Raw genomic sequence first — 56199 nt, forward strand, 5'->3', positions numbered from 1 at the left:
GGCCGGGTCGACCATGGCGAACATGTCGAAGACCCGCTGCCGGTGCGCCGGCGGGATGCCGATGCCGTTGTCCGCCACCCGGATCTCCACCAGGCCGTCCTCGGCCGGCCCGCCGCTGACCGTGATCGTCGGGGGCCGGTCCGGGTGCCGGTACTTGATCGCGTTCCCGACCAGGTTCTGCAGCAGCTGGCGAATCAGCGTGGGGTCGCAGCTCACCGGCGGCAGCGCGCCCGCGATGCGTACCGTGGCCTGCTTCTCCCTGATCTCCGTGCGCAGGTCCACCATGGCGTGGCCGAGCAGTTCCGCGACGTCGGCGGGCCGGCTGACCGCGGGCGCGTTCCCGGCGCGCGCGTAGGTGAGCAGCGCCTGGATCAGCCCCTGCATGCGGGTCACCGAACGCGCGGCCGTGCCGATCCAGCCGCGCGCCTGCTCGTCGAGCTGCGCGCCGTAGAGGTCGGTCAGCAGCTCCAGGTAGCCGGCGACCACGGCCAGCGGCGACGCCAGGTCGTGGCTGGCGACCGCGGCGAAGTTGGTCAGCTCGGTGTTCGAGCGCTCCAGCTCCGCCACCGTCTCGTTCAGCGCCGCGTGCGCGCGGTGCATGTCGGCGCGCTGCGCGCGGTCCGCGGTCACGTCCGTCATCGCCACCACGGCGCCGAGCGGCAGCCCGTCCGCGGCCACCATCCGGCGGCCGGTGGCGATCACCGTGCGGGCCGGGCGGCCGGCCGGCGCGATCACCATCTCGGCGTGGTCGACCGTGCCCTCCCGCAGCGCGCGCAGTGCCGGGATGCGCTCGGCGGTCAGCGGCGTCACGCCGTCCGGCTCGTAGAGCGCGTACGTCGCGGCCACGTCGTCCGGGGCGATCGAGGCGTCCGCGTCCACCCCGTGCCACTCCCGGGCCGCGCGGTTGAACAGCGACACGCGACCGAACGGGTCGACCGCCACGATCGCCACGTCCACGCTGTCCAGCACCGCGTCCAGGAGCTGCTGGCGCGCCTCGGTCTCGCGCAGCGCCCGCTGCGCCACCGCGCGCTGCAACTCGGCCTCGGCGGCCAGCCGGGTGCGGATTCGCGCCTGGCGGCGGCGCTCGAACAGCGCCAGGATCACGCTGGCCAGGTCCTCCAGCCGGGCCACCTGCCGTTCGTCCAGCTCGCCGGGTTCGGCGTCGAAGACGCAGAGCGTGCCGAGCGCGTGCCCGGACGGCGTGACCAGCGGGATCGAGGCGTAGAAGCGGACGCCGGCCAGCCGCCCGGTCACCCACGGGTTGTCCCGGTAGTCCGGGTCGGCGCGGGCGTCCCGGACCACGATCGGGCGGCCCTCGAGGAACCGGATCGCGCACATCGACTCGTCCCGCGGCGAGTCCGCGCCGGCGAAACCGGTGGTGGTCAGCTGACACTGCCGGTTCTCGTCGATCAGGTTGAGCGTGGCCGTGGGCACGCCCGCGACCTGCGCCGCGACCCGGACCACCGCCTCCAGCTCGTCATCGGCGGGCGCGTCGAGCAGGCCGTACTCGTGCAGCGTCGCCACCCGCAGCCGCTCGCGCTCCTCGCCCACCCCGAACCCTTCGGCAGAGCGGGCGCTGATGTGAGGCCGTACACTCTGAACTGGTTTTCGGTGAATCCTGTGTCCGATGTGTCGGTTCCTCGACACCATTCGTCACCGGCTGCTGGCACCATTGCGCGGTTCCACAAGCGACTCGTCCCTCACCGCCGACTTTGCGAAGAGGCATCGGCCATGTCCGACTACAGACCACCGCAGACTCCTCCGCCGTCGAACCCGCCCCCGCCGACCGACCCGCCGCCGTCCCCGTACGGCGCGGGTGGTGCCGGTGGCGGTGGGCGTCGCCGGGCCACCTGGATCACCGTGGCCGGCGTGGTCCTGCTGCTCCTGCTGCTGCTCCTGCTGCTGGCGTTCTGCCGTGGCGGCGAGGAGGACCCGGCGGCCTACCCGCCCGGCTCGCCGAGCCCGGGCACCAGCGTCACCACCGGCACGACGTCCGCGCCGCCGACCGGCGGCAGCCCCACCCCGACGTCGACCGTGCCCGGCGGCTACCCGACCACGTCGGCGAATCCCACGGTCACGCCCACCGGAGGCGGCGGCACGGGCGAGCCGACGGGGTACCCGACCGGCACCGGCACGCCGACCGGCGGTCCCACCGGCGGGCCCACGGGCGGCCCGACCGGCGGCCCGACCGCGGAGCCGACCAGTCCGGGCCCGGGCGGCGGCACCACCCGTCCGCCGTACCCGAGCGGCGGCCCGGACACCGGCGTCGGCACCGGCGGCGGCATGAACGGCACGCTCCTGGCCGGCCTGGCGCTGCTGGCGGCCGCCAGCGTCGCCGCGGTCGCCGCGGTCCGGCGGCGGCGTCTCTGACCGCATGATCGACGACGCACGAGCACGGCTGCGCCCCCGCATCGCGGTGGTCGCGGCCGTGCTCGCGCTGGCCGGCACGGTGCTGACCGTGCACGGCGCCCGCCAGCAGGCCGCCGCCGCGGACGCCGAGGCCGCCCGCGCGCACGCCACCGGGTTCCCCGAGGAGCCCGCGGAGGCCGTCATCCCGGCCCCGACCTCGTCCGCCGGCCCGGCCGTCCCCGCGCCGCCCGCGACCGGCCCGGCCGCCGCGCGGCTCGGCGGCGCTCCACGGTGGACGGTCCTGCCGCACAGCCCGCCGGCGTCGCTGGACATCCCGTCCATCGGCGTGCACTCGTCGCTGATCTCCCTCGGCCTGAGGGCCGACGGCACGGTCGAGGTGCCGCCCCTCACCGGCAGCGCGCCCGCCGGGTGGTACCGGCACTCCGTCACGCCCGGCGAGCCCGGCCCCGCGGTCCTGCTCGGCCACGTCGACTCCGTGGAGACCGGCCGCGGCGTGTTCTACCGGCTCACCGAGCTCACCCGCGGCGCCGAGATCCGGGTGACCCGCCGCGACGGCAGCACCGCGGTCTTCACCGTCACCAGCCTGCAGCGCTATCCGAAGTCGCGGTTCCCGACCGCGCGCGTCTACGGCCCGACCGACGCGCCCACGCTGCGCCTGGTCACCTGCGGCGGCGGGTACGACCCGGTCTCGCAGACCTACGTCGACAACATCGTCGTCTACGCCACCGCGCTGCCCGCGCCGTCGCCCACGCCCGGGAATCCCGACGCCGAGGCCGACGGCCGCCCGGTGCACTGACGCACCCCACGTCGAAACTTTCGGGCGATCATCGGTAAATTCCGCCTCTCCTGACCTGGTCTCCGCACCCACCGTGCACCGGCATGCGCGGCAACACATCCAAGGTCTTGGATATTACGGAAAAGTTTCGTAACCTGACGGTGCCGCCGGCGCTCTCCCCGTCTCGCCCGGCGGAGAAGGGAAGGACGACGTGTCTGTCACGACACCTCGGCGCATGCTCCTGCTCGGCGCCGTCGGCGTGCTCGCCGCCAGCATGGCGGTCGGCGTGACGACCGCGGCGCAGGCCGGCACCACGCTCGGCGCGTCCGCGGCCGAGAAGGGCCGTTACTTCGGCACCGCCGTCGCGGCGAACCGGCTGAGCGACTCGGCGTACACGACCATCCTGAACCGCGAGTTCAACCAGGTCACGCCCGAGAACGAGATGAAGATCGACGCGACCGAGCCACAGCAGAACCAGTTCAGCTACGGCGCCGCGGACCGGATCGTCTCGCACGCGCGGGCCAACGGCATGCAGGTGCGCGGCCACACGCTGGCCTGGCACGCGCAGCAGCCACCGTGGATGCAGAGCATGTCCGGCACCGCGCTGCGCAACGCCATGACCAACCACATCACCCAGGTCGCCACCCACTTCCGCGGGCAGGTCGCCTGGTGGGACGTGGTCAACGAGGCGTTCGCGGACGGCTCCAGCGGCGCCCGGCGCGACTCCAACCTGCAGCGCACCGGCAACGACTGGATCGAGGTCGCGTTCCGGGCCGCGGACGCCGCCGACCCGAACGCGCAGCTCTGCTACAACGACTACAACATCGACAACTGGAACGACGCCAAGACGCAGGCCGTGTACCGCATGGTGCAGGACTTCAAGCAGCGCGGCGTGCCGATCGACTGCGTCGGGCTCCAGTCGCACTTCACCGGCGGGTCGAACTACCCGAGCAACTACCGCACCACGCTGTCCAGCTTCGCCGCGCTCGGCGTCGACGTGCACATCACCGAGCTGGACATCCGCAACGCGCCGGCGGACGCGTACCGCAACGTCACCAACGACTGCCTCGCGGTCGCGCGCTGCAAGGGCATCACGGTCTGGGGCATCCGTGACTCCGACTCGTGGCGCTCCGGCGAGAGCCCGCTGCTGTTCACCGGCAGCGGCCAGAAGAAGCCGGCGTACGACGCGGTGCTCGCCGCGCTCAACAGCGGCACCGCGCAGCCGACCGGCAGCCCGACCACGCCGCCGCCGGTCGGTGGCAACTGCACCGCCACGGCCAGCGCCGGTCAGGTGTGGGGCGACCGCTACAACACCTCGGTCACGGTCACCGGCGCGAGCACCTGGTCGGTGGTCGTCTCGGTCAGCTCACCGCAGCGGATCACCACGACCTGGAGCGGCACCGCCAGCCTGAACAGCAGCGGCACCGTGCTGACCATGCGCTCCAACGGCAGCGGCGGCACGTTCGGCTTCACCACCATGATGAACGGCAACAGCTCCGCCCGGCCGCAGGTCACCTCCTGCTCCACGAGCTGAGCGGCACCGCGTGACGCGGGCGGCGCGGGGGTCAGTCGTGATCCCCGCGCCGCCCGCGCTTGATCGCCCCGCGCTGCTTCTTCTCCATGATCCGGCGCTCCACCGAGCCCTTCGTCGGCTTGGTCGCGCGCCGCTGCCGGGGCGGCGCCGCGACCGCCCGCGCGATCAGCGCCGCCAGCCGGGCCCGGGCCGCCTCCCGGTTGCGCAGCTGTGAGCGGAACTCCGACGCCACGATCGTCACCGCGCCGTCGACCAGCCGGTTGCCGAGCCGCTCCAGCGCGCGCTCGCGCAGCATCGGCGGCAGCACCGAGGAGGCGGCCGGCGACCAGCTCAGCTCCACCCGGCTGTCCGTGGTGTTCACGCCCTGCCCGCCGGGACCGCCCGCGCGGGAGAACCGCCAGCTCAGCTCCGCGGCCGGGATGATCAGCCGGTCGGAGACGTGAAGATCGTCCGCCATGCACCCCACGGTAGTGGGCGGGCCGCGCGGCCCGCCCACCGTACCCCGTCAGGGCCTCGGCACCGGGGACCCGAGCTTGGACACCGAGACCGGCGCCGGCACGCCGTCGTGCGCCGGCACGGTCGTGTCCAGCAGGCCCAGCCGCCGGATCGCGCCGCGCGCCACCACCTGCTGCGTGGTCGTCACCCGCTCCGAGCGGCCGGTGCCGACGAACGACACGAACCAGTGCCCGATCGTGGAGACCCGGTTCTTGAAGCCGACCAGGTAGAGCAGGTGCACGGCCAGCCACATGAACCAGCCGATCACGCCGGTGAACTTCATCCCGCCGGTGCTGGCCACGGCCGAGAACCGGGAGATCGTGGCCATGCTGCCCTTGTCGTGGTACTTGAACGGCTCCGGCGCCGGCTTGCCCGCCAACCGCCGCTTGATCGTCTCGGCCGCGTACCGTCCGCTCTGGATCGCCACCTGCGCGACGCCCGGCAGCCGGTCCAGCGACATCATGTCGCCCACCGCGAAGATCTCCGGGTGACCCGGCACCGTGCAATCCGGGTTGACCAGAATCCGCCCGGCCCGGTCCGTCTCCGCGCCGGCCGCCGCCGCGATCTTGCGGGCCAGCGGCGGCGCCGACACCCCGGCCGCCCAGATCTTCGTGGCCGCCTCGATCCGCTGCCGGCCGCGCGACGTCTCCACGTCGATGCCGCCCTCGTCGACGCCGACCACCTTCGTGCCCAGCTCGACCTCCACGCCGATCCTGTGAAGCTGGCGCAGCGCCTGCGTCGACAGGTGATCACCGAAGCTCGGCAGCACCGCGTCCACCGCGTCGACCAGTATCACCCGCGCCCGCTTCGGATCGATCCGCCGGTACTGCCCCGGCAGCGTCCGGTGCGCCAGCTCCGCGATCTGCCCGGCCATCTCCACGCCGGTCGGGCCCGCGCCGACCACCACGAACGTCAGCCAGCGGTCGATCGCCTCCGGATCGTTCTCGATCTCCGCCATCTCGAACGCGCCGAAGATCCGCCCGCGCAGTTCCAGCGCGTCGTCGATGCTCTTCATGCCCGGCGCGTTCTCCGCGAACTGGTCGTTCCCGAAGTACGACTGCGACGCTCCCGCCGCCACGATCAGCGAGTCGTAGGGCACCTGGTACTCGATCCCGGTCGGCGCGTTCGCCGTCACCGTCCGCCGCTCGACGTCCACCTCCGTGGCCCACCCGAGCAGCACCTCCACGTTCTCCTGCCGCCGCAGGATCTCCCGCACCGGCGGCGCGATCTCCCCCTCCGACAGAATCCCGGTCGCCACCTGATAGAGCAGCGGCTGGAACAGGTGATGCGTGGTCCCGTTGATCAAGGTCACGTGCACGTCCGCGCGTTTGAGCGCCTTCGTGGCGAAGAGTCCGCCGAACCCGGCGCCCACGACGACAACCCGATGTTGCTCACTCATGCCGGATTCCCCTTCACGCTGCGGTCCCGCGACGGGAGGCACTGAGCCCATGGTTCACTCGCAAGCTCGCTCATGGCTCTCCCTTTCCCCCGAAGTCCCCATCGCTCACGTTACGGCCCACCCGTCCCCGATGGGCCTCATTGCCTCCGCCGACTTCCCCACAGTGCCCAGGATCAACGTCGAGACCACTATTTTCCCGCTTCCGGCACGGTCGCGGTCCGCATGCTCCCGCGGGCACCGCTCGGCCGTGGCCGGCCTCCCTGCCGGTCCCGCACCCGGCCCCGACCGGCCGTCCCGCCGGGGCGACGGGCGAGACCTCCGGCGCCGGGACATCCACGCCCGACCAACCCGACGGTCCCGCCGCGATCCCCCGCCCCGCCGGGCGCACCCGTCCCTCAGTGGACCGCCGCTTCGCGCTCTACCGGATTCGCACGCGAAGCCGGTTCCCCAGGTCCTCCATTGGCGAGTGATACGTGAAGCACGTCTCGAGGCACTCATGACGTGCTCTACGTATCTTTGGCCGCGCACACCGACCGTGACATCCGGCGATCTCGAGAGAAACGCCCGCGATGAGCACCCGCGTCAGGCGCAGGAGAGCCGGGCCGCGGCCCAGTCGGCGTGGTCGAAGTTCTTGCCGTCGCCGGCGTCGGTGACGCGGAGGGTGAGGCGGCGGACGCCGGTGACGTCGGCGGTGACGGGCTGGGCCGGGTCGCCGCTGCGCAGCACGCCGGTGCCGGCGAGTGAGCGGCCGTCGCCGAGCACCTCGAAGGTGGCGGACCCGGGGGTGGTGACCTCGTCGTCGATGCCGACGAGCGCGGCGAACGACGTGCAGGCGCCGCCGAGCCAGACCGTCACCTCGGCGGGCGCGTGCATGCCGAGGCCCTTCGCGTGGACGGTGCCGCGCAGCGTGAGCGGGTTGCCGTCGCCGGCGGACTGCTCGCCGTTGGAGCGGTCGCGTTCCACCGGGCCGTAGCCGTTGGACTCGGCGAGGAACGGCAGGTCGCTCACCCACGCGTCGCCGGTGGGCGCGGGTGGGGGCACGAAGACGCGGACGGCCTGCTCGACGTGTACGGTCCGGCCGCGCCAGCGGTAGGTCGCCACGATCGGCAGCTCCACCGTGCCGATCACGTCGTCGGGCACGGTCAGGCGCCACGATCCGGACAGTGACTCGCCGCCGCGCAGACGGGCCGCGGTCACCGGGTCGCCGCCGGACGCGGGCGCCAGCCGCACCTCGGTGATCGGCCCGCCGGCCGGCAGCGTGAACGTGGCGCGGACGTCGACGGACGCGCCCGGCCGCGTCTCGGTGGACGGCGGCGTCACGGTCAGGACCGTGGCCGGCACCGGCTCGATCGGGCGGTCGCAGGTGGCCGACCCGGTGTACGGGCACAGCGCCGTGACGAATCCGCCGTTCGCGGCCAGCGGCACGGTCAGCGTGTCGCCGCGGCGGACGATCCGGCTCTCCCGGACCAGGCCGTGGCCGCCGTCCCGCAGCGTCTCGGCCAGCCACCGCCCGCCGGGCAGGAAGCCGAGGTCGATCGCGGTGTCCCCGGCCGGCTCGGCGCTGATGCCGGCCGCCCACCAGCGGTCACCGGAGCGGCGCGCCAGGACCGCGGACCGTCCCGGCTCGCCGGACAGCAGCCGCGTCTCGTCCCACACCACCGGGATCTGGTTGAGCGTGCGCAGCGCCTCCGGATGCGACTCGTACGTCTCGAACCGGTCCGCCAGGTGCTGCCAGCCGGACTCGTAGACCACGGCGAGCGCCACCTCGTGCGCGTCGGTGGTGTCGCGGTCGGACACCACCCAGGTGACCGGCGTGTAGTCCATGCCGCCGGTGACGTTCCGGGTGAACGGGAAGATCGTGTTGGTGGCCGCGCGGGTGCGGGACTGTTCGGCGCCGCGCACCGCCTCCTGGGTGAGCACGTGCGGCCAGGTGCGCTGCAGGCCGCGCGGGGTGGTGGCGCCGTGGAAGTTGACCATCAGCTTGAGCTCGGCCGTGGCGGGCAGGATCTCGTCGTACCAGCGGAACCGCGCCTGGCTGTCCGAGTCCATGAAGTCGATCTTCACGCCGGCCACGCCCCAGGACTTCAGCCGCGGCAGCACGGTGTCGCGCTCCTGCGGCGTGTCCAGCGCGGTCCAGTGCAGCCACAGCAGGATGTCGACGCCGCGGGCCCGCGCGTAGCGGACCAGTTCCGGCACCCAGGACGCGTTCCACCCCTCGTCGATCAGCACGTACGGCCAGCGGTTGCGCGCGGCGAAGTCGACGTACTGCCGCTGGCGCACCGGGTCGGCCGGGCTGCCCCGCTCGGACAGCCAGGACCACGCGACGAGCCCCGGCCGTACCCACGAGGTGTCCTTGATCTTCGAGGCCGGCGCCAGGTCGTCGACGAGCGTGCTCTCCGTGACGGTGGCCAGGTCGCCCACGATGGTGACGCGCCACGGCGTGCTCAGCGGACCGTCCGCGGTGACCGTCGCGTCGGCGAGCTCGACCGCATAGCCGCCGCCGCCCGCGTGGGTGAGCCGGCCGCCCGCGTACCGCCCGTCCACGTCGGACTCCGCGAGCATGGCGTAGGTGCCGCCGATCCGGAACAGCGCGGGAAAACCGTAGTCGGCCACCGGCGCCGCACCGGCCGTGGTCCGGCTCCAGGGCTCCTCGTAGTTCGGCGTGTACGGCAGCAGCCAGGCGTCGGCGTCCGGCGGGATCACGTACGACGAGGTCTCGCCGATGACCGTGACCGGCCCGTCATCCGGCAGCACGTACCGGTAGGCCGCGCCCTCCGCGGAGACCCGCACCACCAGGTCCAGCCGCGCCCCGCCCGCACCGGTGAACGAGAACGTCGACTCGCGCAGCGTGGTGTCCCGCTCGAGCCGTTTGCCGGTGGTCATCGTGTACCGCTCGCGCAGCGTGCGGCTGCTGCGGGAGACGAAGGTGAGCCCGTCGCTCAGGTCCGCCTCCGCGGTGCGGATGCCGATCGGCGCGGCCGGCAGCACCGAGTCGACGCCGAACGCGAGCCGCCCCTGATCCAGCCCCACGCGCGCCGTCACCTCCCCGCCCGGCGCCGCCACCGTCCACTCCAAACCCACCCGATCCACCGGCGCCCCCGGCACCATGGCAACGACGAGAGCGGCGGTCAGCAGCACGTGCACGAGGACCTCCAGCGATGGAAATCGATTCCCTCTGGGACCCTATGCGGCGCACGGCCGCCAGACAATGGGCGCCCGCGGAACCGGCGGGGAGGCCGGCCGCGGACCCGGCGGGGGCCGGCCACGGCCCGGCCGGTGCCCGCTCCGAGCACCCGGATCGCGACCACGCCGGAGGCGGGTGAAGCGGAGCTGCCCAGATCGTCGGTCACCGCCCGGCCGCCGCGACCGGCACGCCGGACGACCGGACGTCGACCGCGCGCGCGGCGACCACGATGACGGCGGCCAGCACGACCGGGATGGCGAGCGCGACCGGCAGGCCGGTGAGGGCGGCGCCGCCGCCGATGAGGACCGGGCCGGCGAAGAAGCCGAGCCAGCCGATGCTGGCGGCGCGCGCGATGGCGCGGGCCGGGCGGTCGGGGTTGCGGGCGCCGGCGGCGGAGAAGACCTGTGGCGCGATGGTGGACAGGCCGGCGCCGAGGCAGCCGAAGCCGATCACGCCGGCGATCGGGTGGTGGACGAGCAGCGCGGCGCCGAGGCCGCCCGCGGCCAGCAGGCCACCGGCGCGGACCACCGCGACCGGGCCGAACCGGGCGGTGAGCGGGTCGCCGGCGAGCCGGCCGGCGGTCATCGCGGCGAAGAACGCGGCGTAGGCGCCGGCCGCGAGCGCCGCGGAACCGCCGAGGCTGTCGCGGACGTAGACGGTGCTCCAGTCCGCGGCGGCGCCCTCGCCGATCAGCGCGCAGAAGGCCAGGCCGCCCAGCAGCAGTACGCCGCGCAGCGGGCCCGGGTTCTGTCGTACCTCTGTGGCAGGGTGTTCCCGGGTGGCCTCGAACGACTGCGCGACCGCCCAGGCCGTGACCGCGGCCATGACCACCGCCACGGAGGCGAACGTGACGACCGGCCCGGCCCCGGCCGCGGCGAACGCGCCGCCCGCCGCCGCGCCCAGGAAGCCGCCGATGCTGTAGGCGGCGTGGAAGGAGGACATGATGGGTGAGCCCCAGGCACGCTCGATCTCCACGCCGCGCGCGTTCATGGCCACGTTCAGCGTGCCGTGCACCACGCCGAAGGCGAAGAGCGCCAGCGCGAGCGTGGCCAGGTTCGGCGCGAGCGCGACCGGGATCAGCAGGAAGCCGTCGGCCAGCGCGACCGGGGTGAGCACGCGGCGGGTGCCGAACCGGTCGACCAGCGTGCCGACCAGCTGCATGCCCGTGATCGCCCCCGCGGCGAGCGCGAGCAGTGCCAGGCTGAGCAGGCCGTCGGAGAGGCCGAGGTGCTCCTTCACGGCGGGGATGCGCGCGGTCCAGACGCCGATCAGCGTGCCGTAGAGCAGGAACAGCAGGGCGGTGGCGAGACGCGCTTTCTTCATACCGTGAACATAGAGGAAGGATCGAGCACTGTGGAGGTCACGCGCGAGCAGGTGCTCGGGTTCCGGATCCGGGCGCAGCAGCTCGACCGGGCGCCCGGCACCGGCAGGGTGCAGGACACGGCGCTGCTGGACTACGGCGCGCAGGACACCGGGCCGGACGGTGCCCACTGGGCGCTGGAGACGCGCGGACTCGACACCGCCGCGGTGCCGGACGACGCGCTGAGCATGCTGTGGACGCTGCGCGGCGGGCCGCACCTCTACCGGCGCGCGGACCTGCCGGCGGTGGCGGCCGCGGTGGCGCCGTTCTCCGACGAGGACGCGGGCAAGCGCATCTACGACGCGGCGAAGCCGCTGCGCCAGGCCGGGATCGGCAACCTGGAGGCGCTCGACGTGGTCGCCGGCCACCTGCGTGAGATCGTGTCCGCACCGACCGTGAAGGGCGAGGTGTCCGGCCGGCTGTCCGCGGTGCTGGACCCGCCGCACCTGCGTGCCTGCAAGCCGTGCGGCGTGACGCACGCCTGGGAGATGCCGTTCCGGCTGGCCGCCGTGCGCGCCGGCCTGGAGCTGGAGCCGGGCACGTCACCGCCGGTGCTGCGGCGCATCCCGGGGTTCACCGGCCCGGCGGCGAGCGTGCCGCCGCGATTCGACGTCATCCGGGCGTACCTGCGGCTGCTCGGGCCGGCCACGCCCAAGCAGGTGGCCGCGTTCCTGGACGCGCCGGTCAAGGCCGTGACCGCGCGCTGGCCGGCCGACGTCACCGAGGTGACCGTGGCCGGCCGGGCCTGCTCGATCCTGACCGGGGACGTGGACGCGCTGGCCGCCGGGCCGGCCGAGGTGACTCGGCTGCTCGGCCCGTACGACCTGTTCGTCCAGGCCAAGGACCGCGACCTGCTGATCGGCGACCCGGCGCGGGCCAAGGCGGTCTGGCCGGTGCTCGGCCGCCCCGGCGTGGTGCTGCTCGACGGCGACCCGCTCGGCACCTGGCGACCCCGCAAGCAGGGCAAACGGTTCCGCCTGGAGGTGGACCTGTGGGCGCCGGTGTCGCCGGCCGCGCGGGCCGCGGTCGAGGAGCAGGCCGAGCGGCTGGCGGCCTATCGGGGCACGCCACTGACCGGCCTGGACCTCAAGGAGTGATCACCCGGCCGCGTTGCCGGTGTAGTTCCACGACGCCAGCCGCAGCGCCGGGGCGCGGAAGCCGGTGTCCAGCCGGTTCGCGGGCTGGCCGACCGCGGACGCGCCCACGCCGAGCACCGCGCCGGGCGCGAGCGCCAGCGGGTACGACTGGGTGAAGCGCAGGTTCTGCACCGGGCGCACCACCCGCCCGTCCTCGATCAGCCACAGCCCGTTGCGGGTCAGTCCAGTCATGACCAGCGTCTTCGGGTCGAGCACCCGGGTGTACCAGTTGTCGGTGACCAGCAGCCCGCGTTCGACGTCGCGGACCAGCGCGGCCACGTGCGAGTCCGCCTCCGGCCCGTCCACCTCGTCGGCCGGCCCGGCACCGGACGGCAGCAGGTGCAGGCAGCTCGCCAGCACGCCGAAGCCCGAGTCGCTGTGGTGGCCGGTGGAGAGGCCGCCGGTCAGCGCCGCGGTCTGCCGGTCGTGCAGGATCGTGCGGATCACGCCCTTCTCCACCAGTGGCACGGTGCCGCGGATCGTGCCCTCGCCGTCGAACGGCAGGCCGGTGCCGCCCGGCGCCACCGGGTCGTCGAGCAGCGTGATCGCGGGGTCGAGCTGGTCCGCGCCGAGCCGGGCGAACGACATGCCCTCGGCGAACGTCCGGCCGTTGAAGCCGAAGATCGCCAGGCAGTTGAGCACGTCCGCGACCGCGGTCGGTTCCAGCACCACCTCGTACCGGCCGGGCAGCAGCGCCTCCGGGCGGTCGGACGCGCGGGCCTTCGCGGCGGCGCGCGCGCCGAGCACGGCGCCGTCCAGGTCGGCCAGCCGCACCGAGGCGAGCCGGGACACGCCGTCCGAGGTCTCGGTGCGCGCGATGCCGTCCAGCGCGGCCTCCGTGGTGTGCCCCTCCGCGACGTGCCCGAGCGTGTTGGCGAACGCGGCGCGGTGCGTGGTGGTGGACACGTACCCGGCCGCCTCCAGGCCGTCGGCCGCGCGCACGAAGTCGCGCACGCGCGCGGCCCGGTCCGCGGGCGTGGCCGCCGCGGTCTCCTCGTCCAGGTTGCCGCGCTCGCGCGCGGCGGCCGGGGGTGTCAGGCCGGGCCAGGTGCGGTCCGCCGGTGCCGCGGCCAGCGCGGCGCCGGCCCGGGCGATCAGCGCCTCCGGGTCCGGGCCGGACAGCGCCACGGTACGGCCGTCGCGGTGCACGCGCAGGCGTACCTCCGTGGTCTCGGTCGTGATGTTCTGGTGGATCGCCGAGTTCGCGAACCGGGTCAGGCCGCGCGCGACGTGCTGCACGAACACCTCGGCCTCCGCGCCGGGCAGCGCCTCGGCGACGCGCGCGGCGACGGCGTCGGCGGCGGTCATCCGCGCACCCCCACGCGCACGTTCTGGAATCGGGCCGGCGCGGCCGGGTGCCCGGTGTGCCCGATCTGCCCGGGCTGGCCCTTGCCGCAGTTCGGCGTGCCGTAGGCGATGATCTCGGAGGAGAGCATGTCCATCGAGCCCCAGAACACCGGGCCGATCCCGGTGTACGTGGGATTGCGCAGCAACCGGCCCAGCCTGCCCTTCTTCACCTCGTAACCGACCTCCGTGCCGAACTGGAAGTTGAGCCGCTTGTCGTCGATCGACCAGGACCGGTTCGTCTCCATCAGAATCCCGTCGTCGGTGGCCGCGATGATCTCGTCGAGCGTGTGCGGGCCGGGCTCCAGGCCCACGTTCGTCATCCGCACCATGGGCAGCGACTGCCAGCCGTCCGCGCGCACGCTGCCGCCGTACGGCAGCCCGGCCACGCTCGCGGAGTCGCGCCCGGCCAGCACGCCCACCCAGATGCCGTCGCGGACCGCGTCGCGCGGGACCGCGGGCGAGCCCTCGTCGTCGTAGCCGAACGAGCCGAGCGCGCCCGGGATGGTCGGGTCGATCACCACGTTGAGCAGGTCGGAGCCGTACCGCAGCTCGCCCAGCTTGGCCAGGTCGAGCCAACTGGTGCCGGCGAACGCGGCCTCCCAGCCGAGAATCCGGTCCAGCTCGATCGCGTGCCCGATCGACTCGTGGATCTGCAGCGCGAGCTGCTCGCCGCCGAGGATCAGCGTGGTCTCGCCGGACGGGCAGAGCGGCGCGGACAGCAGCGCGCGGGCCTCGTCCGCCACCCGTTCCGCGTGCGCGGCCAGGTCGAGCTCGGTCACCAGCTCCCAGCCGCGGGTGCCGTACTGGCCGCGATGCGAGGGGTAGGACCGGCGCTGCGTCTCGCCGTCGCCGATCGCGGTCGCCCAGATCCCGCCGCCGCACTCGCGGATGTGCTGGTCGATGCGGTGGCCCTCGGAGGAGACGAACCACTTGCGGGTGTCCCAGATCTGGTAGACGCCCTCGGCGAGGTCGGCGCCGGCCGCGTGCGCGGTCTTGGTGGCGTCGGAGAGCAGGTCACCCTTGTCGGAGAGCGGCACCGACAGCGGGTCCACGTCGCAGCCGCTGGCCCAGGAGTCGATGCTGGCCGCCGCCGGGGTGAACTCGACGGGACGGCCGGGCACGGTCGCGGAGGCCTCGGCGATCTCGGCCGCGGTCCGGCCCGCCTTCCGCGCCGCTATATCGGACAGATCGGATATGGCGTAGAAGCCCCAGGAGTCGCCGACCAGCGCGCGCACGCCGAGGCCGGCGTCCTCCCGCTGCGCCAGCTCCTCGATTTCACCGTTGCGGGCGTGCATCGACTCGTACCGTCGATGCATCACCCGCGCGTCCGCGTAGCGGGCGCCGGCGGCCAGCGCCGCCTCGATCGCCGCATGCGCCTCGTCGAAGTCGCTCATGGACTCCAGGCTATTGGTTCTCCGCGGCCTCCTCGTCCTCCGCCGCGCCCTCGTCCACCGCTTCCTCCTCGTCGGGTGCCTCGCCGCACCGGTTCATCCGCTCCAGGTGGAACAGGCCGCCCGGCTTCTTCGGCGGCGTGTGCGCGAACTCCACGCAGTCCCCGACCTGGAGCCCCGGCACCTTCCGCTCCACCGGGTTCTGCTCGAAGCAGTAGTCCGCGCCGGTGGTGGCGTTGACGCAGACCTTCGGATCGATCGAGATCACCTCGCCGGTACGGTCCTGAGGCGTGGCGGCGCACGCCGCGAGCCCCGCTCCGGCGAGCGCGAGGACCAGCAGGCGGGCAACATGGTGTCCAGCGGACAAGGCTTTCCTTTCAGCGACGTGCCAAAACAGGCGACCGGGGCCGCACGGTTCCGCGTACCGCCGGATGATGATCGTGATCCGGCCGCCGCGGTCCCGCACCCCGTCATACGAAGCCGGACCCGCCACGGATCAAACCCCTGCGGAAGGTACGCATGAACCTGACGCTCGTCGTCGGCAGCGGCCGCTGCGGCTCCACGGTCCTGTCCCGCGTCCTCCGCGACCACCCCGACATCCTCAGCGTCGGCGACCTGCCGCCGGTCGTCCGCGCCGGCCCACCCCCGCCGATCGCGCGCCTCTACCGCGGGCTGCTCACCCGCCTGGCCGCCCGCTCAGGCCGCACCACGATCGTCGCCACCGCCGCGCTGCACCGGCTCCCCGCCCTGCACACCGCGTTCCCCGAGGCCCGGCTCGTGCACCTGTACCGCGACGGCCCCGACTGCGCCGTCGCCACCCGCCGCCGCCGCGCCGCCCTTCCGGCACTCGGCGCCAGGTGGTCCACCGACATCGTCGACGGCGTCGCCCTCCTCGAGATGCTGCCCGCCGCCCGAACCAGCGGCCTGCGCTACGAGGACCTCGTCCACTCCCCCGAGGCCACGCTCATCCACCTCGCCGCCACCCTCAACCTCCCCGTCGACGGCGACTGGCTGTCCCGCTCCCGCACCCACCTGGACACGTCCACCATCGGCCTCGCCGCCACCCTCCCGGACGAGGACCGGGCGGCGCTGGAGGCCGCCTGCGCCCCGGGCATGAAGGCCCTCGGCCTGACGGCTTAGCTGCCGCGCGGGACACTCACGATCGGTCGAGTGTCCAGGTGACGACCGGCGGCCGGACCGTCGCGCAGATCGGGCCGCCCTTGGCGTCGGTGAGGCCGAGGCGGGCGACGAGGACTCCGTGGCCGGTGGCGGCGTCCGCGATCAGCGCCTCGCCCGCGTCCGCCGGGTGGAGTTTCGCGCGGCGGAACGGGTGCGCGCCGCCGCTGACCCAGCAGAGGTAGACGAAGCGGGCGCCGCGCCGGCCGTGGACGAACGGCCCGCCGAAGTCGAGACCTGACCCGTCCGGCAGCGGCTTCGTGACGAGGTCCAGGTCCCACACCGCCGAGGCGGCGTCCCCCGGGATCAGCTCGATCACGTCGGCGCGGCGCTGCACGCCCACATGCACGTCCCGGTACGGCGGACCGGCCGGATTCGTGTCGGCGACGCGGCCCGGCAGGCCGGTGCCCTCGATGCGCAACCGCATCGGGTCACCATCGCACACCGGGGCGGCCACCGTCAGTCCAGCGCCGGTGCCGGGTCGGTGCGGAGGCGGCTGTAGAGCATGCCGTCCCGCCACCCGCCGTCGGCGAACTCGATGGCACGCATGGTGCCCTCGAGCTGGAAGCCGGCCTTCAGCAGTGCCCGCTGCTCCGGCACGTTGTCCGCCTGCGTGCCGGCGGAGATCCGCATCGCGGGCGTGTGCCGGAACAGGTAGTCGCAGAGCAGCACCTGCGCGCGCCAGCCGAACCCCCGGCCCCGCCACTCCGGCAGCAGCACGATGCCGATCTCCCAGTTCGGCGCGCCGCCGAACCGGCACGCGCGGAAGCTGACGACCCCGGCGGCCTCACCGTCGACGTCGACGATCAGCCGCGAGTCGGGCGTGCCGCCGAGGTAGCCGTCGGCGGCGAACCGCCGGTCGATCGCGCCCGCGTCCCGGAAGCCGGACCAGTCCGGCCCGATCAGGCCGGGCTCGACCGCGAACCGGCGCATCATCGGCAGGTCGCCGGCGGTGACGGCACGCAATTGCAGCATCACCCGATCAGACCACACCGTAACCGCGGCCACAGCTCCGCCGGACCCGGCGGCCGTAGGGTGATCGTCGTGGAGCCCATCGATCTCGACCGGGACGGCACCCGGCTGCACGCGCTGTGGCGGCCCGGCACCGGGACCCCGCTGGTGATCGTGCCGGGCGTGATGACGGACGCGCGGGGCTGGCGGCACGTCGCCGCCGCGATCGCCGGCCCGGAGCCGATCCTGATCCTCAACCGCCGGGGCCGCGCACCGAGCGGCGATCTCGGCGAGGACTACTCCGTCGAGACCGAGGTGCGGGACCTGCTCGCCTGGCTGCGGCACCTGGGCGCGCCGGTGCGGCTGTTCGGCTGGAGCTACGGCGGCCTGATCGCGATCGAGGCGGCCACCCGGACCGCGGCCGTCCGGCAACTCCTCGCGTACGAGCCGGTGATCGCCCCGTTCGCCGCCCACGCCATCCCCGCGCTGCGCGCCGCGACCGAGGCCGGCGACCTCGACCGCGCGGTCCAGGTGGTCAGCCGGGACATCTCGCGCACCCCGCCCGAGCGGCTGGCGGCGCTGCGCGACTCGCCGGCGTGGGCGCCGCTGCGGGCGTGGGCGGCACCGGTCGCCGGCGAGACGGTGGCGCTGAACGCGTTCACGCCCGACCCGGGCCGCTGGGCCGGGATCGCCGTACCGATCGATCTGATCATCGGCGCGGAGAACACCGACACCGAACCGTACGGCACCGCGTTCGCCGCGGTCGCCCGGCTGCTGCCCGGCGCGGCCGTGCACGTGCTGGCCGGCCAGGGTCACCTCGCCCACGTGACGGGCGCGGACCGGCTCGGGCGGCTGATCGGCGACCTCACAGCCGCTCGCGGAGCGTCACTCCCGGGTTGAGGTGCTCCCACTCGCGGATCACCTCGTTCGGCATCGACGCGATGCGGATGCGGTCCCCGCGCACGATCCGCGGATACTGCTTCGGGACCAGGTACTCACCGATCACCAGGTTGACCAGCATCAGGAACACCACCACGAACAGCGCGATCGGCCCGGCCAGATCCGTCCGGCCCGGGTGCGCGATCAGCGAGTACGCGATCCACGCCGCCGCGCTGATGCCGATCACCAGCATCGACGGTACGACCACCCGCCGCCGGAACCGCTCCAGCGCGTAGCTGCGCCGCAGGATCTGCGCCTCCGACTCGGTGACCGGCAGCGTGAGCGTCGCGTGGGAGTCGCCGCGCCACAGCGGCAGGCAGGACACCTCCGCGGTCTCGTTCGCGTACTCACCGTCGAAGATCGACCGAGGCGGCAGGTGCAGGTGCGGCAGGTCGGTCCGCGCGATGACCACGGTGGCGGTGTCCATGCAGCTCATCCCTCTGATCAACATGAGAGCCCGCCCTCACTGTAGGCATGATGCACGGCGGATGGTTGCCGATCGTGGGGAGCAGCTCGGTCTCCTCGAACGCGTCGCCCCAGCTCTGGTGCACCACCGGCTCGTCGTCGCGCGGCGGCAGCTCCGGCACGATCCGCCGGCCGTCGCTGCCCTCGGGCAGCTCCGCGTCGTGGTGCTGCGCCCGGACCACGTCGGTGCCGGCCGCCCGGGCGCGGCGGTGGCCACCACGTCACGCTGCACGTCGACGACGAGCAGCGCCGTCCTGGGCCGGTCGGTGAGCGTGGTCATGGTTCGGCAACCTCCGGCGGCGGTGACTCGTCATTCACCGGGGACGCTGGACCGGGGGTACGGCAAAACCGGGTGAGCACCCGATGAGCTACCGGATGAACATCACGCTCGGTAACACTGAGCGGGGACGATCCAGGGGGTACGACGATGACGTGCGGTTGTTCGGTGGCGGGCCTGTCCCGCCCGGCGGGCCGGCGGGCCCCCGCCTCGGTCCGCACCTGCGCCCGCTGCCGCCGCTGGTCCGGCGCGTCCACGCTGGCCCCGCACATCCCCGTCACCGTGACCGGCGCCAGCTCCTGCAGCGTCACCAGCCCGCCGGCACCCGAGCGGTAGCGGGCTCAGGACAGCACCGCGAGCCGCCCCGCCTCGCCCGACGCCCAGCACACCGGCCCGTGGCGCCCCGCCACGCAGTCGACCGCGTCGAAACTGCCGCCGTCGAACTCCGTCCACGTGCGGCCGCCGTCGCGGCTGATCGAGCTGCCGGTCGGGCCGACCGCCAGCACACCTGCTCCCCGGCCCGGGACCCACGCCGCGCCCGACCGGTACTCCCCCGGCGGCACCGCGGCCGCCGTCCACCGGCCGTCGCGGAACACGGCCGCGCCGCGCGGCGCCTCGGACGGGACCGCGTAGTCGCCGCCGACCGCGACGCCGTGCGCCGCGTCCCGGAACGCCAGCGAGTAGATGCCCGCGGACGGCCCGGACGGCACCGGCGTGGTGGCCACCCGCCAGCTCCGGCCGTGGTCCTTCGAGGAGAAGACCCGCGCGGCCGAGCCGCCGCCGGTCGCGAACCAGTACCGCCCGCCGGTGCCGGCGACCAGGCAGGTGCCGCTGGCCGCGAACGCGAACTCGCCCGGCAGCGCGGCCGGCATCCGCGCCGGCGACAGCACCGACCAGCTCCGCCCGCCGTCCGACGTGGACAGGACGCGGAACGCGCCGTCCACCGGGTCGGACAGCGCCAGCCCGTGCCGGGAGTCGGTGAACGCCAAGCAGTCGTAGAAGGCGGCCGGGTCGGGGTTGCGGAACGTCTCGGTCCAGGTGCGCCCGCCGTCGGCCGTACGGTAGACGCGCGAGTCCGCACCGGTGCCGATGGACAGCGCGACCGCGTGGTGCGCGTCGAACGCCTCGATGTCGCGGAACTGCAGCGTCTCCGTGCCGGGTGGTCCGGCCGGGGACCAGTGCCGGCCGCCGTCGACGGTCCGCAGCACCGTCCCGGAACTGCCGGAGGCCCACACCACCCGCGGCGACACCACGGACAGGCCGCGCAGCCGGGCCTCGCTGCCGGACGGCGTCAGCGACCACGAGGGCCCGGACCCGGCGGCGGACGCCGCGGCGGGCGCCGGCAGCACGACGGCGGCAACGGCAACGGCGGTGAGCAGACGCCTCATGCCGCCGAACCTAGCACGACGTCAATCGATGCGCGGCCCACTGAACACGATGGACGGTATCGCGACCGCCACCGTCCTCGATCAGGTGTTCAGCGGGCGCCGCGCGATCAGCAGCGCGTGCGTGACCGGCCAGTCCAGCGGCGTGCCGTCCGGCCGGTGCAGCGACGCGACCGGGGCCAGGCGGTTCTCCACGATCCAGTCGTTGCGCGTGGTGTGCGAGGCCGCGTCCACCTCGAACCCGACGTCGGTCAGCAGGCCCTTCCAGTCCGCCATCTCCAGGCCGCAGAACTGCTCCTGCGTCTCGGAGAGCCAGTTGTCCGTGTAGTCCTTCCGGGTGAGGAAGTCCATCGCGTCGCCGAGCGTCAGCTCCACCACGTCGTCCGACACCGGCCGATAGCCGAACGGGAACCGGAAGTCCACCGCGAACTGGTCGAGCCGGGCCCGCGTCGACAGCCCGCCGACGTACGCCGCGACGTCCCCGGACAACTCCGCCACCGGCGACGCCGGATTCGCACCGTCCGACGTGGACAGCCGCAGGTGGACCAGCTGGTCCCGCCCGTCCGGCCCGCACACGTCGCTGTTGATCCACACGCCGCCCGGCACGGTGTGCTCGTAGATGGCGGCCACGAACCGCCGCAGCGACTCCATCCGTGCGCCGTACGACCAGATCTCGTGCGTCAGCGCGAACGTCATGGTGGTGTCGATCGAGCGTGGCGCGAACACCGCACCGCCCAGCACGTTGCGCCGGTAGAAGAACACGTTCGGGTTCCGGAACGCGCCCTGCGCCTTCTTGTGCACGCACTCCTCGTACAGGTGGCGCGCCACCTCCACGCCGATCAGATCGCTCTCCCGCAGCGCCGGCTCGGCGTCCGCCATCTCCAGCACCGCGCCCGCGCCGCACCCGATGTCCACGATCCGCCCCGGCCGCACGTGCTCGCGGACCAGCCGCCACTTGCGGTCCGCGCCCGCCGCGAACGCCTCCACGTACGTCCGGTAGTCGCGGGTGGCGGTCAGCCCGCCCTCGTCGCCCACCACCGGGTCGTTGACCACCGCGCGTACCGCCTCGGCCAGCCGGTACCGCCCGAACACGTCCACCGACGCCGGATGCGCCAGCTCCCGCCACCGCTCGTCGCCGGCCGCCAGCCGCATCAGCACGTCCCACGGCCGCTCCGGCGGCTCCGGCAGCGCCGGATCGTCCTCCACCGGCAGCACCGTGAACCCGAGCCCCGCGTACAGCGCCGCCACCGCCGGCGTCGAACAGGCGACCACCGCGTTCCCCGGCGTCAGCGCCAGCCCGGTGGCGACCTCGACGTTCTTGACCGTCACGGCCGCGAACCGGTCCGTCGGCGCGGTGTCGAAGACCGGCACCACCAGCGACCGCAGCCCCTCGGCCGCGCTCAGCCGCTCGATCGCGGCCTCCCGCCGGTGATACGGAATCGGGTTACGCTTCGTGTTCTCATGGTTCGCCGACGTCACCGCCCACACCACGGTCGCGTCCCCGGCGACCCGCGTCAGGAACTCCGCCTGGAAGCGCGTCAGCAGGTGGTGCCGGCCGGGAAAGAGCAGGTAGTCGAAGCCCATCCGATCTTCCTAGCGCATGCGCGCCACAAAACCAAAGATCAAAATCTTGCTCTTCCCACTCCCGGCGTGGTCACGCTCCGCATGCTCCCGCGGGCACCGGTCGGCCGCGGGCGGCCTCCCTGCCGGTCCCGCTGTGGGAATCCCGGCGGCTCCGGGTGCGGACGGGCCTGACCACCGGTCCGCCGCGGAATCCGGACGCACTCACGGACGACGGGCCACCGGGACGCCCTGGGGATCAGACGTGGCCGTCGTCGGCGGTGGACGCGACCGGCTCGGCCGTCAGGGGCAGGCGGGCGACCACGCGGTATCCGCCGTCGGGACGGGCGCCGGTGCGCACCACGCCGCCGGCCAGCCGGGCGCGCTCGTGCATGCCGACCAGGCCGTGCCGGGCCCGGGCCGGCTCCTCCATCAGGCGCGGCAGCGTGGCGGGCGGCCCGTTGACCACCTCGACCACCAGTTCCTCCCCCTCCACCGCGACGCGCACGTGGGTGGCGGCGCCCGGCGCGTGCCGGATCACGTTGCTCAGCGACTCCTGCACGATCCGGTACGCCGCGCGGCCCACCGTGTCGTCGCGCGGCTCCGCGTCCACGTCCAGCGAGACCGGCACGCCGCCACGGCGCGCGGACTCGGCCAGGTCGCCGAGGCTGCGCAGGTCCGGCATCGGCCGCAGTTCGCCGTCCGCGCCCTCGTCGCGCAGCAGCGCCAGCAGCGCGCGCATCTCGCGCAGCGTGGTGCGGGTGCCGGCCGCGATCCGCCCGAACTCCTCCCGCGACTCCGGGTCGATGTCCGGGATGCGGTACGCCGCGGACGTCGCCTGCATGTGGATCACGGACATGCCGTGCGCGACCACGTCGTGCAGCTCACGCGCGATCCGGTTGCGCTCCTCGACCAACGCCCGCTGCGACTGCTCCAGCGCCACGTCCCGGCGGGCCTGGGCCAGCTCCCGGCGCACGGCCAGCCGCTGCCGCCAGGCGATCGTGCCGAACAGCACCATCACCGAGTTCGTCGCGTAGGTGATCAGCGCGGTGTCGGCCACCTCGATCGTCCGGCCGCGCGGGTCGACCATCGACAGCAGGATGCCGAAGAGCCCGCTGGCCCACCAGATCACCACCGCCTCGCGCCACGGCCAGCGCAGCCCGACCAGCCCCACGTGCGCGACCAGCGTGAGCATCACCGGCGGCTGGAACGGCCAGATGCCGTGCGCGCCCTCCTGCGCGAGCGCGAACACCGCCACGGCCGCGAGCTGCACCACCGTGGCGATCCGCGGCCGCCGCAGGCTCAGCGCCAGCGCGGCGGCCTGCGCGGTGGCGGCGGCCCAGGCGATCAGCAGCGGCACGCCGTACTCGTCGGTCATCACGGTGGCGGTGCCGACCAGCAGCATGCCGGCCAGCGAGCCGACCACCAGCCACCACTGCCTCGGCACCCCGTTCACGTCCGCGACGTTACCGACCCCGGTCACCCCTGGTCGTCCCCCTGCCGGTGCATGCCGACCCCTACGGGCAGCGTGGCTCTCCCGGCGGACGACCGGGACCCGTCCCATCACCGAGAGTTGACGCATGAACCCGTACACCTGGCTCGGCCCGCTCGTGCTGATCGAGGGGCCGGCGGCGACCGTGAGCGCCGGCTCGCTGGTCGGCGCCGGCGTCGCGCGCTTCCTGCCGGTCTGGGTGATCGTCGTGCTCGCGGACGTGGCCGGTGACAGCCTGCTCTACCTGGCCGGGCGTTCGTCGCGGCACCCGCGGGTGGCCGCGCTGCTGGCCCGCATCGGCGTCACGTCGCGCCGCGCGGCCGGCTTCACCCGCGACCTGCCCCGACTGGTGATCACCGCGAAGGTGCTGGACGTGCTGGCCGTCCCCGCGTTCGTGGCGGCCGGCATCGCCCGAATCCCGTACCAGCGGTTCGCGGCCTGGGTGACGGCCGGCGCGGCGGTGCGGGCCGCGGTGCTGATCGGCGCCGGCGCGCTGCTCGGCAGCCGGCTGACCGGCCTGCTGGAGCTGCCCGGCGGCTTCCTGCTGCTCGCCGCCGTGGTGGCCGGCCCGGCGCTGCTGCTCAACCTGCTCGTCAAGCGCCTCACCAGGAAGCGGATAGCGGCGTGACCGGGCTCCCCCTACGGGAGCCCGGTCAGCATCGGTGGATCAGAAGTTGCCCTGCGCGTTGCACTTCGCGTGCTGGTTGATGCAGTTGCGGACGCGCTCGGCGAGCGCCTGCGGCACCCAGGCGTTGAAGAAGTCGCCGTGCATGGAGTAGCCGGTGCCGGACGAGAGCGTGATGCCCTCGGTGTCCGTGTTCAGCGGGTACGGCAGCATGAACGAGATCGACGGGATCGCCACCGGGTACTTGCCGGAGCACCTGCCCTGCGCGTCGGCCGGGCCCACGTGCGACTTGTGGTCCGGGCTGTCCAGGTGCACGCCGTCCCAGCAGTCCGGGAAGGTGAGCTGGCGGATCAGCTCCGCGGTCGGCGCGCAGACCGGCCACTCGCCGTCCTTGGTCCGGCCGGTCTCGCCGCCCACGCCCGCGCACCAGAACTGGTTGTTCTGCCCCTTGCTGGTCTGCTGCTTCGCGTCACCGGCGATCATCCGGAAGCCGGACGGGAACGGCACGGTCGCGGCGTAGTCCTTCAGGCGCGAGCCGTAGTAGACCGTGACCTCCTTCGGCATGACCGGCTTGCCGTCCTTGAGCAGCGTCGGCACCCAGTAGGCGGAGAAGTCCTGGGTGGACGGCTCGCAGGTGGTGGCCTTCGCGGCGAACAGCGACTCCGCGGTCGAGGCCGCGCTGGTGGTCTTGTTGCCCCAGAACGTGTGGTCGTGCGACGCGCCCGGCAGGTTCGGCGCGACGATCGGGTCGTCCGGCCTGGTGTGGCTGATCTTGCAGGAGGCGTGGAACTCCGGCACCATCCGCTCGGCCGGCGTCTTCGGCGTGATCGCGCGGAACGCGGCCAGTTCCTGCGCCCACTTGGCCTGGTCCATCACGACCCAGCCGGCGCCGGTCTGCGGCGCGGTGCCGGTCGGCGTGGGCGACACGCTCGCGGACGCGGTCGCGCTCGGGCTCGCCGGCGCGCCGGTGGTCGCGGTCGCGGCCGGGCTCGCCGGCGCGGTGGTGCCCGGCGCGCCGGTGCCGCCGCCGGCCCGGGTGAAGCGCAGCCAGTTGAGGTTCACGAAGTCGCTGCGGCTCTTGCTGACCAGGTTCACCACCACGGTCTGCGTACCGCCGAGCGTGGTCTTGCTGACCGCCTTGCCGGTGACCCAGCTCTGCCAGTTGCCGGTCTTGCTGATCGGGAACGCGGCGAGCAGCTCACCGGTCGGGCTCCCGGCACGCACCTCGACCGAGCCGCCCTCGGAGTTCGCCGAGGCCACGCGCGCCTCGATGGTCAGCGGGCCGCCGGCCGCCGCGCCGAGGTCCACGTTGTCGTAGCGCATCCAGTCGCCGTTGCTGAGCCAGCCGACGTTGCGGCCGCCGCCGGTGTCGCTGGTGCCCTCGGTCTGCGCGCCCTGGTGGGCCGCGTACGACTCGGCCTCGAGGACGCCGGGGATCGGCGTCTGGTTGCTGCCCGCGTTCGCGGTGGCGACGAGCACGCCGCTGCCGGCGAGCGCCGCGACCACCGGGATCGCCAGCAGGAACATCCGCTTCTTGCTCTTTTTTCCAGATTTATCCGGCGATGCGCCGGACAGCGGAGCCGAGGGGTCGCTCTGCATGGTGGGAGGCCTCCGGGCCGTATATGGTGTGGGCGTCGCGCGGCGGACAGACATCCCCGCGCGGGTGTTCCGGTCGGAACTCTAGGACCGGAGAGAGCGCTCTCACAAGCCGGTGCGCCCCGCTTAAGACAAAGCTAAGGGAAAGCCTTCACTCGCCGGCCGCGGGCCGGGCCGAGGGCCGACCGCGCGGGCGGGTCCGGGCTGGGACCGGTCCCGCCCACACGGGGTCTAGCGGGTGCGGCGCAGGATCGCGACCGCGCGCGGCGCCAGCGGCGTGACGGTGCCGAGCAGCGGCTCGCCGTCGAGGCCGGGCAGCTCGACCGGCACGTCGGTGCGGTTGATCAGGAACCAGAAGTCCTCGCCCGCACCGGTACGGATGGCCAGCTCCACCTGGCCGCGGGCCTCCTCCGGCAGCGGGCTGGCGATGCCGGCCGACCGCAGCAGCTCGGCCAGCAGCGAGGTCAGTCCCTCCGGCCCGAGGCGGGTGGAGACGTAGGTGGCGGTGCCGGCCGGGTCGCCCGCGCCGGGCTCGCCGTCGGAGGAGCCGGCCGAGACGGTACGCCGGGTGATCGCCGCGCGGCCCGCGTGCTCGCCGGTCTTGTACCAGGCCAGCACGTCCACGTCCGGCGCGACCACGTCGATCCGGTCGGTCCACAGCGTGCCGTCCGTGCCGTTGTCCAGCGCGACGCTGTCACCCTCGAGCAGCGGGCCGAACTCCTCGATCCGGATGCCCAGCAGCTCGCGCAGCGCACCCGGGTATCCGCCCAGCCACACGTGGTCGTTCTCGTCCACGATGCCGGAGAAGTAGGTGGTGACCAGGTGGCCGCCGCCCGCGACGTACGCCTCCAGGCGCCGCGCCAGCTCGCCCGGCACCACGTGCAGGATCGGCGCGATCACCAGGTCGTACCCGGTCAGGTCGGCCGCGACCGGCACCACGTCGACCGGCACGCCGTTGGCCAGGAACGCGGTGTACCAGTCCAGCGCCTCCGCCCGGTAGCGCAGCTTCTCGGTCGGGTGCGAGTCCAGCTCGCTGGCCCACCAGGAGTCCCAGTCGAACAGGATGGCGGCGCGCGACGGCGCCTGGTCCGTACCCGCGACGGGTTGAATGGTCCTGAGGTCCTCGCCCAGCCGCGCGACCGCGCGGAAGACCGCGCTGTCCGTGCCGGCGTGCGGCAGCATCGCGGAGTGGTACTTCTCCGCGCCGCCCCTGGACTGGCGCCACTGGAAGAAGCAGACCGCGTCCGCGCCGTGCGCCACGTGGATCAGCGAGTCGCGGCCCAGCTCGCCGGGGCGCTTGGCGAGGTTGATCGGCTGCCAGTTGACCGCGCTCGTGGAGTGCTCCATCAGGAACCACGGCCGGCCGGCCGCGAGGTGGCCGGTCAGGTTCGCGGAGAAGGACAGCTCGTCCAGGCCCTGCGGCCCGGGCCAGAAGTAGTGGTCGTTGGAGACGAAGTCGACCTCGGAGGCCCAGTCCGCGTAGTTCATGCCCTTGGTCTCGCCCATCACCATGAAGTTGGTGGTGACCGGTACGTCCGGGGTGAGCTCGCGGAGGATCTCCCGCTCGGCGACCAGGTACTCCTTGAGCGCGTCCGAGCTGAAGCGCTTGAAGTCCAGCTGCTGCGTCGGGTTCGGGTAGCTGGCGGCCTGGCGCGGCGGCAGGATCTGGCCCCAGGCGCTGTACCGCTGCGACCAGAACGCGGTGGCCCAGGCGTCGTTGAGCGCCTCGATCGTGCCGTACCGGGCCTTGAGCCAGGTGCGGAACGCGCGCGCCGCGTCGTCCGAGAAGTCGTACACGTTGTGGCAGCCCAGCTCGTTGCTGACGTGCCAGGCGGTCAGCGCCGGGTGGTTCGCGTACCGGGTGGCCAGCTCGCGGACCAGCGTGAGCGCGTACTCCCGGAAGATCGGCGAGGTGGGACGCCAGTGCTGGCGGGCGCCCGGCCAGACCGTGTTGCCGGCGTTGTCCACCGGCAGGATCTCCGGGTGCGACGTGGTCAGCCACGGCGGCGGGGACGCGGTCGCGGTGGCCAGGTCGACCGCGATGCCGTTGGCGTGCAGCAGGTCCATCGCGTCGTCGAGCCAGGCCCAGTCGTACGTGCCCGCGTTCGGCTGGATGCGCGCCCAGGAGAAGATCGCCAGCGAGACGATGTTGACGCCCGCCTCCCGCATGGCGGCGACGTCCTCATCCCAGACCTCGCGCGGCCACTGGTCGGGGTTGTAGTCGGCGCCGAACGCCATCCGCGGCCCGGCCTCGGCGGAGGGCCAGCGCAGCCACCGGTGTTCCACGTGTGTTGCTCCCTTGTGGTGGGTGTGGTTCATGGCCGCGCCGGGCCCGTGGAGGACCCGGCGCGGGTGGCACGGAGCGGCCCTACTTGACGGTGAAGCCCTGCTCGTTGCCGTACTTGACGGACGCGTCCTGCCAGGCCTTGAGGCCGTCGGCCAGCTTGGTCGAGGAGATGTACGCCTGGCCCGCGGTGTCCTTGAAGATCGAGTTCGCGTAGACCTGGTACGGCAGGTACGACCAGCCGGGCACCACGTTCGCGGAGGACTGCGCGAAGATCTCGTTGATCTTCTGGCCGCCGAAGTACTCGAACTCCTTGGCCTGGAACTCCGGCGAGTTCAGGTCCGCGGTGGTGGCCGGGAACGCGCCGTTGTCGATGCGGGTCTTCACGCCCTCACCGGCGGTCAGGTAGTCCAGGAACCCGTAGGCGAGCGCCTTGCGGGTGGACGCCTCCATCACGGACATCGCGGAGCCGCCGTTCTCGGCGGTGGCGGTGCCGCCCTTCTCCCACTGCGGCATCGGCGCGACGCGCCACTTGCCGGACGCGTTCGGCGAGCCGGAGACCAGGTTGCTCGGCATCCAGGCGCCGACCACGAGCGTGGCCAGCGTGCCGTTGCCCAGCGCCTGGAACCACTCGTCGGTCCAGCCGGAGATGCTGGACAGCAGCTTCTCGTCGATCATCTTCTGCCACAGCGCGGTGTACTTCTGCGCGCCCGCGTCGGCGAAGTTGATGGTGATGTCGGTGCCGTTGACCGTGTACGGCTTGCCACCGGCCTGCCAGATCATCGACGTGGTGGTGCCGGCGTCGCCGCTGTCCGAGGCGATGTAGACCTTCGGGTCCGCCGCGTGCAGCTTCTTCGCGGCCTCGTAGTACTCGTCCCAGGTGGTCGGCACGGCGACGCCGTGCTTGTCGAAGACCTCCTTGTTGTAGTACAGCACCATCGGGCCGGAGTCGAGCGGCAGGCCGAAGACGCCGCCGTTGGCGGAGACCGCGTTCCACGGGCCGGGCGCGAACTTGTCCTTGTACGCGGAGGCGCCGAAGCCGGACAGATCCGCCACGTTCTTCGCCAGCGAGAACTGCGAGAGCGCGTAGTACTCGATGTGCGCCAGGTCCGGCACGCCCTTACCGGCCGAGAGCGCGTTCTGCAGCGCCACGTACTGGTCCTGGTTCGTACCCGCGTTGACGACGTTGATCTTGACCTTGGGGTACTTGGTCATGAACGCCTGTGCGGTCGGCGCGATCGTGGTGTCCCACGACCAGACGAGCAGTTCGCCGCCCTCCTCCAGCGCCTTGGTGACGTCGTCCGCGGAGACGGTCTCGCCACCGGTGCCGGAGTCGTCGCCGCCACCGCAGGCCGCCAGCACGGAGGCCACGCCGACGGCGCCGGCCAGGCGCAGCAGGTTGCGCCGAGAGGTGTACATCATTCGAGGTGTTCCTTCCGGAGAATGTTGTGGGTGCCCGAAAAGCTCATTCTTTGACGCTGCCGGCCGCCAGACCCGACTGCCAGTACCGCTGGAGCAGCAGGAACGCGGCGATCAGCGGGATGATCATCAACAGCGAACCGGTGATCACGAGGTGGAAGATGACCTCGCCGCCGTTCGTGGTCGCCTGCGCGTTCCACGCGTTCAGGCCGAGCGTCAGCGGGTACCAGTCGGGGTCCTTCAGCATGATCAGCGGAAGGAAGTAGTTGTTCCAGGTCGCGACCGTGGTGAACAGCAGGACCGTGACGATGCCGGGGGCCAGCAGCGGGAGCCCGACCTGGAAGAACGTGCGGAACTCGCCGGACCCGTCGACGCGCGCCGCCTCCAGCAGCTCGGTCGGGATCGCCTCGTTCGCGAACGTCCACATCAGGTACAGGCCGAACGGGGAGATCAGTGAGGGAATGATGATCGCCCAGGGGGTGTCGGTCAAGCCCATCTCGCTGAACATGAGGAACGTCGGCACCGCGAGCGCCGTGCCGGGCACCGCGACCGCGCCGATCACGACCGCGAACACCGCGCCCCGGCCCGGGAACCGGAACTTCGCCAGGCCGTAGCCGCCGAGGACGGCCAGGAACGTCGCGCCACCGGCCCCCACCACCACGTACAGCAGGGTGTTGACGAACCAGCGAACGAAGATCCCATCGTTGTACGTCAGGGTCTGCGCGATGTTCTGGAACAGCAGGAACTCGCCGTCCGCGAACCACAGGCCGAACGAGTCGGTCAGCCCCTCGCGGCTCTTGGTCGCGTTCACGATCAGCCAGAACAGCGGCACGACGCTGTAGAGCAGAATGACGCCGGTGGCGAGCGTGAGCGTGATGCTCTTGCGCGGCGTGGTGGTGTACCTCTTGACCCTCTTCACGGCCGGCTGGGTGGGCGGCGCCTGCTGAAGCGTCGTCATCGCTCAGCTCTCCTTCCGCATGCCGCGCAGCTGGATCACGTAGGCGACGAGCATGGTGACCAGGCCCATGATGATCGCGATGGTCGCCGAGTAGTTGTACTGCTGGCCGTTGAAGGACAGCGAGTACGCGTAGTAGTTCGGCGTGAAGAACGTGGTGATCGCGTTCGGCGCCAGCTTCTGCAGGATCGACGGCTCGGTGAACAGCTGGAAGCTGCCGATGATGGAGAAGATGGTGGCGATGACCAGCGCGCCCCGGATGGCCGGCAGCTTGATCGAGCGGATGATCCGGAACTGGCCGGCCCCGTCGATCTCCGCGGCCTCGTAGAGCGAGGAGGGGATGACCCGCAGCGCGGAGTAGAAGATCAGCATGTTGTAGCCGACGAATTCCCAGGTCACGATGTTGCCGATGCTGGCGAGGATCCAGTCCGGGCCCAACGGGGCGGGGATGGAGATCCCGAACGCCTCGTTGATGTTGCCGACCAGGCCGAACTGGTTGCCGTACATGAAGCCCCACATGATCGCGGCGACCACGGCTGGCACCGCGTACGGCAGGAAGATCGTGATGCGGAAGAAGCCGGCCGCGTGCAACCGGCCGCTGTCGATCGCCAGCGCGGCCAGCAGCGCGATGCCGAGCATGATGGGCACCTGGACGACCAGGAAGATCGCGACCCGGGCCAGGCCGTCCCAGAAGTTGGGGTCGGTCAGCGCCTGCTGATAGTTCTCCAGGCCGACGAACGAGGTGCCGCCGATGAGCCGGGTCTTGAACAGGCTGATGTAGATCGAGTATGCGATCGGAGCGAGGAAGACCAGCGCGAAGACCGCCATGAACGGCCCCACGAACTGCCACCCGGTCCACGATCGCCGACGGCGCGGCCTCGGAAGCGCCGCTTGCGCCGTAGTCATCCCATGTACCCCCTAGCAACACTGCTATGTTTGCGCAAACATACAGCTCAGTCGTGGGTGGCTCACCGGGGGTCAGAGGTTTCGATCCGATAACGAGCGTCACGGGAGTGCAATGTTTACGTAAACATCGTGCGGTGATAGTTTCACCACGTCTACGGCGCGTCAAGAGAAGGCGTGAAGGTTGTTCACCTCGGAGAATCCTGAGAGCACCACGCCCCGGCGGCGCAAACGAGGTGTCTCGATGGCCGACGTGGCCCGCCTGGCGGGCGTCTCGGCCCAGACCGTCTCGCGCGTCTCCACCGGGCACCCCGGCGTCATCGAGTCGACCCGCGCCCAGGTGCTGGCCGCCATGAAGGAACTCGGCTACCGCCCGAACAGCGCGGCCCGCGCGCTGAAACGCGGCGAGTTCCGCACCATCGGCGTCATCCTGTTCACGCTCGCCACCACCGGCAACAGCCGCACCGTCGAGGCGATCGCCGACCACGCCGCGCGCGAGGGCTACGCCATCACCATCATCCCGGTCGCGGCCCCCACCCAGGACGGCGTGCTCGGCGCCTTCACCCGCCTCGGCGAACTCGCGGTCGACGGCGCCATCGTCATCATGGAGGTCCACCTCCTCGACACCACCCGCATCACGCTCCCCCCGGGCGTCCAGGTCGTCGTGGTCGACTCCGACGCCGGCGACACGTACACCGTGGTCGACACCGACCAGGCCGACGGCGCCCGCGCCGCCGTCCGCCACCTCCTCTCCCTCGGCCACCACACGGTCCACCACGTCACCGGCCCCGCCTCCTCCTTCGCCAGCGAACGCCGCGCCGCCGCCTGGCGCTCCGTCCTCACCGACGCCGGCCGCCCCGTCCCACCCGCACTCACCGGCGACTGGTCCGCCGACTCCGGCTACGCGGCCGGCCTCCAACTCGCCGCCGACCCGTCATGCACCGCGGTCTTCGCCTCCAACGACCAGATGGCGCTGGGATTGCTGCGCGCCTTCCACGAGCGCGGGCTGGCGGTCCCGGGACGGATCAGCGTGGTCGGCTTCGACGACATCCCGGAATCACGCAACTTCCTCCCGCCACTGACCACGGTCCACCAGGACTTCGCGGAGATGGGCCGCCGGTGCGTCCAGATGGTCCTCCGCCAGATCCGCAACGAGGGCACCACCCCGGGCACGACGCTGGTTCCGACCCGCCTGGTGGAACGCTCCAGCACAGCACCGCCCCCTCCCCCTTCGTAGGCACCGGGCGCCGAGGGCGGCGGCACTAGCCGCTGGCCCCGGCCCGGGCACCAAGTACCAGCCCGGCGACGGGCCGGGCACCGGCATCGGCCACTGGCACCCGGCGCCGGGCACGGGCACCGCGTGCCGGGCACGGGCACCGCGCGCCGGGCACGGGCACCGCGCGCCGGGCACGGGCGCCGGGCACGGGCGCCGGATTCCTCAGCCGCCGAATTGCGAAGCCCGAAAGCACGAGAACCGCGGCGACGTGAAGGCCTGGCCGGGCCTGCCGGTCAAGATTCGCCCGGTACGACTTCGGCGTCGCAGTCTTTCCGCGGTCCACAGGCCGGTGGCCCACTTTGTGAGGCTCAGGCACGTTATTCGAGCGGAATAACGTGCCTGAGCCTCACATCGCCACAGTGGACGATCAACTCGCGTCCGCGATATGGCGAAATTTCGGGCGCGGAGCGCCCACCGTGCCCCTCGCACAGGCCTGAGGACCGCAACCGCCTGGCATCGCGGCGAATCGTCCGACCAGCGTGGAAAGCATGGTCGATCCGCATCGGCTTTATGACGAAATTTCGGACACGGAGTGCCCGAGACCGATGTGCGCGATGGCCCGTTAACACGGTGGCCCGGTAGGCGACGGCGCGGAGGCACTGCAGGGCGAAAGCACGGCGTCCGGCGGTGCGGCGGGAGGACGGCACCGCCGGACGACGGCGTGGCAGAGCGGGGCGAACCAGTCGGCGACAGCGTGGCAGGGCGACGCGGCAGAGCGGCACGACCGGCGACAACCCGACAAAGCGACGCGACAGAGCGACGCAGCCAGCGACGACGCGGCAGGGGGCGCGGGAAAGCGACGGCGGGGCGGGGACTGGGTTTGGATTTGGCGGGCCGGCGGCGGGACCGGCAGGGAGGAGCGCCAGCGACGACCGGTGCCCAATGCCACTTAGCTTATTTTGATCTTGGTGGTGGGTGGAAGCGGTACGTGGCGGGGCTGGGGTGGCGGGTGGAGGCGGGTTCGTGGCGTTGTTTGGGTCGGTACATGTTGCGGCGGCAGCGTTTGACGGCGCGGGGGCAGGTGCGGTGGCGGCGGGCGGGGTTGAGTGTGCGGGTGATCTGGGCCCAGATGCGGGGTAGTCGGGTGGTCCAGTCTTCAGGGGGAAATGGCCGCTGAGCCGGTGGCTGAGCGGCGCGCGAGGCGTAGTGCGCGGGTGAAGCTGATCCGGTCGGGGTCGATCGCGGCAGCGTCGGCGGCGCGGGTGATCAGCACGGTCATGGCGTGCTGGATTAGTAGCCAGGCCCAGATTTCCTGGTGGACGAGGTCGGGCAGTTTCGAGCGCAGGATCCGGCCGGGCCCGCGGAGGTGGGTTTTGAGCTGGTCGTTGGCGGTTTCGTGTTCCCAGCGCAGGTGGTATGCCTCGGCGAGTTCGTCCGGGCCGGCCTGGGCGGGGTCGATGATGGTGGTGGCCAGGGTGATCAGTTCGCTGGTGCCGTTACCACTACGGTCGGGTACGTCGTATGCGACGACTCGGGCGAGGTGGGCGGCGGGCAGGCCACGGTCGTTGATCGCGTCGTCGCAGGTGTCCAGGGTCCGGTCGGCCGCGGCGGCCAGGATCCGGTCCCGGCGGCCACCACGGATCGTCTTGTCCATCAACACGGTCAGATAGGTGCCGTCGGCCAAAACCTCGATCACCGGCAGCCGGATCCCGGCCTGGATCCGCCAGAGCAGGTCCGCGCCGGTCGCCTGCGCCCGGTCCCACGCCGCGAACGAGTAAAACGACCGGTCCGCGGTCAGTAGTTCCCCGCGGCGCAGCCGTGCATACAACGGCATGGCCAGGGTCTGTTCCCCGACCGCATACGCGCCGACCTCCGCCGCCAAAAACGCGTGCGTCCCGCACTCAGTCAACGCCACGACCCGGGCCTTCGGGAACGCCGACGGGCCACCACCGGTCCGGGAATACCCGAACTCGGCCGCGTTCTCCGTCGTGTCCGGCACGTCCACGTCGAACCCGTCGATGGCAAGGACCCGCCAGTCCCGCAACCACGCACCTGACGTGACCGCGGACGCGACCGGCCGGGCGACCCGCTCGAACACCTCCGCCAGCACATCCCGGCCCAGCCGCTTACGGGCCTGACTGATCCCACCGGCCGTCGGCGGCGACCACCCCGCGTCCCAGCACCCGAACCGATCCAACGCCCCGGTCACCTTCACCGCGACCTCGGCATAATCATCATCCGGGAACAGCCACAAACCCATCGTCAGATACGCCGTCACATGCGGCGGCAACTTCCCATCCGACCGCCTCGCCTGCACCCCACACTCCGCGACCGCGGCATCCACCACGTCCCGCGGCACCGCCGTGACCAGCACCCCGACCGACACCTGATCCGGCCGCACATCCACACCCGACACCACCACATCGAAGCAGACAAACCAGCCACACCACCCACCAGACCACCAAGATCAAAATAAGCTAAGTGGCATTGGACCGGTGCCCGCGGGAGCATGCGGACCCCGGCCACGCCGGAAGCGGGAAAGCACAGAGGCCTTAAGAGAACGAAACCGCCGTCCACGACACCGGCGGCAGCGTGATCGTCACCGTCCCGTCCTCCACGGTGGCCGACGGGTTGGCCCGCGTGCCCACCCGCTCCGGGTTCGCCAGGGTGTTCGCCGCGTGCATGTCGTCGTCCCAGATGCCCTCCGCGCGCACCGCGGTCACTGCGAGGCCGCGCACGGAGATGGTCACCGTCGTCGGTTCGGTCAGGTGGCGGTTCTGCAGGAAGACCGCCAGTGAGCCGGCCTCGTCGAATGTCGCGGCGGCCGCGATGACCGGGACGTCGCCGTGGGCGGGGGTGGGTACGGTGTCCGCGTCCAGCTGCACCCGCAGGGCCGAGCCGCGTGCGAGGCGGGAGGTCAGGGAGAACGGGAAGAAGGTGGTCTGGCGCCAGGCGGGGCCGCCGGGTTCGGTCATGATGGGGCCGATGACGTTGACCAGCTGGGCGAGGCTGGCCGACGTGACCCGGTCGGCGTGGTTGAGCAGGGAGATGAGCAGGCCGCCGACCGTGACGGCGTCGGCGACGGAGTAGACGTCCTCCAGCAGGCGGGGGGCGATCGGCCAGTGGTCGGCCGGGAACGTGTCCTCGACGGCGTTCCAGCGGGAGGCGTACCAGACGTTCCACTCGTCGAAGGAGATGTCGATGCGCTTGTCGGCGCGTTTGACGGCGCGCACGTGGTCGGCGGTGGCCACGACCGCGTCGATGAACGCGTCCATGTCGACGCCGGAGGCGAGGAAGCTGGCGTAGTCGCCGTCGCGGGGTTCGTAGTAGGCGTGGCAGGAGATGTAGTCGACCTCGTCGTAGGCGTGCTCCAGCACCACGCGCTCCCACGTGCCGAACGTGGGCATGCCGCGGGACGAGGAGCCGCAGACCACGAGTTCGAGGTCGCGGTCGAGCTGGCGCATCGCGTTCGCGGTCATCGCGGCGAGTTTGCCGTAGTCCTCGGCGTCGCGGCGGCCGAGCTGCCAGGGGCCGTCCATCTCGTTGCCGAGGCACCACATGCGTACGCCGAACGGCTCGGCCCGGCCGTTGGCGGCGCGCTGTGCGGCGCGTGCGGTGCCGGTGGGGACGTTCGCGTACTCGAGGAGCGCGAGCGCCTCGGGCACGCCGCGGGTGCCGAGGTTGACGGCCAGCATGAGTTCCGAGCCGACCAGGTCCAGCCAGGTCTGGAACTCGTGCAGCCCGACCTGGTTGGTCTCGGTGGAGTGCCAGGCGAGGTCGAGCCGGCGGGGGCGGTCCGCGGCCGGGCCGACGCCGTCCTCCCACTGGTAGCCGGAGACGAAGTTGCCGCCGGGGTAGCGGATGGCGGAGACGCCCAGCTGCTTGACCAGCTCGACCACGTCGCGGCGGAACCCGTCGGGGCCCGCGGTGGGGTGGCCGGGCTCGTGGATTCCGTCGTAGATGTGCCGGCCGAGGTGCTCGACGAAGCCGCCGAACAGCCGCCGCCGCACGGCGCCGATGGTGAACGCGGGGTCGAGGGTGAGGCGCGCGCGGGCCATGCGACGGGCTCCTTGAACTGGTCCTACGTGTCGATCTTGAGCTTAACGACGCCGTGGGTCCAGCGGCGCAGCAGCCACTCCGCGGGTCCGTACCGGAACCGGCGCAGCCACCACGCGCTGGCGGCGGCCTGGCCCGCGAAGATCGCCACGGCGATGAGCAGCACCGGCGCGGGTGGCGTGTGCCCGGCCAGGCCGAGGCCCGCGCCCGTGAAGATGAGCACGCAGAGCAGCGACTGGCCGAGGTAGTTGGTCAGCGCCATCCGGCCGGCCGGGGCGAGCGCGGCGCCGAGCGGGCGGTGCCGGTGGATCAGCCGCAGCAGCGTGGCGGCGTAGGCGGCGGCCAGCAGCGGCGCGGTGACGATGCTGACCAGCAGGCTGGTCAGGTTCGCGGTGCCGCCGGTGACGAACACGATGGCGCCGGCCAGGCCGATCGGATAGCCGACGATCTCCGCCCTCAACAGCATCGGACGGTACGGGTCGAGGTGCGCCAGCAGGCGGTGCTTCCCGGCGGCGAGGCCGGCCAGGAACGCGGCGAGTGCGAGCGGGCCCTGCACGACGAGGCTGCCCGCCATCGACGGCAGTGCCCGCAGGTGCTCGCGCACCACCTCGGCGTACCCGCCCCGGAGGGCCTCGGTCGATCGCGCGCCGGCCTGGACCGCGGCGGCGTGGTCCGGCACCAGCGTGACGCCCTGGACCGCGGCGAGCGCGACGCCGAACGCGATCACACCGACGATCGTCCCGGCCGCGATCAACGCGGTGCGCGGCCGGATGTCCCGGACCCCGAACAGGATCAGGCCCATCAGCGCGTACGTGGTGAGGATGTCCCCCTGGAACAGCAGCACCGCGTGCAGCGCGCCGAGCACGAACAGGCCCGCGAGCCGGCGCAGGAACGCGGCCCGGAAGTCGGTGCCGCGCCGCGCGGCGGAGTCGAGTTGGAGCGTGAAGCTGTAGCCGAACAGGAACGCGAACAGCAGGTACGCCTTCATCGCGAACAGCAGTTCCACCGCGCCGCTCACCAGCCGGTCCAGCGTGCCGTGCGCCGGGTCGTGCACCAGGTGGAACGGGTACCCGGACGCGAAGAACGCGATGTTCACCAGCAGGATCAGCCCGAGTGCCGCGCCGCGCAGCGCGTCGACGTCGGCGATCCGCGCGCCGGCCTTCTCATCGACCATCGTCATGCGACAGACGCTAGGGTGCCGGTGGGTGCCGTCCCATCCGGCGGGCCCGAGGGCGTGCGCGGGGGCCAGCCCTACCCCCGCGCGCGCCGGTGGGCTCAGCCGTTGACGGTCAGGCTGGTCTTCGCCAGCTCGTAGGCGGGCAGCATCGCCTGGTGCTCCTCCGGGTCGAACGCATCCAGCGACACCGCGAGCACGCCCGCGCCGGCGGCCAGCGCGAACGCGCGCTCCGGCTCCAGCGAGTCGTCGAGCTGGCTCTTGGCCTGGTAGACCACCTCGAGGCCGGGCTTGCCGCCGACCTGCACGTCGGTGAACGCCGGCGTCTGCGCCTCCTCGCCGATGAACGCGGTGAGCGCGGTGCGCAGGTCGCCGGCCGGTCCGCTGTAGACGCGGATGAAGCCGAGCTGGCCGGCGGGCTTGGCGTCGATCTCGCAGATCGGCGACATCGTGCCGCGGTTGAAGATCTCGGCCAGCTCCGGGTCGGCCGCGGAGGTGTCCACCGCCTTCGGCTTCCACGACTCGGCGATGCCGAACGACACCGGCATCGCGCAGCCGCTGTCCGCGGCGCCGACCCGGGCCGCCTCCGGGGCTCCGGCCGGGGCGGGCGCGGCGGCCGAGGTGGGTGCGGTGGAGGCGTTCGGGGCGGCGGCCGGCTGCTCCGCCTCCGGGCTCTGGCAGGCGGCGGCGAGCATCAGGGTGGCGAGGGCGAGCGCGCGGCGCGCGTGGGGTGCGGTTCTCACGAGTCCGGGAGTCTACAAATGACCTCGGAGTCCGCTGGGAGGCCCCGGAATCGAATCTACGTGGTTACCAGCGACGAGCCGGCCGGCGACCACGACCGGCGCCGCACGCTGCTGCGGGACAGCGTGGCGCGCGCGGTCGCGCCGTGACCGGTCACTCCGGCTCAGCGGTCAGCGTCAACAGGTTCGCCCGGACCTTCTCCAGCAGGTCGACCAGCACGGCCCGCTGATCCGCAGCCATGCCGGCCGTGGCGGTCTCGGCCAGCGTGCGCCAGGCCGCCTCGATCTCCGCGATGCCGGCCCGCCCCTTGCCGGTCAGCTCGATCCGGGTGGCGCGCCGGTCGCCCGGCACCGGCCGGCGGACGAACCAGCCGCCGCTCTCCAGCCGGCTGAGGCTGCGCGTCACGGTCGGCTGCTCCACGCCGAGCCGGGCCGCGATCTCGGAGACCGTCATCCCGCCGGGCTCCTGGCCCAGCATCCACAGCAGGACGTCCTGGCCCGGGTGCAGCGCGAGACGGCTCAGGACGTCGGCCTGCGCACTCCGGTACAGCTTGGCGACCTTGACCAGAGCCTTGTTGGTGGCCAGTACGTCCGCGAGTTCCACCCCGGCAGTTTACGGGTTGACGTACCGCCGCCCCCTGATTCATAGTCGGCTAACCTATAGCCGACTATGGAGTTGAGATGGAAACGGGTCTGTCCGGCAGGGTCGCGCTCGTCACCGGCGCGTCCGGCGCCATCGGCCGCGCCACCGCACTGCAACTGGCCGCGGAGGGAGCCGCCGTCGCGGTGTCCTGGCGCACCGACCACGACGCGATCACGGACGTGGTCGACACGATCACGCGCGCGGGCGGACGCGCCCACCCGGTGCGGCTCGACCACGGCGACCCCGACGGCGCGCGCGGCGTGCTGGAGGAGGTCGCCGCGGCGCTCGGGCCGGTGACCGTGCTGGTCGCGAACGCCGTGCAGTGGCCGTCCTTCGACGCGGACGAGATCGGCGGCCTCCGCACGGCGCTGGCGGTCAACACGGTCGGCCCGGCCGCGCTGATCGACGCGGCGCTGCCGGCCATGCGCGCGGCCGCCTGGGGCCGCATCGTCGCCGTCTCGACCGACGTGGTGGAGCAGCCCATGGCCGGCCCGATCGCGTACGTGACGGCCAAGGGCGCGCTGGAGGCGGCCGCGCGCGTGCTCGCGGTCCGGGAGGCGCGCCACGGCATCCTCACCAACGTGGTGCGCCCCGGCTTCACGCTCACCGCACGCGCGCTGTCCGCCCCGTTCCTCGGCCCGGAGGCGGTCCGGTCGGAGTCCGTCAAGACCCCGACCGGCCGCATCTGTGCGCCCGAGGACGTCGCCACCGCCATCACATACCTGGCCTCCGCCGCCAACGGCCACATCAACGGCCAGACCCTCTCCCTCGCCGGCGGGCGCGAACTCGTCCGCTGACCCTCCACGAACGACGCTCGAACGGGGTCTTGCGGCCACGGATCGGACAGGGAGGCCGGCCACGGCCGACCGGTGCCCGCGGGAGCGTGCGGAACCCGGCCCGCCGGAAGCGGGAAATGAAGAGGGTTTCATCGGGTCGAGGGGCGGACGGGTGCGGGCGCCGGGAGGGTCAGCCGAACAGGGCGGCCTGGATGTCGGCGTAGAACAGGGCGGGGTCGCGGGAGAGGGAGGCCTTGACGTTGGCGGTCGGGGCGTCGGCGATCACCTCGAGCGCGCCCGCCTCCAGGCCGTCCAGGGCCATGGCGACGACCTCGTGCGGCGGGAGTTTGGGGATGTCGTAGGCGGCCATCATGTCGGTGTCCGCGATGGCCAGGGCCAGCGCGGTGACCTGGGTCTTCTGGTCGGCCAGCTCCATCCGGACGCCGTTGGTGAGGGACCACTCCGCGGCCTTGGAGGCGGCGTAGCCGTTGCTGGCGGGCGCGAAGGTGTACCAGCTCAGCGCGGAGATGACGTTGAGGATGGCGCCGCCGGCCAGCCGGGGGGCGAACGCGCGGGTGACGGCGAGCGTGCCCCAGAAGTTGGTGTCGAACTCGCGGTGGATGTTCTCGGTGGACGGGCCGAGCAGCGGCGCGTTCGTGGAGATGCCGGCGTTGTTGATCAGGATGTTCAGGTCGCCGACCTCGGCCGCGGCGGCCTCGATGGACGCCGGGTCGGTGATGTCCAGCCGGAGCGGTACGGCGCCCGGGACGTCGATGAGGTCGGGGCGGCGGGCGGTGGCGTACACGGTGGTGGCGCCGCGGGCCAGGAGAGCCTCGGCGAAGGCCTTGCCGAGACCGCGGTTGGCGCCGGTCACGAGTGCTGTTGAGCCGTTGATCTGCATGACGGCAACGCTAGGACCTCACGTTGACGTCAGAGGCAAGTGTTGCGAGGTGCGTCACCTCGCGGGTCGGGGCGGGAGCGTGAGGTCCAGGCGGGTGTCCGCGGCCGGGACCACGTAGACCGGGCCGGCGCCGGGGCGCCAGGAGGCCGGGAGCAGGAGGAGGACGTCGTCGCGCTGGGCGAGCAGGCGAAGGTTCCAGTAGCGGATGCGGTAGCGGCCGGCCAGCGGGCCGAGGTCCTGGGACTCGATCCCGTCGCCGGCGATGGCGAGGCGCTCGGCGGCGTAGAGCACGACCCGCGGGCGGCCGTCGAGGTTCGCGGCCAGGTAGCGGGCGTAGTCGCGGCCGATCCGCTGCGCGTAGAGGCCGGTGGCCCAGAGCAGCGCGGTGACGGCGAGCACGGCCAGGGTCAGGCTGCGCAGGCGGGCCGGGATCGCGGCCTCCTCGGGCTGCGCGGGCCGGCCGTGCAGTGCGTGACCGTAGGCCAGCAGGCCGACCGACCCGGCCAGGATCAGCGGCAGCGCGATGCCGAGCGGCTGGCCGATCCGGCCACGGTCCAGCAGCCCGGCGGCGGAGAGCGCGCATCCGGCCATTCCGGCGGTACGGCACACCCGGGCGCCGCGGCGGATCCAGCGGGTACGCCGGGGCGTGGCGGTGCCGCGCAGCACCGGCACGACGATCCGACGGTGCAGCGTGAGCGCGGGCAGCGCGGCCAGGCCCACCGCGATCAGCGGCTGGAACGCCGCGTTCACGCTGTGGATCAGGTAGTCCGCGACGGAGAAGCCGAGCGCGGACGCGTCCACGCCGAAGTAGTCGAACGTGGCCCGCAGCCGGATCGTGCCGAAGTAGTAGAGGACCGCGCTGATCAGCGCGGTCTGGGTGGCGACCGTGCCGGCCACCCGCCACATCGCGCTGCCCCACAGCGCGCCGGCCCGGACGCTCTCGCCGGTCTCCGCCACCGGGCCGGGTCGCTCCGGCGCGTCCGGGCCGGCGGGCTGCGCGGGCACCACCGGCACCACGGGCACCACGGGTTCAGGCATCCAGGTCGGTCTCCCCCGGCGTCCCCGTGCGCTCCGCGGGCGTGCCCGGATCCGCCGGCGCGTGCTCCAGGACGACCGGGGGCGCGTCGTCGCCCGGCGCCGGGAGCGGCGGTTCGGCCACGCCCCAGCCGGAGAACGGCGCCTCCGGCATCAGCTCCGGCGACACCGGCTCGGCGTCGTCCTCGGCCGTGACCGGCACGGTGTCGCGGGTGACCCGGTCCGCCGCACCGGACGATTGCGGCGCGTCCCGCGTGCCCGCCGACGACGGACGGTGCCGGTCGGGCCGGCCCGCTCGGCCGGGCTCCGGGGGCTGAGCGGCCGGTTCGGCGGCGCGCCTGGACCCGCCCGCGGGCGGATGACCGGCCGGGGCGCACATCGACGGCAGCGGGTCGCCGGAGAGCGGCGCGCAGTGGGCAGGCGCGGGCGGCTCGGCCCCGCTCGTGTCGGCCGGGCCGTGCGACGCACAGCCCACGCAGGCCCAGAGGCCGATACTGATCAGGAAGAGCACGCCCGTGCGGGAGGTCGCCACGGGTCGAGTGTGCGGCACCGCGCGACGTTTCGGCAGGTCAGAGGCGATAAAAAGCGGACAATCGCACCTGTGGGTGACGGGCGCGCCGGTCTACGCTCGGGGTGTGCGACGAGTGCTTCTGCCGTGGGCGTGCGGGCTGCTGCTGCTCGCCGGGTGCGCCGCGCCGCGTCCGCCCGGGCCGACGGTCGCCCAGGTGCTCGCGGACATCCGGGCGAGTGCGGAGCTGCTGCGCACCGGGTCGTACCGGGCCACGTTCGACGTGCGCATCCCTGATCAGACCGTGCGCTGGACCGGGGTGCTGCGCACGCTCGGCGGCACCGGCGCGATCTGGTCGGTGGACGGCACCGTCAGCGACGACGGCCGGATCATCGACGCGCTCAGCGTCGTCGACGCGGGCGGCGTCCGCTACCTGGACTCGATGACCAAGACCTTCCACGGGTACGAGTGGGGCGCGCTGAGCGGGAGCGACCGGCTCACCTACTACTGGCGCGGCGGCGCGCCCCGGCCGCTGCCGGACGTCGACCCCTACCTGTGGTGCGACCTGACCGGCGCGCGCGTCGCGGTCACCGCGCGCACGCTGGACGGCGGCACGCGGTACCGGCTCACCGGCTGGACGCCCGGCCCGGCCCTGGCGTACGCGCTGGGCCGCGCCGGCCTGGCGCCGGGCGCGCCGGGCACCGTGCTGGACCTGACGCTGGCCGCGGACGGCCGGCCGGCCCGGCTGGACGCGACGACCGCCGGGACGACGGTCACCCTGGTGGTGACCGGCACCGGCATCCGCGAGCGGATCAAGGTGCCGGAGCGCGGCCAGTTCACCTCCATGCACTACTGGTTCTGACAGGCCAGCAGATAGTCGCGGGTGCGGGCGGCAACCGCGGCCGCGTCCTCGGTGCCGGGCGGCGGCTCGTGGGCCACCACCACGAACGCGTCCTGGCCGCGCTCGCGCATCGCGTCCAGCACCGGCGGCAGCGCGGGCAGGCCGTGCGGCGGCTCGCAGCACGCGCCCAGCGCGACCGCCTGGCCGTACGCCAGCGACTCCCGCTGCGCGCGGATCGCCAGCCGCGGATCGATCTGCTTGACGTGCACCAGCCCGACGCGGTCCGGGTGCTCCGCGATCAGCGCGGCCGGATCGCCGCCCGCGTAGGCGACGTGGCCGGTGTCCAGGCAGAGCGACACGTACGCGGGGTCGGTCTCGGCCAGGAACCGCCCGATCTGTGCGACGGTCTCCAGGTGGGTGTCCGCGTGCGGCTGGACCGACAGCGTCAGCCCGTACTCCCCCAGCGCGTGCTTGCCGAGCTCGTTCGCGGTCCGGACCAGCACCTTCCAGCCGTCGTCGTCGAGCTTGTCCGACTCGGCCCAGGCGCCTGTGAACTCGTCCCGGTAGCCGGGGACCGGCACGAACACCAGGTCACGCGCGCCGGTCCCGGCGGCCAGTTCGGCCGCGCGCCGGGTGCGGGCCAGCATGTCACCGAACTCGCCGGCCCGGTGCAGTCCGCCGCAGCCGTGCACGGTGCCGGCGCAGACGCGCAGGCCACGGCGGGCCAGCTCGTCGTTGAGGCGGGACGGGTCGGTCGGCAGGTAGCCGTACGGGCCGAGTTCGAGCCAGCCGTACCCGGCCCCGGCCAGCTCGTCCAGGAATCGCCGCCACGGCGGGCGCGGTCCCGCGCCGGCCCACCGCACTCCCCACGATGCTGGACAATTCCCCAGAATCAGGTTGACCACGACGCACCTCCCGATGACCCGGCCTCATCGCACAGAGCCATCTCGATGCAATAGCGCCAGACACGGTACGTCAAGAGTCAGTTACTTTGTGCGCACAAGCGCATGGCCACCGATCAGAGCAGGTTCTGCTGCATGGCCTGCGCGTTCAGCTGGGTGGCCAGGCGCGCGGCGGCGGCGCGGGCCTCGATGTGCAGGCGCGCCACGTTCAGGCCGTCGTCGCCGAGCACGGCCAGCAGCGCCATCTCGCCGATCGCGTAGACGGCGAAGTAGCCACCCTGGCTGCGCACCGTGCACTCGCTGAAGCCGCCCTGGTTGAGCGCGGCGCCGCAGGTGCGGCCGATGCCGTACGCGGCGGCGGCCAGCGCGGCAAGGTCGTGCGGCTCGGCCTGGGTCAGCAGGTCGTGCAGCACCAGCAGCCCGTCCACGCCGGAGATGATGCTGCCCCGCACGCCGCTCACCTGGGTGCGCAGCGAGGCGAGCTCGGTCCGGGCGGCGTGGTACGGATCGTGTGGTGCGGTCATGGTCGTCACGGTCTCTCTCCGGGCGGCAGGTGGGCGTCGTTCGGGGGGCTGCGTGGTCACAGGTTGCGCAGGGCGGCCATGATCCGGCCCAGGGTCGGCGAGTCGTCGGTGAACGGCCGGTTCAGGAGACTGAGCAGCGACGGCGTCTCTCCGTCCGCGAGCCGCACCGGCGGCTCCGGTCCCGGGTCGGGCTCCGGCGACTCCCGGGCGGTGCGGCGCGGCAGCAGCGTGTCGGCAGAATCGAGGGTAGCCCCGGAAAGCGCACCAATGGGGTCGGACGTGGGCATCATCTCCCCAGGCCAGGCCATGTCCGGCGCGATCTCCACGGCCCCGTCCGGCGGCGGGACGTACGGCCGCGGGACGTACGGCGGCGGCTCACCGGCCGGGAAGCCGACACCGTCCGGCACGTCACCCGGCGAGGCCGCATCCGGCTCCCGGTGACCGGCGGCGAATCCGGCCCCCGACTCGGTCCCGGCCGGAGCGGGCGGCGGAACCGCGTCCTCGAACGGAGAGATCACCTCGGCGGCCGGCGGCACCGGGTGAACCGGCGTCGCGCCGATCGCCGGCGGTCCGTCGCGGTAGACCGCCGCCGCGCGGCGGAACTCGTGGCGGGCCATCGCCAGGTTCGCGCCGGACCGCCGCAACGTCAGGTGCACGACCTCCGCGCCCCGCCCCGGCCGCTCCACCAGGCGCAGCACGTGGAAGAACTCACCGCTGGTCAGCAGCAGGTCGTCGACGTCGCCGCCGGCCGTGAGGCGAAGCAGTTCCCGGGCGGCCTGGACCATGACGACCGCGACCGTGGCCGTACCGTCGGTCGGCTCTTCGGGGCCGCCGGGCGTGGACGTCCAGGTCGGCGCGCTCGCGCCCTCCGCGACCAGCGCCACCCGCCGCGCGCCCGGTATCCGCAGCGCCTCGGCGAGCGCGCGTATCGGGCGGTCGCCGGCCTCCCCCGTCATCGCCATCGCCGTCCCGCGTCCGTTGAACACTGTGTCCTCGCCGTGACCGGCACGTCAGTCCCCCGCGTGCGGCCGAGCGCACAGTCGATGACCGAGGCCCGCGTACCGCCGCGCACCCCGGGGTGGTGAAAGAGAGTCGCCCGTGCCGGCCGGCCGTCGCGGCCGGCCGGGACCGGGTCAGACGGGGACGAAGCCGGTGTCCACCTGCTTCATCACCATGCGGGCCTGGGCGAAGAGCATGCCGATGTTCACCTGGCGGCGGCAGACCACCACCGCGACCAGGTCCTGGTTCGACGCGCTGCGCATGAACAGGTGCACCAGGTTGTCGCTGTTGATCAGGATTTCCTGGAAGTAGTGACGGTCGGACCGCACGCCGCGCTGCGTCTTCCAGACGTCCTCGATCATCGTGACGTTGCGGCCCTGGAACAGGTCGAACGTCGCCGCCGCGAGGAGGTCCAGGATCTCCGGCGGGTGGTCGTCGAGCGTGTCCGCGACCAGGAGCATGCCGGTCGACATGTCGACCCAGCCGGAGGCGATGCACTCGGGCACCTGGTGCCGGAAGTCCCGTACCGTGTCGGTGACGATCTGGGACAGGCTTCGTTCTGCCACTGCGTTCCCCCTCCGGTACGGCTCAGACCTCGAGCTCGGCCTCGATGCGCTTGAGCTGGTGGCGGGCCATGCCGAGGTTGGCGCGGTTCTTGCTGAGCGCCAGGTACATGAACAGCGCCTCGCCCTGACGGCGCGGCTGGAGCAGCCGGATCAGGTGGTACTGGGTGTCCAGCGTGATGAGGATGTCCTCGATGCCGTCCGGCAGGCCGAGCATCTCCAGCGTGCGCAGCTTCGCGCGGACCACGTCCGTGTTGCCGGCCGCGGCGATCGTCACGTCCATGCCCGGGCCGCCACCCATCACGCCCAGCGTCAGACCGCTGGTGTAGTCGACGAGCGCGACAGCGATGGCACCGTCGATGGACATCGCGTCCTTGAGCGCGGCATCGATGTTTGCCACTGTTCCTCCGGTTGTTGCGGCGATCCGACTCGCCGTGCGGCGAATACGGAAGGTGGTGGGATCATGAGCGACCGGTGAAGCTTTGCATGGATCCAGTCTGAATCGAAAACGCGATCCGAGTTCTGCCTGACCAGGCAAGGCGAAGATCGCCCGAACGACTCGGAGCGGAACGGAACGGATGGTTGCGCTACGCACTCCGAGTTGGTAGCGACTACGAGAAGTAGCCTCCTTTGACACTCTCAGTCAGCCCCAGCTCAACGTTGATTTAACACCACGAACGGGCCGACTGAGCGGTTGATCAGACAGATCGGAAGAACCGGAATCGGTCATCCGACAGCGAACCCGACAATGGTCACGGAATGGGCGGAAGCCCGTATATCTCGCGCGCATTCCCGGACAGCACCGCGTCCCGATCCACCGGCGGGATCAGCGCGCGGACCATGCCGTACCACTGCCGATAGTCGGAGGCGAGGGTCAACACCGGCCAGTCGCTGCCGAACAGGCAGCGCCCCGGCCCGAACAGCTCCAGCGCGGTCTCCAGGTACGGGCGCACCTGATCGGGCGTCCAGGTGTCGTACGCCGCCTCGGTGACCAGCCCGGAGAGCTTGCAGCGCACGTGCGGCAGCCCGGCCAGCCCGGCCAGCGCGTCCCGCCACGCCCGGCGGCCCTCGCCGGTGGCGACCGGCGGCTTGCCCAGGTGGTCCAGCACGATCGTGGTGCCGGGGCACGCGCGCGCCAGCGTGAGCAGCTCGCCGAGCTGGTGGTGCCGGACGCACGCGTCGAACGTCAGGCCGGCCTCGCCGAGCGCGCGCACGCCGTACCGGAAATGACCCGTCGCGGCGAACCCGGGCCCCTCGTCCTGGATGTTGCGGCGCACGCCGACCACGAACGGGTCGGTGGCGTACTCGTCGATCAGCCCGTCCGCACCGGGCCCGATCTCCAGCGGCGCGTAGGCGACCATGCCCAGGATGCGCGGGTACGCCTCCGCGGCGGCGCGCACCCACTCCACCTCGGCCCGCGCCTGCCCGGGCGCGCAGTCGGCCTGCACCATCACCAGCCCGGGCAGCTCACCCAGTTCGGCCGCGAGGTCGGCCGGCCGGTACGCGCGGTCCAGCGCGGTCCCCGCCAGCCAGGGATAGCGCAGCGTCTCCGGATTCCAGAAGTGCACATGCGCATCGACGTACATGCCTACCGATTGTGCGGTCGCACTCCGTCCAGCGCCATGGCCAGTACCCGGTCACGCTGCGCGTCGTCGGTGTACGCGCCGGCCGTGATGCCGCTGACCATGCGCAGCACGTCGTCGAAGCTGGTGTCCGGGCGCACCGCGCCGGCCTCCTGCGCGCGGGCGAACAGCGGGCGGCCCGCCGCGTACATGTCCGCGCGGCAGCTCAGGAACATGGCCGACTCCGTGTTCAGCGCCTCCTTGATCGCGCGCTTGGTCGCGGCGAACCCGACGAACCGGCGCAGCCACGTCTCCAGCGCGTCCCACGGCGGCAGCTCGCCGACCTCGTCCGCCACGTCGCAGAGCTGCTCGATCTCGCCGACGTACACGGCCTCGAACAGGTCCTGGCGGGCCGGGAAGTTGCGATACAGCGTGCCGATGCCGACGCCGGCCCGGCGCGCGATCTCCTCCAGCGACGCCTCGGTCCCCTTCTCCGCGAAGACCTCGCGCGCCGCGGCCAGCAGCGCGTCGTAGTTGCGCCGGGCGTCGGCCCGCTGCGGTCGCCGCAGGACGGCAGTCCGCTCCATCACGTCACTCTCCCACGGTTGAACCGGAGGCAACCCTCCGTTATGGTGGAGGGGTGCCTCCACTTTAACAGGCACCACTCCTCTTCCCCTTGAAGGGCCGCCGCCCCATGGCATCCACCAGCACCACCCGCGTGTTCGCGATCCTCGCGTCCGCCGCGGGCACCGTCTCACTCATGCAGTCGCTGATCACGCCGGTCCTGCCGACCATCCAGCGCGACCTGCACACCGACGCCGGCACCGCCACCTGGGTCTTCACCTCCTGGCTGCTCGCCGCCGCGGTCGCCACCCCGATGCTCGGCCGGGTCGGCGACATGATCGGCAAGCGCCGCGTCCTGGTCGCCGCCCTGATCGTGCTCGCGGTCGGCTGCCTGGTCGCGGCGCTCGCCCCCACCATCACCGTGCTCATCGCCGGCCGGGTGCTCCAGGGCCTCGGCGGCGCGGTCTTCCCGCTGGCGTTCGGCATCATCCGAGACGAGTTCCCGCCCGCGCGCGTCGCGTCCGCGGTCGGCGGCATGTCCGCGGTCATCGCGGCCGGCGGCGGCGTCGGCATCGTGCTGGCCGGCCCGGTCGTCGGCGCGCTCGACTGGCGCTGGCTGTTCTGGCTGCCACTGGTCGCCGCGCTCACGGTCGCCGCGTTCGCGCTCCGCGTCGTGCCGGAATCCCCCGTCCGCACCCCCGGCAGGATCAACTGGATCGCCGCCGCGCTGATGTCCTCGTGGCTGATCGCGCTGCTGCTGCCGCTCTCCAAGGCGAACGCCTGGGGCTGGGACTCGCCGCGGGTCATCGGGCTGTTCATCGCCGCCGCCGTGCTGCTCGCCACCTGGATCGTCTTCGAGTACCGGTCCGTGAACCCGCTGATCGACATGCGGATGATGCGCCGGCCGGCCGTCTGGACCACCAATCTGGTCGCGCTGCTGTTCGGCGCCGGCATGTTCGGCTGCTACGCGTTCCTGCCGCAGCTCATCCAGACCCCGGCCGCGGCCGGTTACGGCTTCGGCGCCAGCCTCACCACCACCGGCCTGCTCATGCTGCCGATGCTGGTCGCGATGGCCGCGGCCGGCTCGCTCAGCGGCCCGCTCAGCACGCGCCTGTCCGGCAAGGCCCAGCTCGTCATCGGCGCCGCCCTGGTCGCGCTGGCCTGCGCCACCATCGCGGTCGCGCACGACGCCCCGTGGCAGGTCGCCACCGCGGGCGCGGTCTTCGGCCTCGGCCTCGGCGTCTCGTTCGCCGCGATGATCAACCTGATCGTGCACGCGGTCCCGGCGTCGCAGACCGGCACCGCCAGCGGCATGAACACCAACATCCGCACGATCGGCGCGTCCATCGGCACCGCCGTCGTCTCGTCCATCGTCACCGGCCACCTGCAGCCGAACGGCCTGCCCTACGAGTCCGGCTACACCAACGCGTTCTGGCTGATGGCGGCGCTCGCCGCGACCGCCATCGCGCTGTCCCTGCTGGTCCCGGTGGTCCGCCCGCACCGCGAGCCCCGGCTCACCACCGACACCCCGGCACCGGCGCTCGCCGACGCGTGACCACCCAATCCGTCCGGCGCGGGTCTCCCGGCTCGCGCCGGACGCTTCAGCCGATTCTCCCGCTCCCGGCGCGGCCCGTCCCGCATGCTCCCGCGGGCAAACCTCGCGGCGGCTCCGCCGCCGCATCGGAGCCGGTTCCCCGGTGGTCGCCGAGCCCCGCGATCACCGTCGCCGGTCACCACACCGTCGCGCCGCGTCGTCCAGCCCGGCGATCTTCGGGCTGGTCACACAGATTTGCCGGCCCGAGGACGACCTCCGCAGCGTGACTCCCCGTAATTGCCGAGAACACCCCGCGCACACGGTTAGAGCCCATACCTGAGAGTAGTTTCCAAGCAAGATCACGATCGGGTGACGAGTTCGTGAAGACCAGGACGTTAGCAGGCCGCCACAACCGGCTCTGAGCTGCGGGTTCACCCATCGTGGTCCGCTGTGGACGATTGCGCGCCGCGCTTACGCTGCGCAGCATGTTCAACGGGGACACCTCTGTCAGCCGGCGCCGCATGATGCTCGGCGTGCTCAGCTTCGCGGCGGCCGGCGTGCTGGCCACCGCCTGCGCGGCCACGTCCACCGAGCCGTCGGCGAGCGGTTCGGGGTCGCCCGCCCCGCAGCCGGTGGCGACCGGCGACCCCCTGCCGTTCGGGCCGGAGGGCTTCGGCCACCTCACCGTGGGGATGAAGGAGGAGGACGCGCTCGCCACCGGCGACCTGCAGGCCGCGCCGATCTCCACGGTGCTGAACCGGAACGTGTACTCGTTCGTCGGCGGCCCGGAGCCGGATCCGAGCCGGATGGCCGCGGACGAGGAGCTGGAGGACGCGGTCGCCAAGGCGGACGACCCGGCCGCCGAGTCGGCGAAGGACTCGGCCGACGCGGCGAAGCTCTACGCGGACTCCACCAAGCGGACGCTGGAGCGCATGGTCGCGTTCCTGGAGGCCGGCGGCGCGTCGTTCCGCCACGGCTACCTGGACACGATCGCGGCGCCGAAGGACGCGGCCACGGCGGAGGGCATCAAGCGCGGCTCGTCCCGCGCCGAGCTGGAGACCGCGTACGAGAACCGCGGCCTCGCCAAGGGCTCCGACGGCAACTACAAGATGCCGGCCGGCCGCGAGTGGCAACTGATCTTCGAGATGGACGGCAACAAGGTCAAGTACATGTCGCTGGCCCGCAAGTACTGACACGCCCGCCGGCGGGCGGTACTTGTGCTCGCACCGCCCGCCGCGTTTAGCTATCTACCGATCTCTATTCACGAGTGTCGGGTGGTGGTGGGCGTGCGGTTGTTGCGGGTGGGGCCGGCCGGTGCGGAGCGGCCGGCGATGCTGGACGACGAGGGCCGGTTACGCGATCTCTCCGGCGTGATCCCCGACGTCGGCCCGGCTTTCCTGTCCGCCGGCGGCCTCGGTGAGCTCCCTCCCGGCCTGCCGGTGCTCGACCCGGAGGGCCTGCGGATCGGCCCGCCGGTCGGCGGCATCGGCAAGATCGTGTGCATCGGGCTGAACTACCACGATCACGCCGCGGAGACCGGCGCGCCGACGCCGTCCGAGCCGGTGGTGTTCATGAAGGCGCCGGACACGGTCGTCGGGCCGTACGACGACGTGCTGATCCCGCGCGGCAGCGAGAAGACCGACTGGGAGGTCGAGCTGGCCGTGGTGATCGGCCGGACCGCCGCCTACCTCGACGACGCCGCGCAGGCCCGGGACCACATCGCGGGTTACGCGATCGCGCACGACGTCTCCGAGCGCGCGTTCCAGCTGGAGCACGGCGGCCAGTGGGACAAGGGCAAGAACTGCGCCACGTTCAACCCGCTCGGCCCGTGGCTGGTCACCGCGGACGAGGTCCCCGACCCGCAGCGCCTCGGCCTGCGCCTGCGCGTCAACGGCGAGGCCCGGCAGACCGGGAGCACCAAGGACATGGTCTTCGGCGTGTACGAGATCGTCCGCTACCTGTCCCGGTTCATGACGCTGCACCCGGGCGATGTGATCAACACGGGTACGCCGGCCGGCGTCGCGCTCGGGCAGCCGGATCCGAAGCCCTATCTGCGTCCCGGCGACGTGGTGGAGCTGGAGATCGACGCGCTCGGCACCCAGCGCCAGACCTTCCGGGCGGCCTGACATGGACGAGTTCTCGGGGCTGTCCGCGCTGGTCACCGGCGGCGCGTCGGGCATCGGGCTGGCCACCGCGCGCTGGCTGGCCGCGCGCGGCGCGCACGTCGCCGTGCTGGACCGCGCGCCGGAGGGGCTGCCGGAGTCGCTGGCCGGGTTCACCGCGGACGTGACGGACGACGCGGCGGTCCGCGCGGCGGTGGACGCGGCGGCGGACCGGCTGGGCGGGCTGGACATCCTGATCAACAACGCGGGCGTGGGCGCGGTCGGCACGGTCGAGGACAACGACGACGCGGAGTGGGCGCGCGTGTTCGACGTGAACGTGACCGGCATCGTCCGGGTCACCCGCGCCGCGCTCCCGCACCTGCGCGAGTCGGCCAGCGCCGCGATCGTGAACACCTGCTCGATCGCCGGGCACGTGGGCCTGCCGCAGCGCGCGCTCTACAGCGCCACCAAGGGCGCGGTGCAGGCGCTGACGCTGGCGATGGCCGCGGATCACGTACGCGAGGGCATCCGCGTCAACTGCGTCAATCCCGGCACGGCGGACACGCCGTGGGTGCGGCGCCTGATGGCCGCCTCCGACGACCCGGACGCCACGCTGGCGGCGCTGGAGGCGCGGCAGCCGACCGGGCGGCTGGTCACGGCGGACGAGGTGGCGGCCGCGATCGCGTACCTGGCGAGTCCGCACGCGAGCGCCACCACGGGCGCGGTGCTGGCGGTGGACGGGGGTGTGCACGGTCTTCGGCTGCCGCCGCGTTGATGCGGTTTGCTGCACTGACAGTCGTGGATCCGATACACATCCCTCCCTCGGTGATCACGTACGGGTTCGCCCGGGTGACCGCGTCGGCCATGGCGGTCTTCGGACTGCTGTGGCTGGTCACCGACGAGCGCATGCGGCCGGCGCTGGATCGCGTGCTCGGCGCCGGCCCGGATGTGGCCGGCGGGCTGCTCCAGGTGTGGCCGCTGTTCGCCTGGGCGGTCGCGGCCGCGCTCGTCGCCGCCCTGGCGGCGGGCCCGGCCGAGCACCCGCCGGGCACGGTGCTCCGCCGCGGCATGTGGTTGAGCCTGAACGCGGGCTTCTTCGAGGAGGTGCTGTTCCGCTGGCTGTTCTTCGTCAGCGCGGTGCCCATCCTGACCGCGCTCAACTGGATCACCGCCGGGCTGATCCGCCGGCTCTACGAGACGCTGCTGATCCCGCTGGCGAACGTCGCCACGCTCGGCCTGATGGAGGCGCACCTGACCGCGGCGCCGTCCTGGGTGCTGGCCGCCGCGCTGCTGACCGTCAACGGCCGGTTCCGTAACCTGCACGCCTACCTGGGCGTGTTCGGGTGGATCAACTCCTGGTACATCGGCATGGTCATGTTCTATCTGACCTTCGGGTACGGCCTGGTCACCGCCATGATCGCGCATGCCGTGTACGACGCGGTCATCATCCTCGGCGCCACCGTCGCGGCCTGGCGCCGGCATCCGCACCTGACCCACCCGTACCCCCGATATTAGGTTTTGAGAGAAACGAGGGATTTTTGGCTTTCGCCCGCCCTACCTACCCCGGTGATGGTGTTCTAGGGCAATGATCCGCAGATGGGCGGCGAGCGTCGCGCTCGCGGTGGCACTGACCGGGTGTGGCGGCGACACGGCCGAGGTGGGCGCGCCGGACCGGGGCATGATCGGCATCGCCATGCCGACGAAGGAGTCGCAGCGCTGGATCGGCGACGGCGAGAACATGGTCGCGCAGTTCTCGCTGCTCGGGTACCGCACGTCGTTGCAGTACGCGGACGACGACAACGCGCTTCAGGTGTCCCAGATCCAGCAGATGCTCGACGACGGCGCCAAGGCGCTGGTGATCGGCGCGATCGACGGGACCAAGCTCAAGGACGTGCTCGCCGCGGCCGCGGCGGCGCAGGTGCCGGTGATCTCCTACGACCGGCTGATCCGCGGCACGAACGACATCGACTACTACGCCACCTTCGACAACTTCAAGGTCGGTGTTCTGCAGGCGGACTACATCGTCGACGCGCTGCGGCTGGCGCGCGGCGGCGGGCCGTACAACATCGAGCTGTTCGCGGGGTCGGCCGACGACAACAACGCCACGTTCTTCTTCAACGGCGCGATGAGCGTGCTCCAGCCGTACATCAACGACGGCACGCTCGACGTGGTCAGCGGTGAGACGAGCTTCGAGGCCGTGGCCACCCAGCGGTGGGACGGCAAGGTCGCGAAGGAGCGGATGGCGCGGCTGCTCGGCTCCACCTACACCGGCGGCCGGCGGGTCGACGCGGTGCTCTCGCCGTACGACGGCATCTCCCGCGGCATCATCGAGGCGCTGCGCGAGAGCGGGTACGCCGAGAACGCGCTGCCGGTGCTGACCGGCCAGGACGCGGAGCTGGACTCGGTCAAGCTGATCGCGGCCGGGCAACAGGGCCAGACCGTCTACAAGGACACGCGCGAACTCGCGAAGGTCGCGGTGCAGATGGTCAACTCGCTGGTCGGCGACGCCGGCGAGCCGGTCGTGAACGACACCACGCAGTACAACAACGGCGTCAAGGACGTGCGCACGTTCCTGCTCCAGCCGGTGAGCGTGACCAAGGCGAACTACCAGCGAGTGCTGGTCGAGGGCGGCTACTACACCGCCGCCGAGATCTCGGGATGACTGTGGGGTCCGTGTGAGCAGATTCTTCGACCTCTCCGTACGCACCAAGCTGGCGCTGCTCGTCGCCGCGTCACTGATCGCGCTCGCCACCTGCATGACGGTCACCATCATCAGTGACCGGCAGGCCGACGAGGCCAGCGACCGCCTGGAGAACGTCAACGCGGCCAGCGCCCTGGTGCTGCGCCTGGACCAGCTGGCCAGCGAGCTGAAGGTCAACGGCCTCCAGTCGGTCGTCCGCGCCCGGCCGGCCGAGCAGACCGACCTGCTGTCCGCGACCGTCGCCGAGACCGAGGAGCTGCTGCGGCAGCTCGACGGCATCGCGCTGCCGGCCGGGCTGAAGTCCGCAGTCGACCGGATCAAGAGCGTGTACACCGACTACACCCAGGTCATCACGCGCTTCGTGGCCAGCGCGGTCGCGGAGCAGGCGCAGGCGCGGCTGTCCTGGGAGCAGACCGACGTCGACAACTACCTGACCAGCGCGGTGCTGGACAACGAGCGGCAACTGTTCGCCGCCACCATCCAGCAGGCGGACGCGGACCGGGCCGCGGCCAGCAACCGCGCGCTGACCATCATGTGGATCACCGTGGTGCTCGCGGCCGTGGTGCTCGCCGCGTTCGCGTACCTGGTGGTCCAGTCCGTGGTGCCGCCGCTGTCCCGGGTCCGCGCCGCGCTCTCCGCGATGGCCGCCGGCGACCTGACCGTGCCGGCGAACGTGCGCTCCCGCGACGAGGTCGGCCAGATGGCGCAGGCCCTCGAGGAGGCGCAGAAGGACATCCGTACCGTGGTCGCCGCGGTCACCGAGGCCGCGCACTCGGTCGCCGCGTCCGCCGACCGGATCTCCACCACCTCGACCACCATGTCCCAATCCGCCTCGGACGCGTCCGACCAGGCACACGGCGTCGCCGAGGCCGCCGCGCGCGTGTCCAGCAACGTGGACGCGGTCGCGAACGGCACCCAGGAGATGGGCACCGCCATCCGCGAGATCGCGCACAACGCCACCGAGGCCGCGCGCTTCGCCGGCCAGGCCGTCCAGGTCGCGGAGACCACCACCGCGCAGGTCGGCAAGCTCGGCGAGTCCTCCGAGCAGATCGCCAACGTGGTCAAGGTGATCACCGCGATCGCGGGACAGACGAACCTGCTGGCGCTGAACGCCACCATCGAGGCCGCCCGGGCCGGCGAGTCCGGCAAGGGCTTCGCCGTGGTCGCCGGCGAGGTCAAGGAACTGGCCCAGGAGACCGCGCGCGCCACCGAGGACATCGCCCGCCAGGTCGAGGCGATCCAGAACGACACCGCGGGCGCCGTCTCCGCGATCGAGGAGATCAGCCACGTGATCGCGCAGATCAGCTCGTTCCAGACCACGATCGCGGGCGCGGTCGAGGAGCAGACCGCCACCACCACGGAGATGAACCGCAGCATCGCGGCGGCGGCCGAGGGCGCGGCCGGCATCGCGGCCAACATCTCCGGCCTGGCCACCGCCACCGAGGTGACCACGTCCGGCGTCGGCGAGTCGCAGTCCGCGGTCACCGACCTCGGCACCATGGCGCACCGGCTGGAGAACCTGGTCTCCCACTTCCGGTACTGATCCTGGACGGCGCCGGCGCGGCGGCGGGCGCAGGCCGCCATGGGTGGCCCGCCCACCGCACGGTCACGTCGTGGTTTACTGCCGGTCATGATCGGCGACGTGCGGCTGCGTACCCGTCTGGCGGAGGCGTGGGGACTGACCGGGGCGACGGTCGAGGTGCACAACGGCGGTATCAACTCCGCCACCTGGTTCGTCGCCGATCGCGGTGAGCGCTGGGTGGCGAAGGCGGTCGCACCGGGCGCACGGCGGTCGTTCGCCGGCGGGCTGACGGTCGCGACCGCGCTCGACGCCGCCGGG

55 protein-coding genes (2 of these 55 running past the window's edge) are annotated in these 56199 nt (G+C 72.6%); 21 read left to right on the forward strand and 34 right to left on the reverse strand.

Annotated features, from left to right (window positions below; genetic code table 11):
* Positions 1 to 1551: the 5' portion of a sensor histidine kinase gene (locus tag J2S41_RS14820; protein ID WP_310368144.1), read on the reverse strand. It extends 132 nt beyond the left edge of the window; 1551 of the gene's 1683 nt are visible here — the first part of the coding sequence; the start codon lies at positions 1549 to 1551; its stop codon lies off the left edge, out of view.
* Between the two features lie 180 nt (positions 1552 to 1731).
* Here J2S41_RS14820 and J2S41_RS14825 point away from each other — a divergent pair, with 180 nt between their 5' ends.
* The 3 genes from J2S41_RS14825 (at position 1732) to J2S41_RS14835 (ending at position 4679) form a co-directional block, all read left to right on the forward strand.
* Positions 1732 to 2370: a hypothetical protein gene (locus tag J2S41_RS14825; protein ID WP_310368146.1), complete on the forward strand. Its 639-nt coding sequence runs from the start codon at positions 1732 to 1734 to the stop codon at positions 2368 to 2370.
* Between the two features lie 4 nt (positions 2371 to 2374).
* Positions 2375 to 3166, forward strand: coding sequence for a class F sortase (locus J2S41_RS14830; RefSeq protein ID WP_310368149.1), 792 nt, complete (start codon positions 2375 to 2377; stop codon positions 3164 to 3166).
* Positions 3167 to 3380: 214 nt separating this feature from the next.
* On the forward strand, positions 3381 to 4679 hold the full coding sequence (locus J2S41_RS14835) for an endo-1,4-beta-xylanase (RefSeq protein ID WP_310376384.1): 1299 nt from the start codon (positions 3381 to 3383) through the stop codon (positions 4677 to 4679).
* Positions 4680 to 4710: 31 nt separating this feature from the next.
* On the opposite strand, the gene arfB is transcribed toward J2S41_RS14835, so the two are convergent.
* From arfB to J2S41_RS14855, 4 genes are all read right to left on the reverse strand, one after another.
* Entirely contained in the window at positions 4711 to 5136 is a 426-nt protein-coding gene (gene arfB / locus J2S41_RS14840; protein ID WP_310368151.1) for an alternative ribosome rescue aminoacyl-tRNA hydrolase ArfB, read from the reverse strand.
* 48 nt (positions 5137 to 5184) lie between these two features.
* The gene (locus tag J2S41_RS14845) at positions 5185 to 6573 is read right to left on the reverse strand and encodes an NAD(P)/FAD-dependent oxidoreductase (RefSeq protein ID WP_310368154.1); all 1389 of its coding nucleotides are present in this window, start codon (positions 6571 to 6573) and stop codon (positions 5185 to 5187) included.
* Positions 6574 to 7155: 582 nt separating this feature from the next.
* Positions 7156 to 9717 carry an NPCBM/NEW2 domain-containing protein gene (locus J2S41_RS14850; RefSeq protein WP_310368156.1) on the reverse strand — a complete coding sequence of 854 codons (2562 nt, stop codon included), beginning with the start codon at positions 9715 to 9717 and terminating at the stop codon, positions 7156 to 7158.
* A gap of 202 nt (positions 9718 to 9919) precedes the next feature.
* Complete coding sequence (locus J2S41_RS14855; RefSeq protein ID WP_374728254.1) at positions 9920 to 11224, reverse strand: MFS transporter; 1305 nt, start codon at positions 11222 to 11224, stop codon at positions 9920 to 9922.
* Here J2S41_RS14855 and J2S41_RS14860 point away from each other — a divergent pair.
* The gene (locus tag J2S41_RS14860) at positions 11111 to 12214 is read left to right on the forward strand and encodes a DNA glycosylase AlkZ-like family protein (RefSeq protein ID WP_310368160.1); all 1104 of its coding nucleotides are present in this window, start codon (positions 11111 to 11113) and stop codon (positions 12212 to 12214) included. The two genes, J2S41_RS14855 and J2S41_RS14860, sit on opposite strands and share 114 nt — an antisense overlap.
* Here J2S41_RS14860 and J2S41_RS14865 read toward each other — a convergent pair whose 3' ends face one another.
* Genes J2S41_RS14865 through J2S41_RS14875 form a run of 3 tightly spaced genes read right to left on the reverse strand, consistent with a single transcriptional unit; the run spans position 12215 to position 15358 of the window.
* Complete coding sequence (locus J2S41_RS14865) at positions 12215 to 13561, reverse strand: metallopeptidase TldD-related protein (RefSeq protein WP_310368162.1); 1347 nt, start codon at positions 13559 to 13561, stop codon at positions 12215 to 12217.
* Positions 13558 to 14994 (reverse strand): TldD/PmbA family protein, encoded by a 1437-nt coding sequence (locus J2S41_RS14870; RefSeq protein ID WP_310368163.1) that lies wholly within the window; start codon positions 14992 to 14994, stop codon positions 13558 to 13560. Before J2S41_RS14870 ends, J2S41_RS14865 begins: the two co-directional genes overlap by 4 nt.
* A 10-nt stretch (positions 14995 to 15004) precedes the next feature.
* Positions 15005 to 15358, reverse strand: coding sequence for a hypothetical protein (locus tag J2S41_RS14875; RefSeq protein WP_310368164.1), 354 nt, complete (start codon positions 15356 to 15358; stop codon positions 15005 to 15007).
* 152 nt (positions 15359 to 15510) lie between these two features.
* Between J2S41_RS14875 and J2S41_RS14880 the strand changes: the two genes are divergently transcribed.
* A complete protein-coding gene (locus J2S41_RS14880) occupies positions 15511 to 16131 on the forward strand; it encodes a sulfotransferase family protein (RefSeq protein ID WP_310368165.1) in 621 nt (206 codons plus the stop codon).
* 16 nt (positions 16132 to 16147) lie between these two features.
* Here J2S41_RS14880 and J2S41_RS14885 read toward each other — a convergent pair whose 3' ends face one another.
* Together J2S41_RS14885 and J2S41_RS14890 are read right to left on the reverse strand one after the other, a co-directional pair.
* On the reverse strand, positions 16148 to 16594 hold the full coding sequence (locus tag J2S41_RS14885; protein WP_310368166.1) for a DUF5990 family protein: 447 nt from the start codon (positions 16592 to 16594) through the stop codon (positions 16148 to 16150).
* Positions 16595 to 16626: 32 nt separating this feature from the next.
* The gene (locus J2S41_RS14890; RefSeq protein WP_310368167.1) at positions 16627 to 17142 is read right to left on the reverse strand and encodes a GNAT family N-acetyltransferase; all 516 of its coding nucleotides are present in this window, start codon (positions 17140 to 17142) and stop codon (positions 16627 to 16629) included.
* Positions 17143 to 17211: 69 nt separating this feature from the next.
* Here J2S41_RS14890 and J2S41_RS14895 point away from each other — a divergent pair, with 69 nt between their 5' ends.
* The gene (locus tag J2S41_RS14895; protein ID WP_310368168.1) at positions 17212 to 18018 is read left to right on the forward strand and encodes an alpha/beta fold hydrolase; all 807 of its coding nucleotides are present in this window, start codon (positions 17212 to 17214) and stop codon (positions 18016 to 18018) included.
* Here J2S41_RS14895 and J2S41_RS14900 read toward each other — a convergent pair.
* Positions 17984 to 18484, reverse strand: coding sequence for a hypothetical protein (locus J2S41_RS14900; RefSeq protein ID WP_310368170.1), 501 nt, complete (start codon positions 18482 to 18484; stop codon positions 17984 to 17986). The two genes, J2S41_RS14895 and J2S41_RS14900, sit on opposite strands and share 35 nt — an antisense overlap.
* A 61-nt stretch (positions 18485 to 18545) precedes the next feature.
* Here J2S41_RS14900 and J2S41_RS14905 point away from each other — a divergent pair, with 61 nt between their 5' ends.
* Together J2S41_RS14905 and J2S41_RS14910 are read left to right on the forward strand one after the other, a co-directional pair.
* Positions 18546 to 18878 (forward strand): hypothetical protein, encoded by a 333-nt coding sequence (locus J2S41_RS14905; protein ID WP_310368172.1) that lies wholly within the window; start codon positions 18546 to 18548, stop codon positions 18876 to 18878.
* Positions 18879 to 18967: 89 nt separating this feature from the next.
* On the forward strand, positions 18968 to 19135 hold the full coding sequence (locus J2S41_RS14910; protein ID WP_310368173.1) for a hypothetical protein: 168 nt from the start codon (positions 18968 to 18970) through the stop codon (positions 19133 to 19135).
* Between the two features lie 5 nt (positions 19136 to 19140).
* On the opposite strand, the gene J2S41_RS14915 is transcribed toward J2S41_RS14910, so the two are convergent.
* The 3 genes from J2S41_RS14915 to J2S41_RS14925 all read right to left on the reverse strand — a co-directional run bounded on the left by J2S41_RS14915 (position 19141) and on the right by J2S41_RS14925 (position 23227).
* Positions 19141 to 20187, reverse strand: a complete 1047-nt coding sequence (locus J2S41_RS14915; RefSeq protein ID WP_310368174.1) for a WD40/YVTN/BNR-like repeat-containing protein — start codon at positions 20185 to 20187, stop codon at positions 19141 to 19143.
* A gap of 81 nt (positions 20188 to 20268) precedes the next feature.
* Complete coding sequence (locus J2S41_RS14920; protein ID WP_310368175.1) at positions 20269 to 21768, reverse strand: class I SAM-dependent methyltransferase; 1500 nt, start codon at positions 21766 to 21768, stop codon at positions 20269 to 20271.
* A 235-nt stretch (positions 21769 to 22003) separates the two neighbouring features.
* Positions 22004 to 23227, reverse strand: a complete 1224-nt coding sequence (locus tag J2S41_RS14925) for a sensor histidine kinase (protein WP_310368178.1) — start codon at positions 23225 to 23227, stop codon at positions 22004 to 22006.
* A gap of 97 nt (positions 23228 to 23324) precedes the next feature.
* Here J2S41_RS14925 and J2S41_RS14930 point away from each other — a divergent pair, with 97 nt between their 5' ends.
* Positions 23325 to 23864 carry a DedA family protein gene (locus J2S41_RS14930; RefSeq protein ID WP_310368180.1) on the forward strand — a complete coding sequence of 180 codons (540 nt, stop codon included), beginning with the start codon at positions 23325 to 23327 and terminating at the stop codon, positions 23862 to 23864.
* Between the two features lie 39 nt (positions 23865 to 23903).
* Here J2S41_RS14930 and J2S41_RS14935 read toward each other — a convergent pair whose 3' ends face one another.
* The 5 genes from J2S41_RS14935 to J2S41_RS14955 all read right to left on the reverse strand — a co-directional run bounded on the left by J2S41_RS14935 (position 23904) and on the right by J2S41_RS14955 (position 30955).
* Complete coding sequence (locus J2S41_RS14935) at positions 23904 to 25460, reverse strand: DUF1996 domain-containing protein (protein WP_310368182.1); 1557 nt, start codon at positions 25458 to 25460, stop codon at positions 23904 to 23906.
* A 228-nt stretch (positions 25461 to 25688) separates the two neighbouring features.
* A complete protein-coding gene (locus J2S41_RS14940) occupies positions 25689 to 27743 on the reverse strand; it encodes a beta-galactosidase (protein ID WP_310368183.1) in 2055 nt (684 codons plus the stop codon).
* A gap of 82 nt (positions 27744 to 27825) precedes the next feature.
* Complete coding sequence (locus J2S41_RS14945) at positions 27826 to 29163, reverse strand: ABC transporter substrate-binding protein (RefSeq protein WP_310368185.1); 1338 nt, start codon at positions 29161 to 29163, stop codon at positions 27826 to 27828.
* A 43-nt stretch (positions 29164 to 29206) separates the two neighbouring features.
* Positions 29207 to 30118 carry a carbohydrate ABC transporter permease gene (locus J2S41_RS14950; RefSeq protein WP_310368186.1) on the reverse strand — a complete coding sequence of 304 codons (912 nt, stop codon included), beginning with the start codon at positions 30116 to 30118 and terminating at the stop codon, positions 29207 to 29209.
* 3 nt (positions 30119 to 30121) lie between these two features.
* On the reverse strand, positions 30122 to 30955 hold the full coding sequence (locus J2S41_RS14955) for a carbohydrate ABC transporter permease (RefSeq protein ID WP_310368187.1): 834 nt from the start codon (positions 30953 to 30955) through the stop codon (positions 30122 to 30124).
* A 307-nt stretch (positions 30956 to 31262) separates the two neighbouring features.
* Between J2S41_RS14955 and J2S41_RS14960 the strand changes: the two genes are divergently transcribed.
* Positions 31263 to 32255 (forward strand): LacI family DNA-binding transcriptional regulator, encoded by a 993-nt coding sequence (locus tag J2S41_RS14960; protein WP_310368188.1) that lies wholly within the window; start codon positions 31263 to 31265, stop codon positions 32253 to 32255.
* A 1135-nt stretch (positions 32256 to 33390) separates the two neighbouring features.
* Here the strand turns inward: J2S41_RS14960 and J2S41_RS14965 are convergent.
* The 4 genes from J2S41_RS14965 to J2S41_RS14980 form a co-directional block, all read right to left on the reverse strand.
* Positions 33391 to 34641 (reverse strand): IS4 family transposase, encoded by a 1251-nt coding sequence (locus J2S41_RS14965; protein WP_310368189.1) that lies wholly within the window; start codon positions 34639 to 34641, stop codon positions 33391 to 33393.
* A gap of 145 nt (positions 34642 to 34786) precedes the next feature.
* Complete coding sequence (arfA, locus tag J2S41_RS14970) at positions 34787 to 36292, reverse strand: arabinosylfuranosidase ArfA (RefSeq protein WP_310368190.1); 1506 nt, start codon at positions 36290 to 36292, stop codon at positions 34787 to 34789.
* 23 nt (positions 36293 to 36315) lie between these two features.
* Positions 36316 to 37470, reverse strand: coding sequence for a DUF418 domain-containing protein (locus J2S41_RS14975; protein WP_310368191.1), 1155 nt, complete (start codon positions 37468 to 37470; stop codon positions 36316 to 36318).
* Between the two features lie 95 nt (positions 37471 to 37565).
* The gene (locus J2S41_RS14980; protein WP_310368192.1) at positions 37566 to 38207 is read right to left on the reverse strand and encodes a lipoprotein; all 642 of its coding nucleotides are present in this window, start codon (positions 38205 to 38207) and stop codon (positions 37566 to 37568) included.
* A gap of 18 nt (positions 38208 to 38225) precedes the next feature.
* On the opposite strand from J2S41_RS14980, the gene J2S41_RS14985 reads away from it, so the two are divergent.
* Positions 38226 to 38354 (forward strand): hypothetical protein, encoded by a 129-nt coding sequence (locus J2S41_RS14985; RefSeq protein ID WP_310368193.1) that lies wholly within the window; start codon positions 38226 to 38228, stop codon positions 38352 to 38354.
* A gap of 4 nt (positions 38355 to 38358) precedes the next feature.
* Here J2S41_RS14985 and J2S41_RS14990 read toward each other — a convergent pair whose 3' ends face one another.
* The gene (locus tag J2S41_RS14990; protein WP_310368194.1) at positions 38359 to 38808 is read right to left on the reverse strand and encodes a MarR family winged helix-turn-helix transcriptional regulator; all 450 of its coding nucleotides are present in this window, start codon (positions 38806 to 38808) and stop codon (positions 38359 to 38361) included.
* A gap of 77 nt (positions 38809 to 38885) precedes the next feature.
* Here J2S41_RS14990 and J2S41_RS14995 point away from each other — a divergent pair, with 77 nt between their 5' ends.
* Entirely contained in the window at positions 38886 to 39644 is a 759-nt protein-coding gene (locus J2S41_RS14995; RefSeq protein WP_310368195.1) for an SDR family NAD(P)-dependent oxidoreductase, read from the forward strand.
* Positions 39645 to 39813: 169 nt separating this feature from the next.
* On the opposite strand, the gene J2S41_RS15000 is transcribed toward J2S41_RS14995, so the two are convergent.
* The 3 genes from J2S41_RS15000 to J2S41_RS15010 are packed head-to-tail and all read right to left on the reverse strand — an operon-like array spanning position 39814 to position 42091.
* The gene (locus J2S41_RS15000; RefSeq protein WP_310368196.1) at positions 39814 to 40524 is read right to left on the reverse strand and encodes an SDR family oxidoreductase; all 711 of its coding nucleotides are present in this window, start codon (positions 40522 to 40524) and stop codon (positions 39814 to 39816) included.
* A gap of 54 nt (positions 40525 to 40578) precedes the next feature.
* Positions 40579 to 41562 (reverse strand): hypothetical protein, encoded by a 984-nt coding sequence (locus J2S41_RS15005; RefSeq protein ID WP_310368197.1) that lies wholly within the window; start codon positions 41560 to 41562, stop codon positions 40579 to 40581.
* A complete protein-coding gene (locus J2S41_RS15010; protein ID WP_310368199.1) occupies positions 41555 to 42091 on the reverse strand; it encodes a hypothetical protein in 537 nt (178 codons plus the stop codon). The genes J2S41_RS15005 and J2S41_RS15010 overlap by 8 nt, the downstream gene beginning before the upstream one ends.
* Positions 42092 to 42194: 103 nt before the next feature.
* Between J2S41_RS15010 and J2S41_RS15015 the strand changes: the two genes are divergently transcribed.
* Complete coding sequence (locus tag J2S41_RS15015; RefSeq protein WP_310368200.1) at positions 42195 to 42929, forward strand: hypothetical protein; 735 nt, start codon at positions 42195 to 42197, stop codon at positions 42927 to 42929.
* On the opposite strand, the gene J2S41_RS15020 is transcribed toward J2S41_RS15015, so the two are convergent.
* From J2S41_RS15020 to J2S41_RS15050, 7 genes are all read right to left on the reverse strand, one after another.
* Entirely contained in the window at positions 42917 to 43813 is an 897-nt protein-coding gene (locus J2S41_RS15020) for a sugar phosphate isomerase/epimerase family protein (RefSeq protein ID WP_310368202.1), read from the reverse strand. The two genes, J2S41_RS15015 and J2S41_RS15020, sit on opposite strands and share 13 nt — an antisense overlap.
* 113 nt (positions 43814 to 43926) lie before the next feature.
* Positions 43927 to 44334, reverse strand: coding sequence for a roadblock/LC7 domain-containing protein (locus tag J2S41_RS15025; protein WP_310368204.1), 408 nt, complete (start codon positions 44332 to 44334; stop codon positions 43927 to 43929).
* 56 nt (positions 44335 to 44390) lie between these two features.
* Positions 44391 to 45296: a hypothetical protein gene (locus tag J2S41_RS15030; protein ID WP_310368205.1), complete on the reverse strand. Its 906-nt coding sequence runs from the start codon at positions 45294 to 45296 to the stop codon at positions 44391 to 44393.
* Between the two features lie 171 nt (positions 45297 to 45467).
* Positions 45468 to 45899 carry a hypothetical protein gene (locus J2S41_RS15035; protein WP_310368206.1) on the reverse strand — a complete coding sequence of 144 codons (432 nt, stop codon included), beginning with the start codon at positions 45897 to 45899 and terminating at the stop codon, positions 45468 to 45470.
* Between the two features lie 22 nt (positions 45900 to 45921).
* On the reverse strand, positions 45922 to 46296 hold the full coding sequence (locus J2S41_RS15040) for a roadblock/LC7 domain-containing protein (protein ID WP_310368208.1): 375 nt from the start codon (positions 46294 to 46296) through the stop codon (positions 45922 to 45924).
* A 352-nt stretch (positions 46297 to 46648) separates the two neighbouring features.
* The gene (locus J2S41_RS15045) at positions 46649 to 47482 is read right to left on the reverse strand and encodes an amidohydrolase family protein (RefSeq protein ID WP_310368211.1); all 834 of its coding nucleotides are present in this window, start codon (positions 47480 to 47482) and stop codon (positions 46649 to 46651) included.
* A 2-nt stretch (positions 47483 to 47484) separates the two neighbouring features.
* Positions 47485 to 48045 carry a TetR/AcrR family transcriptional regulator gene (locus tag J2S41_RS15050; protein WP_310368212.1) on the reverse strand — a complete coding sequence of 187 codons (561 nt, stop codon included), beginning with the start codon at positions 48043 to 48045 and terminating at the stop codon, positions 47485 to 47487.
* Between the two features lie 107 nt (positions 48046 to 48152).
* On the opposite strand from J2S41_RS15050, the gene J2S41_RS15055 reads away from it, so the two are divergent.
* The 8 genes from J2S41_RS15055 to J2S41_RS15090 all read left to right on the forward strand — a co-directional run.
* Entirely contained in the window at positions 48153 to 49577 is a 1425-nt protein-coding gene (locus J2S41_RS15055) for an MFS transporter (RefSeq protein ID WP_310368214.1), read from the forward strand.
* Positions 49578 to 50041: 464 nt separating this feature from the next.
* Positions 50042 to 50749: a hypothetical protein gene (locus J2S41_RS15060; RefSeq protein ID WP_310368215.1), complete on the forward strand. Its 708-nt coding sequence runs from the start codon at positions 50042 to 50044 to the stop codon at positions 50747 to 50749.
* Between the two features lie 93 nt (positions 50750 to 50842).
* Positions 50843 to 51682, forward strand: a complete 840-nt coding sequence (locus J2S41_RS15065) for a fumarylacetoacetate hydrolase family protein (RefSeq protein ID WP_310368218.1) — start codon at positions 50843 to 50845, stop codon at positions 51680 to 51682.
* A gap of 1 nt (position 51683) precedes the next feature.
* Positions 51684 to 52433 (forward strand): SDR family NAD(P)-dependent oxidoreductase, encoded by a 750-nt coding sequence (locus J2S41_RS15070; protein ID WP_310368220.1) that lies wholly within the window; start codon positions 51684 to 51686, stop codon positions 52431 to 52433.
* Between the two features lie 23 nt (positions 52434 to 52456).
* Entirely contained in the window at positions 52457 to 53173 is a 717-nt protein-coding gene (locus J2S41_RS15075) for a hypothetical protein (RefSeq protein ID WP_310368222.1), read from the forward strand.
* Positions 53174 to 53243: 70 nt separating this feature from the next.
* The gene (gene chvE, locus J2S41_RS15080) at positions 53244 to 54320 is read left to right on the forward strand and encodes a multiple monosaccharide ABC transporter substrate-binding protein (protein WP_310368224.1); all 1077 of its coding nucleotides are present in this window, start codon (positions 53244 to 53246) and stop codon (positions 54318 to 54320) included.
* A gap of 13 nt (positions 54321 to 54333) precedes the next feature.
* On the forward strand, positions 54334 to 55902 hold the full coding sequence (locus J2S41_RS15085) for a methyl-accepting chemotaxis protein (protein WP_310368226.1): 1569 nt from the start codon (positions 54334 to 54336) through the stop codon (positions 55900 to 55902).
* 87 nt (positions 55903 to 55989) lie between these two features.
* Positions 55990 to 56199 carry the start of a phosphotransferase enzyme family protein gene (locus J2S41_RS15090; protein WP_310368227.1) on the forward strand. Its footprint extends 657 nt past the window's final position, so 210 of the gene's 867 nt are visible here — the first part of the coding sequence; its start codon is at positions 55990 to 55992; its stop codon lies beyond the right edge, outside the window.

The sequence above is a fragment of the Catenuloplanes atrovinosus genome (assembly GCF_031458235.1).
Taxonomy (GTDB): Bacteria; Actinomycetota; Actinomycetes; order Mycobacteriales; family Micromonosporaceae; genus Catenuloplanes; species Catenuloplanes atrovinosus.

Bases quoted from the DNA above. Each gene is read 5' to 3' on its own strand.
- J2S41_RS14935 (WP_310368182.1), bottom strand. From the start codon at position 25,460: ATGCAGAGCGACCCCTCGGCTCCGCTGTCCGGCGCATCGCCGGATAAA.
- J2S41_RS15025 (WP_310368204.1), bottom strand. From the start codon at position 44,334: ATGACCGCACCACACGATCCGTACCACGCCGCCCGGACCGAGCTCGCC.
- J2S41_RS14900 (WP_310368170.1), bottom strand. From the start codon at position 18,484: ATGGACACCGCCACCGTGGTCATCGCGCGGACCGACCTGCCGCACCTG.
- J2S41_RS14975 (WP_310368191.1), bottom strand. From the start codon at position 37,470: ATGACGATGGTCGATGAGAAGGCCGGCGCGCGGATCGCCGACGTCGAC.
- J2S41_RS14865 (WP_310368162.1), bottom strand. From the start codon at position 13,561: ATGACCGCCGCCGACGCCGTCGCCGCGCGCGTCGCCGAGGCGCTGCCC.
- J2S41_RS15070 (WP_310368220.1), top strand. From the start codon at position 51,684: ATGGACGAGTTCTCGGGGCTGTCCGCGCTGGTCACCGGCGGCGCGTCG.
- J2S41_RS15050 (WP_310368212.1), bottom strand. From the start codon at position 48,045: ATGGAGCGGACTGCCGTCCTGCGGCGACCGCAGCGGGCCGACGCCCGG.
- J2S41_RS14985 (WP_310368193.1), top strand. From the start codon at position 38,226: ATGACCTCGGAGTCCGCTGGGAGGCCCCGGAATCGAATCTACGTGGTT.
- J2S41_RS14905 (WP_310368172.1), top strand. From the start codon at position 18,546: ATGGTTGCCGATCGTGGGGAGCAGCTCGGTCTCCTCGAACGCGTCGCC.
- chvE (WP_310368224.1), top strand. From the start codon at position 53,244: ATGATCCGCAGATGGGCGGCGAGCGTCGCGCTCGCGGTGGCACTGACC.
- J2S41_RS14960 (WP_310368188.1), top strand. From the start codon at position 31,263: ATGGCCGACGTGGCCCGCCTGGCGGGCGTCTCGGCCCAGACCGTCTCG.
- J2S41_RS14890 (WP_310368167.1), bottom strand. From the start codon at position 17,142: ATGCTGCAATTGCGTGCCGTCACCGCCGGCGACCTGCCGATGATGCGC.
- arfB (WP_310368151.1), bottom strand. From the start codon at position 5,136: ATGGCGGACGATCTTCACGTCTCCGACCGGCTGATCATCCCGGCCGCG.
- J2S41_RS14915 (WP_310368174.1), bottom strand. From the start codon at position 20,187: ATGAGGCGTCTGCTCACCGCCGTTGCCGTTGCCGCCGTCGTGCTGCCG.
- J2S41_RS14835 (WP_310376384.1), top strand. From the start codon at position 3,381: ATGCTCCTGCTCGGCGCCGTCGGCGTGCTCGCCGCCAGCATGGCGGTC.
- J2S41_RS15045 (WP_310368211.1), bottom strand. From the start codon at position 47,482: ATGTACGTCGATGCGCATGTGCACTTCTGGAATCCGGAGACGCTGCGC.
- J2S41_RS15060 (WP_310368215.1), top strand. From the start codon at position 50,042: ATGTTCAACGGGGACACCTCTGTCAGCCGGCGCCGCATGATGCTCGGC.
- J2S41_RS14995 (WP_310368195.1), top strand. From the start codon at position 38,886: ATGGAAACGGGTCTGTCCGGCAGGGTCGCGCTCGTCACCGGCGCGTCC.
- arfA (WP_310368190.1), bottom strand. From the start codon at position 36,292: ATGGCCCGCGCGCGCCTCACCCTCGACCCCGCGTTCACCATCGGCGCC.
- J2S41_RS15000 (WP_310368196.1), bottom strand. From the start codon at position 40,524: ATGCAGATCAACGGCTCAACAGCACTCGTGACCGGCGCCAACCGCGGT.
- J2S41_RS14870 (WP_310368163.1), bottom strand. From the start codon at position 14,994: ATGAGCGACTTCGACGAGGCGCATGCGGCGATCGAGGCGGCGCTGGCC.
- J2S41_RS14880 (WP_310368165.1), top strand. From the start codon at position 15,511: ATGAACCTGACGCTCGTCGTCGGCAGCGGCCGCTGCGGCTCCACGGTC.
- J2S41_RS14825 (WP_310368146.1), top strand. From the start codon at position 1,732: ATGTCCGACTACAGACCACCGCAGACTCCTCCGCCGTCGAACCCGCCC.
- J2S41_RS14830 (WP_310368149.1), top strand. From the start codon at position 2,375: ATGATCGACGACGCACGAGCACGGCTGCGCCCCCGCATCGCGGTGGTC.
- J2S41_RS14920 (WP_310368175.1), bottom strand. From the start codon at position 21,768: ATGGGCTTCGACTACCTGCTCTTTCCCGGCCGGCACCACCTGCTGACG.
- J2S41_RS14945 (WP_310368185.1), bottom strand. From the start codon at position 29,163: ATGATGTACACCTCTCGGCGCAACCTGCTGCGCCTGGCCGGCGCCGTC.
- J2S41_RS14950 (WP_310368186.1), bottom strand. From the start codon at position 30,118: ATGACGACGCTTCAGCAGGCGCCGCCCACCCAGCCGGCCGTGAAGAGG.
- J2S41_RS14885 (WP_310368166.1), bottom strand. From the start codon at position 16,594: ATGCGGTTGCGCATCGAGGGCACCGGCCTGCCGGGCCGCGTCGCCGAC.
- J2S41_RS14845 (WP_310368154.1), bottom strand. From the start codon at position 6,573: ATGAGTGAGCAACATCGGGTTGTCGTCGTGGGCGCCGGGTTCGGCGGA.
- J2S41_RS14930 (WP_310368180.1), top strand. From the start codon at position 23,325: ATGAACCCGTACACCTGGCTCGGCCCGCTCGTGCTGATCGAGGGGCCG.
- J2S41_RS15030 (WP_310368205.1), bottom strand. From the start codon at position 45,296: ATGGCGATGACGGGGGAGGCCGGCGACCGCCCGATACGCGCGCTCGCC.
- J2S41_RS15055 (WP_310368214.1), top strand. From the start codon at position 48,153: ATGGCATCCACCAGCACCACCCGCGTGTTCGCGATCCTCGCGTCCGCC.
- J2S41_RS15005 (WP_310368197.1), bottom strand. From the start codon at position 41,562: ATGCCTGAACCCGTGGTGCCCGTGGTGCCGGTGGTGCCCGCGCAGCCC.